We start from the raw sequence: 57,671 nt of genomic DNA, 5'->3' as shown, positions 1-57,671 counted from the left end.
GCGCCACTCGAACGACAATTTCGTCGAGGCACCCGGCATCCGCGGTCTGGTCATGCTGGTGTTCATGCTGCCGTCCTACCCCTACGTATTCAAGATCATCAAGGACAAGTTCGGCAGCTCGAAGGACACCGACCGGGCAACGGTGAAGCGCAAGTTCCTGATGGTGAAGCAGGTGGACCGCGTCGGCCGCATGGCAGACACCATAGAGTTTTCGGACATCGCGCTGCCGGCGCACCGCTTCACGCCCGAGTTGCTGGAGCAGCTCGAAGAGCTGGCGCCGTCGATGATCGAACGCGACGGCGACACGCTGGTGATCCGCCACTGCTACATCGAGCGGCGCATGATCCCGCTGAACATCTACCTCGAAACCGCCAGCGAGGAACAGATCGATCACGCGGTGTACGAGTACGGCAATGCGATCCGCGAACTGGCGGTCGCCAACATATTCCCGGGCGACCTGCTGTGGAAGAACTTCGGCGTCACCCGTTACGGCCGGGTCGTGTTCTACGACTACGACGAGATCGAATTCCTGACCGACTGCAACTTCCGCCGCATTCCGCCGGCGCCCAGCTTCGAGCATGAAATGTCGGGCGAGGTCTGGTATTCGGTGGCGCGCAACGACATCTTTCCGGAAGAGTTCGCCACCTTCCTGCTGTCGACGCCCAAGGTGCGGGCGGCCTTCCTGAAGTATCACCGCGACCTGCTGGACGTGAAGTTCTGGCAGGAAACGCAGCAGCGCATCCGCGAAGGTCACATACAGGACTTCTTTCCGTATCCGGAGCAGCTTCGTTTCTCGCGCCGTTTCGGACATGCCGATGCGCCGTCCGGCGTGCCTGCGTGAGCCGTCTCCTGCTGCTGAACAAGCCGTTCGGCGTGATCTGCCAGTTTTCCGCCGACGGTCTGCACCCGACGCTGGCGGACTGGGTCGACGTAGCCGGGGTCTATCCGGCCGGTCGCCTGGACACCGACAGCGAAGGCCTGCTGCTGCTGACCGACGACGGCGTGCTGCAGCATCGCATCACCGATCCGAAGCACAAGATGGTCAAGCGCTACCGGGTGCAGGTCGAACGTGTGCCGGACGAGGCTGCGCTGGATCGTCTGCGCGCCGGCGTGACGCTGAAGGACGGTCCGACGCGCCCGTGCACCGTACGCCGCATCGACGAACCGGCCGGTCTGTGGCCGCGCGACCCGCCGGTTCGCCACCGCATCGCGGTACCCACCTGCTGGCTCGAACTCGACATCAGCGAGGGGCGCAACCGCCAGGTTCGCCGGATGACGGCAGCGATCGGCCATCCGACGCTGCGTCTGATCCGTATCGCCATCGGCCCGTGGCAACTTGGTGGCCTGCAACCGGGTCAATGGCAGGAAGCGGAGCCCGACAGCTTTGCGCCATCCGCCCTGCGCAGCCCTGTCCGATCACGTGCAGACTGATGTCGATCAATACGTACCGCTTCGTTTCCGTCACCATCCCTGCCACCTTACCGCCTGCCATGACCAGAAGACTGATCTGCCTGCTATGGATTGCATTGTGTTCCGGCACCCAGGCCGCACCGCCTTCAGTTGATCTGGCGGTCGGCATGTACCGCGTGAAGGCTGAAGTCGCGCGCACGCAGTCGGCGCGCATGACGGGCCTGATGCACCGCACCGAAATGCCGGCCGATGCGGGCATGCTGTTCGTGTTCCCGCAGGTGCAGACGCACTGCATGTGGATGCGCAACACGCTGATTCCGCTCAGCGTCGCGTTCATTGACGCGCAGGGTGTGGTCATCAATATTGCCGACATGACGCCGCACGACGAAACATCGCACTGCGCGACCCGGCCGGCGCGCTACGCGCTGGAAACCAATGCGGGCTGGTTTGCATCACGCAAGCTGACTGCTGGCGCAAAAGTCGCCGGGCTCGAACGCATTCCTGCACCCGAATGAAGGAGACTTTCATGGATCCGACCCAGCACCGCATCGACTACACCCTCGGCAGCCTTGACGAGACGGCCGCATCCGATGATCCGATCGTGCAGTTTCGCAGCTGGTTCGAAGACGCCGGTCGCGTGGTCGAGCGCGATCCGAATGCGATGACGCTGGCCACCGTCGGCGCCGATGGTCGTCCCAGTGCCCGCATCGTGCTGCTGCGCGGCTATGGCGACGACGGATTCGTGTTCTTCACGAACTATGACAGTCGCAAGGGCGACGAGCTTGCCGGCAATCCGCACGCCAGTCTGCTGCTGTTCTGGGCGGCGCTGGAGCGGCAGATCCGTATCGAGGGCAAGGTGAGCCGGGTCAGCGCGGAGGAGTCGGACGCCTATTTTTCGCTGCGCCCGCTCGGCAACCGGCTGGGCGCCTGGGCGTCACCACAGAGCCGGGAGATTCCGAGTCGCGAGTCGCTGGCCGAACGGGTCCGGCAGTTCGAGGCCAAGTTCGGCACGGCGCCGCCACGCCCTGAGAATTGGGGTGGGTACCGTCTGCAGCCCGATGCGATCGAATTCTGGCAGGGCAGGTCGGATCGCCTGCACGACCGCCTGCTGTACCGGCGCAGCCAAGGCGATGCGCTCTGGTCGCGCGTCAGGCTCGCGCCTTAGAAATCCCGCAAGGCCCGGCGACCATGCGGGCGGGGGCTGTCACCCCGGCTTGCCCAGCGCAGCATGCAGACCGCGGGTGGATGCATCGGCATCAGCCGGGAGATTGCCGCTGGCAAGTGCGCGCGCCATCTGCTTGCCGTATTCGACGCCGTACTGGTCGAAGCTGTTGATGCCCAACAGCCAGCCCTGTACGAACACCTTGTGTTCGTACAGGGCAAGCAGCTGACCCAGCGTTCGCGGGTTCAGCAGCGGCATCAGCAGTGTGGTGCTGGGCTGGTTGCCCGGGCAGGCCACATGTGGTGACAACCGGGTGGCTTCCTGCTCCGACAGCCCGCTGCGCCGCAGTTCGTCAAGCGCCTCGTCGCGCGTCTTGCCGCGCATCAGCGCTGCACTTTGCGCGAGCGCGTTCAGCTGCACCATGCGCGAGCGCTCGTCCGGCGCATGACGTGGCACGATGAAGTGCATGGGCATCATGCGCGTACCCTGATAGAACTGCTGGTGATAGGCGTGCTGACCGACTATGCCCGAACCACCCCACACGACCGGTGCGCTCGGCGCCCGACTCAGCTCACCCGTCGACGTGCAGCGCTTGCCGTTGCTTTCCATCTCCAGTTGCTGCAAGTAGGTCGGCAGGTTGCGCAGCAGATGGCTGTAGGGCAGCACGGCAAGAGTTTCCAGCCCCATGCCGCTGGCGTTCCAGAAATCGATCAGGCCCATCATGACCGGCAGGTTGCTGCTCATCGGCGCCTGGGTGAAATGCTCGTCCATGGAGCGAGCGCCATCAAGCATTTCGCGGAAGGCCGGCATGCCGATTGCGCAAGCCAGCGGCAGCGCGATCGACGACCATACCGAGTAGCGGCCACCGACCCATTCCGGCAGGAAAAGGCAGCGTTCGGCCGGTACCCCGAGCTCCTGCGCGGCCGCGGGACGGTTGGTCACGGCAAACAGATGCTGGCCGACCCCCGCGCTGCCGAGTCCGTCGGCCAGCCACTTCATCGCTACCTTTGCGTTGGCCAGCGTTTCCTGCGTGGTGAAACTTTTCGAAGACAACACGAACGCAGTGTGCGCGGGCTTGCAATCGCGCAAGGCCATGTCGAGCGCCACCGGATCGAGGTTGGCCACCAGCTTGACCACCGGGCCGTCGCACTGCGGTTCGAGCGTTTCCATCGCGAGCCGCGGACCGAGGTCCGAGCCGCCGATGCCCAGATTGATCACGTGAGTGATGGTCTGGCCGGTTGCGCCGAGCAATTCGCGTCGACGGATCAGGCTCACCCAGTGTTCGAGTGCGCCGAGGCAGTCGCGCACCAGTTCGGCGTGAGCGCCATCGCGCGCACGCAGCGCCATGTGCAGCGCGGCGCGGCGCTCGGTGAAATTCACCTGGTCTCCGGCAGCCAGAGCACGGATGCCGCGCGGAAGGTCGAGCGCATGCACCAGTTCCATCAGCAGCGACAGGGTTTCGTCGTCGATGCGCTGCTTCGAGTAATCCATCAGCCAGCCGTCGTGCGCGAGCGAAAAGCGCGCGAAGCGCTCACTGTCCTGTTCGAAGAAATTTCGCAGGTGCACGCGCGACAGCTGGATCGCCTTGGACCTCAGGGCCGGCCATGCGGATGTCTGCATCAGCAGGTTCATGTGTTCCGCTTTCTTCTCTTCCATAGGTGGTGAATGCGTCGGTTCAGCTTCGCCTGTACAGCATGAATCGCTCGTGCCGGTCGCCCGGTCGCCGACCTTCCCACACGATCGACCAGCTTGCGTCGAGAACGGGGCGCTGGCCGCCCCGTCCATGGTACGCAAGCAGGGTGTCACATTGTCGGCCGGCTGTGCTCATCGCATTGACCGGCTTCAGACCAGCGAAATAATAGAACGCAGCACGCTGGCTGTCTTGCAACCCGCTGAACGCAATGCAACCGCCGTTTGCCGGCAACGCCCGTGCGATCTGGCCGGCGACGTCGCGATAGCTGCGACCGTAGTCGATCCAGGGCAACCACAGGCTGCTCAGCAGGAACCATATCAGCAATACGCCACATCCCCAGGTGACCGCTCCGCGCGTCGGCGTTCTGGGGGAGCGCAACAGCATCCACAGCCAGGCCAGTGACACGATGGTGGCGAGAATGAACGCTCCCCACGACAGCACCATGACGAAACCCGGTTCGAGCTTCGAGAAGGTACGCGCGAAACGTTCCGGCCAGCCGGTCAGCATGGCGACCCAGCCCAGCCAGATGACGAAGCCGAGCAGCGAAAAGGTCATCACGCCGAACCAGTCCAGCGCGTTCGCCGCGCCACGGCGCAAGGCCGGCAGACCGGCGCTGCCGAGGACGACCAGCGGTGCCAGCAGTGGCAAAGCGCGCTGGTTGCGCACGATGCCGTCGCCGCTGACCTGCACGAACAGCAGCACGAACAGTAGCAGCGGCAGCGAGAACACCGGCGATCGCCACTGATGCCGTCGCTTCCACAGCGCCCAGCCGGCCAGCGGCAGTGCCGGCCAGGCAAACCAGGCGAGCACCTTGATCCATTCCGCAGCATCGGCGGCGATCCGGGGGCCGTCGGGAATCAGGCGGTCGAGATCATGCTGCCAGACGCGGGCTGCGTGAATCGGGTCGAGCAGCAGTACCCAGCTGGCCGCGAGCAGCGCACCGATCGCCATCGCCAGCGGCAGCGCCACCATTCGTGAAGGGGTGCCGGCGACGCTGCGCCACACCGGCAGCAACGGCATCGCCGCTGCTGCAATCAGCAGGATGGCGGCCAGCCACAGCCCCGTACCCAGTCCGGCGATGGCAAGGGCGAGCACCAGTGCGGCACCGCCATGCCAGGGTTTGCGCGCCACCAGCGCCAGCGCCCACATGCCGATGCCGAGCGCTGCCAGCATGGTGGTGGCCGGTTGCGCATCGTGCAGATGCACCACGACGCCGATGTTGGCGAGCGCCAGAAGTGGCGCGATGCGCGCCGCCGGCGGTCCGTACAGTTCGCGTGCCGCACCGGCGCTGCCCCACACCCACAGCGCAGCGAAGAACGCACTGGCCACGCGTGCGCTGTCGGCGAAGCTCGAGCCGAGCCAGCTGCCGATCTGGCCGGTGAGGGCGGCCACCCAGTGGAACAGCGGGGGGCTGTCCAGCCAGACCTGTCCGGCCAGACGCGGCAGCAGCCATTCGCCTTCGCGTGCGAAGGCCAGCGCGATGCCGATGTGCAACGCATCGTCGCCCTTCCACGGGTCGCGGCCGAACAGTCCGGTGAACAGGTAAACCAGCACGACAGCCAGGACGAAGGCGGTTTGCGGCGGATCACCGATCAGGAAGTTTCGCGGGGTCTGGCGCAGCAACGGCGGGAGCGTCATCGGAACGATCAGTCAGGGTGGCGGGCGGATTTTAGGGGCAGTCGGGCCGGCGGTGTTTGTCACCATACGGTGCGCGGGCGCTTGACTGGATCCGGCGTCCGGGTAGGGCGGCCTCTTCGAAAAGTGCGGCCGGAAATGAAAAAAGGCAGCCATTGGCTGCCTTTCAGCAAACGTGCAGCCTGATCAGCTGCGCGGCACGTTGGCGTATTTCTGACGGAAGCGCTCGACGCGACCTGCGGTGTCGATGATCTTCTGCTTGCCGGTGTAGAACGGGTGGCACTGCGAGCACACTTCGACGTGCAGCGGTTTGCCTAGCGTCGAACGCGTTTCGAAGGTATTGCCGCACGAGCAGGTGACGGCAACGGCAACGTAATTCGGGTGGATATCTTGTTTCATGCCTGTACTTTCACTGGTGCAGTTGCCGCCGGTCGGCCGCAACTGCTGGACATCAAACCCCGGGTCGGCTGCGCCATGTTCGGCCCATGCAGACGGTGCCCGCGGAGGAAAAACCAGCATTATGAATGGGAATTCAATCCGGTTCAAGCGCCCCGGCGATGGGCGACCGATCTGCCGGCGCCTCGGGCGTGACGGTGACGCATACCTCGATGGTGTGTTCGCCGCCGCCGAGGATGACGCCGCGCATCGGTGTCACGTCGCTGAAGTCACGTCCCCAGCCGACGGTGATGTGCTGATCGTCCGGCTGCACGCAGTTGGTCGGGTCGAAGTCGATCCAGCCGGTACCCGGACAGAACACCGACACCCAGGCGTGCGATGCATCGGCACCGATCAGGCGGGGCTTGCCGGGTGGCGGCAGGGTCAGCAGATAGCCGCTGACATAGCGCGCCGGCAGACCGAGTGCGCGCAGACAGCCGATCATGAAGTGCGCGAAGTCCTGACACACGCCGCGCCTTTCCTTCAGCAGGGTTTCCAGCGGCGTGCTGACCGTCGTTGCCTCCGGATCGAACTCGAAGTCGCGGTGAATCCGTTGCATCAGTGCGCTGGCCGCTTCGAACAGCGGCCGGCCCCGATGAAAATCCAGTCGTGCGTAACGGCCGAGTACGGCCAGTGGTTCGATGTGCGGGCTGGCGTACAGGAACTGGCAAGGTTCGAGCAGCGGTGCCGGACCGACCTGATGCAGGCGATCCCGCACATGTTCCCACGAAGGTGACGCCGGGCTGTCGGCCGTTTCGCGACCGGTCACTTCGACCGTTGAATCGGCCACCACGACCAGTTCGTCGTGTGCCGCGCTGACCGTGAAACTGTCCACCAGATTGCCGAAGTAGTCCCGCCGGGCGCGCCTCTCGGCGGGCACCGGATCGATGTCGACGGCGTGTTCGAGCGTGATCTGGCGCGGTGTTTCGCGCGGCGTCAGATGCAGCATCTGGCGCGACAGCGAAACCGGACGCGCATAGGCGTAGCGGGTTTCGTGCAGCACGTTGTAGCGGAGGCGTTTCATGATCAGCTGCTGCTGCCCGGCCACGGCGTCGCGGCGTGGCTGAAGAAACGGCGCCCGAGCTGTTCCGACAGGGTATAGGCCGCGGTACCCAGCGCTTCGAGGACCGCGAGCAGGCGTGGCGAGCCGGCGCGGAAGTCGGTGTCGGCACGCAGCGCGAGCATGTCGGCCACGGCATCCGACAGCGCCGCCGATTCGATGGTGCCGAAATGCGCGGCCAGGCGCGCAAGATAGTCGGTCAGCCCGAGTGCCTGATAGGCGATGGAACGCGGATTGGTTTCGTCGGCGACCAGAAGGTCGATGACCGGCAGCCACTGCGGCCGCGTCATGTAGCGCGAGCGATAGGTGATCGTGCTGTCGGCCAGTTCGAGCAACCAGTCGGGCGTGTCTCCGCCATCGGCAAGCGCCTCGCGCAGCACCCGGCTCATGAACTGCAGACGTTCGATGCGCCGGCCGACCGACAGGAAGCGCCAGCCCTGGTCGCGCGTCATGCCGTCGAGCGCAAAGCCGGACAGGGTCATCATCGCCAGTACGCTGCGGTCCAGCCGCTCGAGTACTTCGCCCAGTTCGGTTGGTACGTCGGTCAGGTCATCGGCCAGCCGGCTGATGATGCGCCAGTTGTCGATCGACAGCCGTTCGCGCAGGGTGAAGGCCACATTCGACAACTGGTGCAGGCCCGACGCCAGTGACCCCGGCTGTGCGGCATCGAGTGCCGCCCCGCGCAGTGCCTCCTCGAGATCGCCGATCGACGCGTCTTCGAGGTCTTTCGGCAGGATGCCCTTCTGCTGGCACAGCCGGGTCAGCGCATGGCCCGCGATGGCTCCGTGTTCGATGTGCTGTGCGATCAGCGCGCGCAGCAGGCGCGCCGTGTTGTCGCAGCGTTCGCAATAGCGGCCGAACCAGAACAGGTTCTCGACCACGCGACTTGACAGCTTGGTGCCCGCCCGGACCAGTTCCGACGGACCGACCGAGCGGCGCAGCAGGCTGAAGGTATTCACGGTACCGTGGGTCAGCACCCAGGTGTCCTTGCTCGAACCGCCGCGCTGCATCGCGATCACGCGTGCGTCGCGCTCGGAGGCGACGCGGGTCAGGCCGCCCGGCATCACGACGTAACCGTCCGGCGACGCACAGGCAAACACGCGCAGGCCGACTGCGCGTGCCGCGAGCCGGCGCGGATGCTGGGTGTCCCACACCGGTGCCTGCGACAGTTGCACCAGTTCCTGCGCTACGTAATGGTGCGGTCGCGCGCGCATGCGGGCGATCAGTGCGGCGCGCTCGCGCCGGTCGAGATCCTGGCCGAACACCGACTGGATGCGCAGCTGCGGAAAGGCCGGCTTGATCACCAGCTTGTCGAGCTTCTCGATCGCGTCCTCGAGCGCCGCCTCCTCGCCGCACCACCAGGTGGCGAGCGATGGCATGGCCAGTTCCTCGCCCAGCAGACGTCGGCACAGACGGGGCAGAAAGCCGAGCAGGGCGCCCGATTCGAGCAGGTTCGAACCAAGCGAATTGGCGATCAGCACATTGCCCTGACGGGCCGCTTCGACCAGACCCGGAACGCCGATCGCCGATTCGCCATCCAGCTCAAGCGGGTCGCAGAAGTCGTCGTCGAGCCGGCGCAGGATCACGTGCACCCGACGCAGGCCGGACAGGTTCTTCAGCCAGACACAGCCGTCGCGCACCATCAGGTCGGAGCCTTCGACCAGCGGAAAACCCAGGTAGCGCGCCAGATAGGCGTGCTCGAAATAGGTTTCGTTGTAGGGCCCCGGGGTCAGCAGCACGATCAGCGGCGGGCCATCGCTCTGCGGCGCGTGCTGCGCCAGCGTGTCGCGCAGCGTGGCGAAGAAGCTGGCCAGGTGCTCGACGCGCAGGTCGCGGAACTGTTCCGAAAAGATGCGTGAAATGACCAGCCGGTTTTCCAGCGAATAGCCGGCGCCCGAAGGCGCCTGCGTTCGGTCGTTCAGCACCCACCAGCGGCCATCCGGCGAGCGCGCCAGATCGGCGGCGTACAGGTGAAGGTGGATGTTGCCCGGCACCGCCATGCCGTGACATGGCCGCAGGAACCCGGAGTGGCCGTAGATCAGCGCCGGCGGCAGCAGGCCTTCCTCCAGCATCTGCTGCGGGCCGTACACGTCGAGCAGGATGCGGTTCAGCAGCTCGGCGCGCTGCGCGATGGCGCTGGATATCTGCTCCCACTCGTCCGGCGGGATGATCAGCGGCAGCGCATCGAGTTCCCACGGCCGCTCGACGCCGCGCGGGTCGGCGTACACGTTGTAGGTGACGCCGTTTTCGCGGATCTGCCGACGCATCGAGCTCAGCCGCTCCTGCATCTGTTCCGGACGGGCGCGCACGAGTGTGTCGAACAGGCTGCGCCAGTGCGGACGAAGGGCCCACGGTCCGGACAGCAGTTCGTCGTAGCGCGTCTCGGTTTGCGGGTAATGGGCGAGCAGTTGGCGGGGCATGGGCAGAGCGTGTGTGCGTGCGCGGCAGTCATCACTCGCCGTCGCACTTATTCTGTTTCAATCGCACCCTAGCACAGTGCGCGTGCGCGCCGGCTGCGGTGACGGCCGGACGCGATAGGGGCGTCGCCCGTCGCGTCCGGCGCCGGTGCGCCGCAAACGCCGGTCACGATTCGATGTCGACACCAGTGAACGACCGGATATCACCGGAACGGGAGAGTGCAAAAATGCGTGACATCGCAGTGGTGGGGGCCGGCATGGCCGGCTGCACGCTGGCCCGTCGCCTGGTCGACGCCGGTCTGAACGTGCAGGTGTTTGACAAGGGACGCGCAGCCGGCGGACGCCTGGCAACGCGGCGTGCCGACCGGTCTCAGTTCGACCACGGCGTGCAGTACATGACAGTGCGCGGCGAAGCCATGGCGGCGCAGCTCGCCGACTGGCGGCGCGCCGGTGTTGCGGCCGCCTGGGCGCCTGTCGGGCTCGACGCATCGCCGCGCTGGGTCGGCGTACCTGGCATGAATGCCATCGCACCCCGCATGCTGTGGGGCGCCGAGGTGCATATGGAAACCGCGATCACCGTCTTCGGTCGCGATCACCTCGGTTGGTGGCTGGAAACAGGGAAGGGCCGCCTGCCGGCCTGCTTCGATGCGGTACTTGTGACGCTGCCTGCGCCACAGGCTGCGGTGCTGTTCGGGCGCTGCACGGACGTCGACGTCGCCGTCTTTGCCGACGCAATGCCGCGCATCCGTTATGCGCCGTGCTGGGCCCTGATGCTGTCGTTCGACACAAAACTCGATGCCGCCGACTGCCTGCGCCCGGCCGCCGGCGGGGTGCTCGGCTGGGCGGCGCGCGACAGCAGCAAGTCCCAGCGCGACAGCGCGCACGACTGCTGGGTGATCCATGCCGATCCGCAGTGGTCGCAGCAGCACCTCGAACTCAGCGTCGAGCAGGTCCAGCCTCTGCTGCTCGAGGCCTTCCTGTCGCTGGTCGGAGCGACGATGGCACCGTCGCTGTGCCGCGCGCATCGCTGGCGCTTTGCGAGGGTGGTCGAGGCATTGGGACGTGAATGCCTGTGGGACGCGAGCAGCAAGCTCGGCTATGCGTCGGACGGTTGCCTGGGTGAACGGGTCGAGGACGCCTTCAACAGCGCCAGTGCGCTGGCCGATCGGGTACTGGAGGGCGGCGCCGGACCCGGTGCTGAGGAAAATTGATGTGTTACATCCAGGTCCATGTATTTGAAGAAAAAACAGTATGTCCACATTCTGGACATCGGCCGAAATGTTTGCCCGATGTACTCTAAAGTGCGCTGATGCTCACCCGTAAGTCCGCTAGATGCTTGGCAACTTTGCCTCGTACCGGGATTACAGGGAGACAGCACATGAAGCTTTTCGGACGCCGGGCAGTGACCGGTCAGGGGGGCGTCGACACCGTCCAGACGCGGGTCGCGGAGCTGGATTCCCGGCTCACCGCCGTCGGCGGTACGCCTTCTTTCATCAGCGGTTATGTGGCACCCGATGTCGATATCGACAGCGTGGCGCGCAGCGTGCGCGCGCGCTTCCCGGGTGTCGCATTGACCCTGAGCACGACTGCGGGGGAACTGTGCAGCACCGGCGGCGGATCGCTTTACTGCGATGCGACCGACGGTCGCGACCGTATCGTGCTGCAGCTTTTTGATCGCAGCGTGATCCGCGAAGCGCGAGTGGTCGCCATTCCGCTGTCCAGCGAAGACCTTCGAAAAAGCGGTCAGGTGATGGATTATCGCGAGCGCATCGATCGTCTGGTGCGCAGCATCCAGGCCACGCAGGTCGATCTCGACATCGATCATCGGGACACCTTCGCCTACGTGCTGTTCGACGGGCTGTCGAATTCCGAATCCTTTTTCATGGAAGCGCTGTACGAGTCGGGGCGATTTCCGTGCCTGTTCGTTGGTGGCTCGGCCGGCGGCAAGCTCGATTTCCGCGATACCTGGCTGCACGACGGCTCGCGCCGGCTCAACAACCACGTGCTGGTCGCCTTCCTGAAGATGGCGCCGCAAGTGCGGTTCGGTGTATTCAAGAGCCAGAACTTCGAGCCGGCCGGCAACAGTTTCCAGATATTCAGCGCCTCGGTCGAGCGTCGGCAGGTCAACCTGGTGATCAACGGCGAAGGGCGCGTGGTGTCGCTGATCGAGGCGCTGTGCAAGACCTTCGGCTGCGACCGCAAACAGCTGTCGGCCAAGCTCGACAGCCACTCGTTCGCCATCCGGGTCAACAACGAACTGTTCGTGCGCTCGGTGGCACGGCTCGATTTCGACAACGACCGCGTCGATTTCTACTGCGACGTGGCGCCGGGCGAAGAACTGGTGCTGGTGCGCCGCACCCCCTTTGCCAGCACGACCGAACGCGACTACCGCGCCTTCATGGCGAACAAGCCAGGCGAACCGCTGGCCGGCATGTTCAACGACTGCGTGCTGCGCCGCCTGTACAACAGCGCCGAACTGGCGGGGCTGGAGCGGATCTTCGGCGGCGGCAACATCGCCGGCTTCTCGACCTTCGGCGAAATCCTTGGCCTGAACCTCAACCAGACGCTGACCGCCGTGTTCTTCTTCCGCATGCAGCCGGCCGACACCTTCCGCGACGAATACGTGGACAACTTCGTCGCCCACTACGGCGAGTTCAAGGCCTTCTTCCTGCGCCGGCACAACGCCAAGCTGGCCGGCATGTCGCGCGTGATGGTGCAGCAGATTTCCGACTACCGTTCGGGCAACTTCAGCAGCCGGCTCGATCCGGCCAACGTCGATGTCAGCATGGTGCCGGTGGTGCGCGACCTCAACCATCTGGGCGAAATCATGCTCGCCGCCGAACAGACGCGCGACGCGACGGCCCGGCAGCTCGAATCCTGTTCGACCGATCTGTATGCGTCGGTCGGCGACCTGACCACGCGGCTGTCGGATCAGCAGGTGGTGATCAAGCAGGCCGTCGATACGGTGGACACCCTGGCCAGCCAGGCCAGCGAAGTCGGCGGCAGCGCGCGACCTGTCGCACGCCAGCGAACGCATCCAGCGCGTGGTCGAAATGATCCAGCAGATCGCCGACCAGACCAACCTGCTGGCGCTCAACGCGGCGATCGAGGCGGCACGCGCTGGCGAGGCCGGCCGCGGTTTCGCGGTGGTGGCCGACGAGGTGCGCATGCTGGCCGAGAAGTCGCGCAATAGCGCGGGCGAGATCGGCAAGGACATTTCCGCACTGGCGATCGAAATCGTGCGGGTGGCGCAGATGATCGAAAGCCAGTCGAAGGCGGTGTCGAGCCTGACCGGGGTGCTGGAAACGATAGAGTCCTACAGCACCGGAACGGCCACCGTCGCCGGCCATACGCGGGGCGTGGCCGATGTGCTGCAGGGGCTGACCGGTGCGCAGACGTCGATCCGTGCCTGAGCAGCGCGACGCACAACGCCGGCCCCACGAATAAACCTGAAAACCTCAGTTGGCTGCGTCCCGACCTGCGGTGTCGTGGCGGGGCTTCGTAGGTTGGGGTGAGCGCAGCGATGCCCAACCCCCCCCCCAACGAAGGCACCGCGCGGTCGCAACAGGCGATGTTGGGCATCGCTGCGCTCACCCCAACCTACGGGCAGGGCGGTCCTCGCGCCTTGCCGGACACCCTGCCAACGCTGCCCGCAATGCCGATCGACCGAGGTTTTCAGGACAGAAAAAGCGACCGCCCCACGTTGTGCGGGACGGTCGCCTGGGGGTGAATGCCGGAAGGTGCGCGCCCGTTTCAGGGCGGCCACGTCGACTCAGTGGAGTGCCCTCAGTGCAACGCCTGTTCCAGGTGCTTCACCAGTTCGCGCAGTTCCTTCGACGTCGAATGCAGCCGGCTTGCGGCATCGCCGACCGACTGCACGCTGGAGGTGGTCTGTTCGACCGAACCCGAAATGCGCTCCATGCTGGATGCGACCTCATGCGACGCGAGTGATTGCTGGCGCAGCATCTGCGTGATTTCTTCCGAGTAGGTGGCCGCTTCGCGGCTGGCGTCCCAGATGGCCTGCAGTCCGGTGCTGCTGGCTTCGATATCGTCGGTCGAGCGGGCGACCTCACCGGCTGTCGCACTCATCGTATCGACGGCCGAACTGGCCAGCTGGATGATGTCGGTCACGGCCAGTGCAATGTCCTTGGTGCTGGTGCGCGTGCGTTCCGCCAGTTTGCGTACCTCGTCGGCGACCACCGCGAAGCCGCGGCCCTGTTCGCCGGCGCGTGCCGCCTCGATCGCGGCATTGAGTGCCAGCAGATTGGTCTGTTCGGCAATGTCGTTGATCACCTGCGACACGGCGCTGATCTTCTCGACCGATGCATTCACCTCGGAAATGCGCGTCTGCGACTGGGTCACCACACCGACGACGCGATGGCTGCTGGCAATGCCCGCTTCCATCGTCTGCATGGCATCGTGGGCGCTGGTTTCGGTACGTCGCACGGCTTCGAGGCTGCGGTCGGTATTGTTCGACACCTCGTTGATCGACACGCTCATTTCTTCCATCGCCGCGGCGACCTGCATGACGTTTTCGCCCTGGGCACCGGTAGAAGTGACCAGCGCGCGCATTGCATTGTCGAGTTCCTGTGACCGTTCATCGACCTCGCGCGCGCTGACCAGCACGTCGGCGAACATCGCGCGCAAATGGATGCGCATCACTTCCATGCCGACGAACAGTTCGCGTAACGGGCCTTTCGGTGCGTCGATCCGGGTCGCCAGCTTGCCTTCGTCGAGTGCAACGATGGTCGAATGCAGGCTGTTCAGCCTCGAAACGATGCCACTGCTCAGATACCAGGCGCCGCCCAATGCAATCAGGGCGGACAGACCCGCCATCACCATGCCCCAGAGGCCGCCGAGCGCAGCGCCACCGATGGCCAGCAGGCTGCTGAGGCCGGCGCTCAGCCAGATGCGGGCAGCGAGACCGAGCTTTTCCTTGTGAAGGGGCGTGGCCGGGAATTTTGCGCTTTTGTCGCGTACTGCGCGGTACAGCGCTTCGGCGCTGGCCACGTCCTCGCGCTTCGGAATGTTGCGCACCGACTGGTAGCCGACGGTGCGGCCATCCAGCGTCATCGGCGTCACGAACGCCTCGACCCAGTAGTGATCGCCGTTCTTGGCACGGTTCTTGACGAACCCACGCCACGGCTGGCCGGCCTTGATCGTGGTCCACAGGTCCTCGAATGCTTCCGGCGGCATGTCGGGGTGACGCACCACATTGTGGCTTTCGCCCACCAGCTCGTCGCGGCTGAAGCCGCTGATGGTGACGAACGATTCGTTCGCGTAAGTGATGCGGCCTTTCAGATCGGTCTTGGTGACGATCGGCTTGCCGGGTTCAAGGAATACTTCCTTCTGGGTGACCGGCATGTTTACTTTCATGACATTTCTCCTGAGTGCGAGGCGTGGGTATGCCGAAACGCCGGATCCCGACGGTCCGTGTCGCGGGTCAGCAGTCGGCTGGCCTCTGCGTGACTTACGGCACGAACGAAATATTCTTCATGAGATTTACCCGAACCGATCGGGGTCTTGATCCGGATCAGTTCTCCAGCAATAAACGTCGTGGATCGAATGCGGATGCGAGTTCATTCTCGACAGGTGTCGGGTCGCCGCACAGTCGGGCCGCGAGGACCCCGGCACCCAGAGGCGACCACACCAGCCCGCGCGAACCCAGCCCGGTGAAAGCGCACACGCCGGGCTGTCCGGGCAGTTCGCCGATCAGCGGCAGCGCAGCCGGGTCGGCCGAACCGCGCAGTCACTTGCCGTCGATGCCGATCGACCTGCCCAGCGCGGTGACGATGCCGCCGACCCGGCGGCGAGGCGCCGGCGCGAATTGCCCCGGATCAATCAACTGGAAGTTGCGCAGAAAGATGTTCTGCAAAGGCACGCTTTTCGGCAGCGAGAGAAAGCGGCGCAGCCAGGCGGACTACTCTGCCACCTATTCGGCGATGTGTTCGACTGTGGCGCAGTCGGTCATGTCAAATGATCATCCCGTGCTGCAGGGCGTAGCGCACGAGCTCCACGGCGCTGGTCATTTCCATTTTCTGCAACAATCGCTTCTTGTGCGTACTCACTGTCTTCGCCGACAAATGCAATTGTTCGGCGATGTCGTTCAGGCTGGTTCCCTGGACAATCAGTTGGAAAATCTGGTATTCGCGTTCGGAAAGACGCTCGTGCGGCACTTTTCCCTCATCCGCTGAGGTGAAAAAGACAAGCTTATCAACCAGTTCCGGGTCGATGTAGCGCCCACCTCGTGCGACCTTGCGGACAGCGGCGAGAATGCTGGAAGCAGGAATTCCCTTCGTCAGATAGCCGGACGCCCCCGCCTTCAGAGCGCCAGCGGCGATTTGCCGCTCAGCGTGCATGCTGAGCACAACGATGGCGAGTCCGGGGTGTTCAACCTTAACGCGATTCAGGAGTTCAGTGCCATTGGGGCCGGGCATGTTCAGATCGGTCAGCAACAGGTCGTAGTGCTGCTCGCGCAAAGCGCCCAGTACCGCCCATCCGCTGTCGGCCTCGCCAGCAACCTCGATATCTCCAGCCATGGCCAGTACCTGACGAATGCCCTGCCGGACGATGTCGTGGTCGTCAGCGATGAGTATGCGAATCATGGGTGTCTAAATCTGTTTTTTGCCGCGAGGAGTCCTTCCGGACCCTGCACGGCACCAAGGTTGGCATCAGCGTTTTGCTCCTGACACGGAATGCTGGCAATCACAACGGTGCCTTCGCCGGGCGTGCTGTGCAGTTGCGCCTCGCCTCCAAGAATGATGGCGCGCTCGCGCATGCCCATCAGGCCGAAAGTACTCTTTCCGGCGATCGTGCTCTCCTCGAAGCCTCGTCCGTCGTCCCGGACCTGCAACACGAGGTGCCCCATTTCGACGCGGAGCGACACGTCCACCTGTCGCGCCGCCGAATGTCGCGAAACGTTGGTCAGGGACTCCTGAAGGATGCGAAACACTGCGGTAGCACTCTCGTCGTCGAGCAGAATAGCCTTCGCAGGCAAACTCAATGTGCAGGCCATGCCCGTCCGCGAGCGGAATTCGTTCACCAGCCATTCGGCAGCCGCTTCGAGCCCGAGATTCATCGCTGCAGGGCGCAACTGACTGGCAACGTTACGCACCATGGAAATGGTGCGATCCATCAGTTTCCGCATGGACTCAACCTGCTCGGCAAGCGCTGGAAGGGAAGCACAAAAACGCATTTCAAGAATCGAAATATCGAGACTCAGCGCAGTCAGATACTGGCCCAGTTCGTCATGAATTTCCCTGGCGATACGGGCACGTTCCGCTTCCCTGACCTGTTCATTGTGAGCGGCGAATTCACGCATTTCCTGGCGCGAACGCAGCAATTCTTCGGTCCGCTCCCGGACGAGCTCTTCCAGCGAGCGATTGCGTTTCCGCATTGCATTCTGGTACATGCGCATGCGGATGAGGTTTCCGGCCCGCGCCAGAAGCTCATCGAACTGGAAAGGCTTCGTGACATAGTCGGACGCGCCCGCACACAGCGCACAAAGTCGCCGCCCGTGGTCATCCTGCGCGGTGACCACCAGCACAGGTGCCAGATCGCCGTCAAACTCGGCGATCAGCTGTTCCATGAGCTGCACGCCATCCATGTGCGGCATATTGAGATCAAGCAGGATCAGATCGAACTCTTGCTCGCGGCACAGTGCGGGGACGTCGCGCGGATCGGTGGCGGTCACCAGTTCCGTGTAACCCTGGCTGCGCAGCATCCGCATCATCATCCTGATGCTCGCGACGTCGTCATCGACCAGCAGTATGCGGGCCAGCAAGGGATCAACCTGCGCTTCTGCAGTGCCCAAGGAGAGGCGAGGCCCGTCGGCCAAGATTCCTTCGTATTGATCGTTGGTCACGCTGCGGTACTTGCGAGATGGCGATCGATGGCACTCATCAATACGTCCAGATCCAATGGCTTGGTGAGGTAATCGATGAAGCCTGCAGCGCGTCCGATTTCCTCGTCGCCCAGCATCGCATTGGCGCTGACGGCGATGACGGGGATCGAACGTGTCAGTTTATCGGCCTTGAGTTGTTTCAATACTGAGTAACCGTCCATCCCCGGTAGATTGATATCCAGCAGGATCAGATGGGGATGCTCCCGGCGCACAAGCTGCAACCCGTTGTAGGGATCTTCACTCACGAACAGGGAAATGTCCTGCCGCCGCTTGAGCAGCTGCTGCATGAAGCGCAGGTTGGCAGGGTTGTCTTCAATGTAAACAATCGTCCTGCCTTCCTTGTCCTGCCCCTGCGAAGTCCCGGTGGTTTGCTCTACTCCCGGCGACGACCTTGCCACGGGTTCGCCTTCGGCAAAGACGACCGGAAGCTCGATCCAGAACGTGCTTCCAACGCCCTTCTTGCTTGCAACGCCGATCCGTCCCCCCATCATCTCGGTAAAGCGCTTGGCAATGACGAGGCCGATACCTGTGCCCTCGATGGCGGACGCCTCCTGACCAAGCCGGTTGAATGGGGTGAACAGGTCCGCCTGCCTCGCCTCGTCGATACCTGACCCGGTATCGATGACCGAAATGCGCAGCCAGTCTGGCTCGGTGATGGCACATTTCACCGTCACACTGCCCCCCTGGTGGTTGTACTTCACAGCGTTCGACATCAGGTTCAGCAGTATCTGTCTCAGCCGCAATCGATCGGCGAATGCCCACAGGGCCCCTGACGAGTTGCTCTGGACAAGTGTCAGCCCTTTCTGTCGTGCATCGGCTTCAACCTGGACGAGACATTCCTGCAGCAAAGTTTCCAGCTGCACCGGTTCCGGACACAAGATCTGCCTTCCGGTTTCGATGCGTGACAGATCCAGCACTTCGTTGATCAATTCGAGCAGATGGCGGCCCGCCTTGAGAATCTCGCTGACGCTGTCGGCGTGCTCCTCGGCTAATTTGCCTTCGATCCTCATGAGTTGAGCAAAGCCCAGGATGGCATGCATCGGTGTGCGCAATTCGTGACTCATGCGCGACAGGAATTCCGACTTCGCCCGGCTGGCCTGTTCAAGTTCGAATTCACGCAGCTTCTCTTCAGTCACGTCCTGTACCGTACCCATGATTCTGCCGAATTGCTCTTGATGGGCAAGACAGCGCAACTGCATGAAGCGGATTTCGCCGTCCGGCCGGACGATTCTGGCATCCAGGCTGTGCGGCCCCGGGGTCGCCCGCACGCAGATCACTGCAGCGCGGAAACGCTCGAGATCGTCCGGATGTATCAGTTCATACAGAACCTGCAAGGTAGGCTGACCTGTGGCGGCATCCAGCCCGACCAATTCGTACACCATTTGGCACCAGTCTGTGGTGCCAGTTGTCAGGTCGACCATCCAGTGGCCCAGGCGCGCGATGCGCTGCGCCTCGAGATAACGCGACTCGGCTACTCCCAGCGCTTCCTGCGTCTGCTTCAGGGCGGTGATGTTGGTGCGGATGGATATGTATTGCGTTGGCAGTCCCGCCTCATCGCTGAAGGGAACGATGGTTGAGGCCACCCAGTACATGCTGCCATCCTTGCGCCGATTGCACAGCTCGCCGTGCCAGCTCTCGCCCTTGATCAGATCGGACCACAAGCGGTCGTAGAAGTCCTGGGGGTGAACGCCTGACTTCAGGATGCGATGGTTCTGCCCCAGGAGTTCCTCGCGGCTATAGCCACTGACCTCGCAGAACAACTCATTGACATACACAATATTGCCGTCACAGCCTGTGACACTGACGATTGCATGCCGGTCGAGAACAGCCAGCAGGCGACGGGCTTCCGGCGCCAGCTCGATCGGTCCGGCCATATCTGCTGCTGAACGCTCTCCAACTCCGGTATGGACTGGTTGTGACATGTGCGGCTCCCATATGCGGGGCAAGGTTCGTAACCTGCCCTCCTGTTTTGTAACTGCTACAGCTTTCGTCTGGCTTCGGCTGCTTCTGCCAAAGGCACGGGCTCCCTTCGTACGTCGGGCGATCACGATGGAACTGGCGCGATGCCGGCACCAGACACGCGAGAATGTCGTCAGCCGGCGTCTCCCACGGTGGTCGTCATGACGGAAAGACGTTTTGCCTCAGGCAGGCTGATCCAGAATCGACAACCCTCTCCCGCTTCGCTGGTCACCCAGATGCGACCTCCCATCAACGTCATCAAGTGCTTGCAGAGCGCCAGGCCAACTCCGGTGCCTTCGGCTTGATCCGTTCCAAGCCGCTCGAAAGGCGTGAACAGCCGCGCCTGCTGGGCGCGCGTCAATCCCGATCCGGTATCGGCGACGCAGATGACCCAGCAGCCGTCTTCGAGGTTGCAATCGATGCTCACCGTGCCTGCAGGACGGTTGTACTTCACGGCGTTGGACAGCAGGTTGAGCAATACCTGTTTGAGACGGATCTGATCGGCCACGACATAAACCTGCCCCGGCAAGATGGAGTGCCGGAACTCGATGCCCCTGACGTCCGCATCCGGGCGGGTCAGATTCAGGCATTCGTACAAGAGGTTGCCGACGTCCACATCAACCGGCTTCACTTCCAGATACCCCGCTTCGATGCGCGACAAGTCCAGTACCTCGTTGATCAGGTCCAGCAGATGCCGGCCCGCATGCACGATCTCCGCCACGTGCTCGCGCTGGAGGTCGTCGAGCGGGTGCTGCGCGTCGGTACGCAGCAGCTGGGAGAAACCGAGAATGGCATTCATCGGTGTGCGCAGCTCGTGACTCATGCGCGACAGAAATTGTGATTTCGCGCGACTTGCCTGTTCCGCGTCATCCTTGGCACGGAGCACGGCCTCCAGCGCCATTTTCCGCTCGGTGATGTCACGGCACACGCCCAACAGGTCGCCGCACGGAAGTCCAACGGCGTTGATATCGGTCGGTACGCTGCTGCCGTCCTTGCGTCTGAGATCGAAATCCGTGCGCAAATGTCCGCGTTCGCACAATTCATCGAACAGTCGTCGGGCGGTCGCGACATCCTGTACTTGCACGATGTCATCGACGCCCATCGCACACAGTTCCTCGACGCTGAATCCGAGCATTGCCGACGCCCGGCGATTGGCATAGATGAAGCGCCCCGCCGGGTTGGCGATGAGTACCGCATCGGCCGCGTGTTCGAGCACGGTGCGGAAGCGCTCCTCGCCTCTGCGCAATGCCTGCTCGGCTTGCGTGCGCTCGGTGATGTCCTGCATGACGGTACAGAAGCCGTGCGAGGTTCCGTCCGTTGCGCCACTGGGTATGTAGGCGACCGACATCCTTCGTTCGCCCAACCGCGGCAGGGTCATGTCGACTTCATAGCTGACCTGTTCGCCCGCCAGGGTCCGTGCGATCCACGGCGCTGCAACCAGGTAGGTTGGCTCGCCCAGCAGTTCGGCTACATGTTGCGCGAGCACGTCCTCCCGCTGCCGGCCAAACCAATCCTCGCACTTGGCATTGATCATCCGGAGTCGCAGCCCGTGATCCACATACGCGATGAGCGCAGGTGCTGCATCGGTCACCACGGTAAGCAGCCTTTCGGCACGACGATGCGTCGTGACGTCCCGCAGGACCGATATGCGCATGGCCCCGGTGTTGTCGCCTCTTGTCCTGCCACGTACCTCGACCGTGATGCGTGTGCCGTCGCCACACAGCATGTCGTGTTCGACATTGCTTTCGCGCCCCTGCCGGATGGCGAGCATGACCCGCTCTCGATGCTCGGGGACGACAAGTTCCTCGATGGATTGTCCTTTCAGGTCATCGACGGAGCGGCAAAGCATTCGTGCGAGCTGGGCGTTGCAATCGACTATCCGGCCACCTTCGCTCAGCACCACCGCTTCGAAACTTGCTTCCGAAAATGCAGCCAGCCTCGCTTCGCTCTGTCGCAGGGCCTGCTCGGCATGCATGCGCTCGGTGATGTCGTGAACCATTCCGACGGAACGGACAATGCGCCCCGACGCGTCACGGAAATGCTGGCATTTCTGGTGCACGAAGCGAATCTCTCCGCTGCATTTGCGCACGATGCGGTGTTCGATTTCATAGCTGGCCTGGTTATCGCCGAGTGAACTCGAATAGGCGCGGTCTACCGCGTCGCGATCGTCGGGATGCACGCATTGAAGGAACGCTTCGTAAGTGGCACCGAATTCAACGAGTGTGAGGCCGAATATCCGGAACACCTCGTCGGACCACTGCAGCCTGCCGTCGACCAGATCGAGCTCCCAGCTCCCGAGATGTGCAAGCTCTTCGGTCCGCATCAGCTGTGCGCGGCTTTCGAGCAGGGTCTGTTCGGCCTTCTTTCGCTCGGTGACATCCATATTGAAGCCGGACAGCAAAGTGGCTCTCCCTGACGCGTCGAATTGCGCGGCACCGACGCCATACATCCATCGGGTCTCGCCGTCATCGCGGCAGACGCGGAATTCGACTTCGAACGGATCGCCATGCACAAAATGCCGTTTCAAGGCCTCGTCGACCCGGGGCAGGTCGTCCGGATGCACGCGTGAGCGCCAGTGCTTCGCACTGCGCATACCTCCCGGCGCAATGCCGTAGAGCCTCTCGTATTCCGGCGACCAGTAAAGCTGGTCCTTGCGCAAGTCCCATTCCCACAGGCCGACGTGAGCCCCTTCCTGCGCAATGCGCAAGCGTCGCTCGCTCGTCCGCAATGCTTCGTCGGCCAGCTTCTTTTCCGTGACGTCCTCGGTAAGGATGGCAATTCCGCCGACCGTCCCTTCCGACAAATACCACGGACATACTTCCCAGCGCAGCCACTGCACGCTGCCGTCGGCGCGCTCGAATCGATCATCGTCGATCCGCACCACCTGACCGGCCAGCCCGCTGCGATGCGCGGACTTCCACCGGTCGGGGATATCGGGAAACACTTCGTAGTGACTCAGCCCCACAAGCTCGCGATCGACGAGTCCGTAGTCCTGCTTCCATCGATCGCTGACAGCCAGATAACGCATGTCCCGGTCGAACATCGCCAACGCTGCAGGCGCATGCTCGATGAAGATGCGCATCCGTTCCCTGCTCTCGTTGAGCGCCGCTTCGGCTGCTTTCTTTTCATCAATGTTTTCGACGATCACGATGAAGTAGTCGGGCCGGCCATCCGGACTCAGGCACATGACGAGCGTCAGCCTGATCCAGACGGTGCTTCCGTCCCTGCGCACATGGTGCTTTTCCATGGAGCACCGGTCGGCCTCATGAGCAAGCATCCGGCGCATGTCCACCACGTCGACTGCAGGGTTATCCGGGTGGATCAAGGCTCCGAAATTGCGCACCAGAAGGTCTTCCCGGCTATAGCCGACGATGTCGCACAACCTCTGATTGACGCAAATCCAGCGACCATCCGGGGCCACGCGGGCGATGCCGACCGTCACTGATTCGCAGGTTGTCGATAGACGCAGCTCGGCTTGGCTCAGCGCCTGTTTCAGGCGCTCGTGAACCGTGCCGAAAAGGTAGCCCATGAGCAGGAAGAGTCCGAAGGCGTAGAGTCTGATCGGGCTTTCGATCGCCCAGCTCAGCTGCGGCGGGATGAAGAAGAACCAGACCAGCAAGATGCTCAATGCAGCGCCGATCAGGCCGCCGCGTACCCCGTCAAGCCGCGCGCTGAAGAAAACGGCCGGAAAGAAAAGAAACCATACGAAGGGCGCGAGCCATGGCCAAAGCAGCCATTGCAGCCCGCATGCGAGCGCCGGCAGCAGCAGCGCGATAACAGACTGTGGCGTCATTCCGGGGTACGCGGGAAAGCAGGGCAAGGGAATTTGATCGGCTCAAGCAAAGCTAGAGCAGGGCGTGATGGCGTCCGGTTCGGGGTCTCAGGAAGCGAGCCCGACCCGTGCGTTGCCAGCCGACCTGAAGCGAACGTTTCCATCCCTATGAACCGGCTGGGGTGCTAGGACACAGAAACCTGCGGTTCCGCGAAGCGGTTCCTGATTTCCAGTACGGAAGGAAGGTTTTCCATGAACAGATCGACCAGTTGCGGATCGAAATGCTGCCCGCGCTGGCTTCGCACGAAATCGAGCGCATCTTCGATCTGCCACGCGCGCTTGTATGGGCGCTCCGACGTCAGCGCGTCGAATACGTCGGCCACCGCGACGATGCGGCCCTCGAGCGGGATGCTCTCGCCTTGCAAGCCGCACGGATAGCCGCTGCCATCCCACTTTTCGTGATGGGTGAAGGCGATTTCGCGGGCCATGTTCAGGATGTCCGAATCATCGCCGGAAAGAATGTCCGCGCCTATGGTCGTGTGCGACTTCATTGTTTCCCATTCATGCGGTTCGAAACCACCGGGCTTCAACAGGATGTGATCCGGTATTCCGATCTTTCCGATGTCGTGCATCGGACTTGCGTTGAGGAGCAACTCACAGGATTCCAGCCCCATTCCAACCGCCTCGCCCAGCAGCGCCGAAATCTTGCTCATGCGGACAATGTGCAATCCGGTCTCGTTATCCCGATACTCCGCCGCCCGGCCCAGACGACGCACGATCTGCAGCCTCGTGTCGTACAGCTCACGCGTTCTTTCGCACACGCGCTGTTCCAGCTGAAGATTGCGCCCGCGAATAAGCTTCCGGTTGAGCTGGGCCTGCAGAAGGTTGCGTACCCGTGCCGACAGTTCCTCGATGGAGAAGGGTTTGGTGATGTAGTCCTGCGCTCCGTTACGCAGTGCGCGGATACGGTCTTCCTGCGCGTGCTGGGCGGTCAGGATAAGGACGGGCGGCATGTTGTCCCGGTCCAGCGTCTGCAGCTTGCTCATGATCTCGAAACCATTCATTCCCGGCATGTTGAGATCTAGTACAACAAGGTCATACCGGTGTCTTTCGAAATGCGGCAGCACCGCGTGGGGGTCAGAAAGTGATGTAAGTCGGGTATAGCCCGCAGCCTTCAGTGAGCGTTGCAGCAGTTTCAGATTAACGATTTCGTCGTCTACAAGGAGGATGTCTGCCATCCGGACATCGAGTTCCTCAAGACCAACCCCGTCATCCAGTCGGCGCCCCCGATCCCGCAATTCATTTGCCCTTGTTGCATTCATCAGCGTGCCATTCCCTTGCTGATTGAGCGCTCCGTTCAGGAGTGCTTCGTTGCCCAACCCCCGCACAATCGCAGTAACAGGCTGGTGAGAACCTCTTCCTTTGTCTCCAATCTCGGGTGTCGAGGCAGGATTCCTTCTCGAATCGCAGTTCAACTTTTCCGATTTTCCTTGCATAGACAGCTGTCTCATCCCAAAGCGCCGTCATCGCCCACGCCCGTGAGGATCGTGTCCAGCGCATCCCGGTTGCTGCAGTCTGCCGCCGGGCGCAACAGTACGCCGACACGCGGCTTGTGGCGGTTCGCCAGCGGCCCGTCGGACACCACAACAGAAGGAGTGATGCAACGACTTTCAAGTGATGAACTGCGAGACCGACTTCCGCATCCGCTCCATCGTGTCGCCGAGCCGGGCTACCGTCGCGTTGCTTTGCCCCACCGCGGCCATGTTCTGCTCAGTCATGACCGACACCTGTTCGACGTTCTGCGCCATTTGCGTCATCGCCTGCTGCTGTTCCTGCGTGGAGCAGGAGATGTCATTGACCATGTGAGAGGTGTTCTCCATCTGTTCTGAAATTTCGCCCAGAGCCGAACGCACGTCTCGTACCAGCGCCACGCTGGCATCGACTTGCATAGCGCCCGAACGCATGCTGTCGACAGCTTTGCCGGTTTCGCTCTGAATCGATTGTGTCATGGTGGCGATTTCCTGAGTTGCCTGTGCGGTACGTTCGGCGAGCTTGCGTACCTCGTCCGCGACCACGGCAAATCCACGCCCCTGTTCCCCGGCGCGAGCAGCTTCGATGGCGGCATTCAGCGCCAGTAGATTGGTCTGATCGGCGATGTCCTTGATCACCAGGGTGATCCGCGAAATATCCTCCGCCCGACTACCCAGCGTTTCGACCTGTTGCGCCGCCGCCTTGACGGACTCCGAGAGCGTGCTGATCGTCTGACTCGTCTGTTCGGACAGTTCTGCTCCCTTGGCTGACAAACGCGTTGCAAGCGACGCGGCGTCCCGGGTTGCGGCGGCGTGATTGGCGACTTCACCGATGGATACGGTGATTTGCTCGATCCCGGACGCGGCAGCGGCGGACGCGTCGCTTTGCACTCTGGCCGAGTTTTCGACGCTGGCGATGTCGCCGCTCACTTCAACAACGGATTCGCGCACCAGTTTCGCGCTGTCCTGCATGCCAAGCAACGTGGCCTGCACCCATGCTACGAGATCGTCTATGGTGCGGCCGACGTCGCCGATCCTGTCCTCTCGCTTCAGATCAAAACGCAACTTCAAATCGCCACTTTTCATGATCGCTTCGAGGTGATCGGCCATCGACGTCATGTCCCGATTCATGCGTGGTCCCGCAAACAGGGCGTAAAACAATCCCTGCGCAAACCCCAGGCACGCCAGCGATTCAACAACAATCGTTCTCGCAGGGAACTCGACCAGCATGCCGGCGACACTGGCAGCGCTCAAGAGCAGCAGCAGCACGCTCATGAGCAGGCTCTGGTTGCGAAAATCGAGATAGTGCGCCAGCGGAGATTTGTGCTTTGGGACGATGCGGCCGTGTTTGACACTGATCGAAGCATCGCCCTCGCGCAGGCGTCGGTAGGCACCGTCGGCCGCGGCTACTTCCTCCCGCGTCGGGCGCAAGCGGACCGATTGGTAACCGATCACCTGGCCATTCTCGCGAACCGGGGAACTGTTCGCAACGACCCAGTAATAGCCGCCGTCGCTGCGACGGTTCTTGACGATGGCGCGCCAAGGTCTTCCCGCCTTGAGGTCGCGCCACATGTCGGCAAAGGCCTCTGGCGGCATGTCGGGATGGCGCACCATGTTATGCGGTTGCCCCAGCATCGCGTCCCGAGTGAAGGCGCTGATGGACGCAAAAGCTTCGTTCGCCTCGACGAGGTTGCCGGCGAGATCGGTGCGCGAGTAAATGAACACACCTTCGGGAAGCAGGGTTTCGGCCGTCGTGACAGGTTGGTTGTTGCGCATGGGTTTCTCAGTGAGCAAAAAAGAGTTGCAATTGAATTGTCCGTAGAACCGAAACGGTCAAGAGGCCAGCCGGTCTCTTAGCCGTTCTTCGGTTTCCATCGCGGGCGCAAGGAAGCACGCCAGCCCTTGCAGATCAGCAGGCAACGAGGGCACGCCGAACAGATAGCCTTGCAGGCGGTTGCATCCCAGCTTGGCGAGTTGGGCGAATTGTTCGACTGTTTCAACGCCTTCGCCCACAACCTCCAGATTCAGGTTGCCAGCGAGCGAAATGATCGCGCGCACGATAGTCATTGCTTCGGGGTCGGCGGTCAGTTCACTTACGAAACTGCGATCGATTTTCACCGTGCGTACGCGGAGGCGCATCAGGTACGACAGCGAGGAGTAACCTGTACCAAAGTCATCTATTGCTATGGAGATTCCAATAGCATTAAGAGCGGCGAGCACAGCGCCGGTATGCTGAAGATCTTTCATCAGCGTGCTCTCGGTGATCTCGAGTTCCAGCAGGTGCGGATCGAAACTGGCCTCGATCAGGGCGGCGGAAATGTCGGCAACCAGTTCCGGATCGGTCATTTGCCTACCCGAAAGGTTGAAACAAAGCCCGATATCCGGGCGCACGCGCTGCACGTTCCGTACGTCGTGCAGCGCTTGACGCAGCGACCAGCGGCTCACCGGAACAATCAGTCCTGTTTCTTCCATGATGGGAATGAAGCGGTCGGGCGGTACCGAGCCCATTTTCGGACTGTTCCATCGCAACAGAGCTTCAACCGCCATCATCCGGCCCGAGTGCGCGTCGACGATGGGCTGATAGACGAGGAAAAGCTCTTGCCGAGCCAGCGCCCCATGCAGTTCGATCTCGAGCGCCAGATCGCTATGCGCATGGACGTCCATGTGTTGTTCATAGAAACAGGACGTATTGCGCCCTGCTGATTTCGCCTGGTACATCGACACATCGGCCCGACTGAGCAGTTCGTCTTTTGACGCTGCATCGTCGGGGTACAAAGCGATGCCCACGCTGGCGCTGACGAAAAATTCGCGTCCCTCAAGCCGGATGACCTGCCCCAGACCCTTCAATATATTCGCGACGACCTGGCTTACGTCCTCACGGCACTTGACCTCTTCGAGCAGGATCATGAATTCGTCGCCACCGAGCCGCGCCACCATGTCGGTCGCTCGGACGCTCGCACGAAGGCGCCGCGCGATCTCTATCAAGAGACCGTCGCCGACGTTGTGGCCCAGCGTGTCGTTAATCACCTTGAAACGGTCGAGATCGATGAACAACACGGCTAATTGTTGCCCTTGCCTCACGGCGCTGCTCATCACCTGTTCCAGCCGTTCCATGAACAGACGCCGATTCGGTAGTTTGGTCAGTGTGTCGGTGTTCGCGAGGTATTCGAGTTGATCCTGGACGCGTATGCGTTCGCTCACGTCCTTGGACGTCGCTACGTAGTGGCTGATCCTCTGCTGGCTGTCGAAGATGGGACTGATGGTCTTCTCTTCGAAATACAGCTCGCCGCTTTTGCGCCGATTAGTGAATACCGCGCGGAAAACCTCGCCCCGTTTGATCGTGCTCCACATACGCGCATAGAATTCGCTGCCGTGTTGACCTGACTTGAGCATGCGCGGCGTACAGCCCAAGACTTCTTTCGCGAGGTAGCCGGTTGTGCGTTCGAACGCCGGATTGACGTATTCGATGAAGCCACCGGCGCAAGTGATGAGCACCGAATCATGCGTCTGGTGGGCGGCCTGAGCGAGAATTTCAAGGTTGCGGGCGATGCTGGTCCCAATCGCTACTTCGCTCAGCCGGAGCAACCACTCTTCGGCGCCCGACACCTTGTGAAAACGTGTGCATTCAACGTTTACCGGTATTTCGGCAACACTTGCCCGCAGTCGCCAGACATAACTTTGAGGTGCGCGACGACAGTCCGCCATTACTTGCGACCAGCTCGTCGTGCCCTGGTCTGACAACGCCTCAAATATCGCAGTGACGAGGCGCCCCGTCAGGTCAGGAACACCATCCAACGACTGCGAGTGGCGCAATACGACGCCTTTGGTGGAGACCAGAAGAAAAGTGGCCGCTTTAGGCTGGGGGCGCACGGAACTGCCAACATGGATGGCTGTGTGACTTTCCGGTTCGTCATCAAATGCGCAGGGCGTTCGGTGCCCTCCGGACGCAAAGCGTGTGAAGTCGGTCATAGATCAATACCTTTCAACTGCGTGCGCGCCACGATTTGGCTGTGCAACATTTTTCGAGCTTGTATTGCGCTGCATCTCGGCCTCTTCTTGGTCCCTCCTCCTTCCAACGAAACGCTGGAGGACGCTGCTGATCCACTTTTTGCTGCGCCTGAAACCGCAGACTTGCAACCACTCATGGGTTGAGTTAACGCCGTTCCAGTAGGAGCGCGGTATCAGGAGATGCCGCGGGGAGTGCCGAGTAAATCCTCAGGTGAATAAGGATTTCCCTACCCGCATTGCAGCAAGGGCAGGTATTCAGGGGGCGCGTGCAGAGTGGGTGAACAATCCAGGTGAATCGCCCCGGTTTTTCTTGACACTCTGTAGCCTCAAAATCGAGGCACGACGGAGGTGGTTATGGAAGAGAAAATGGGTCGACGCTTCACTGAGGAATTCAAGGTCGAAGCGGTCAGGCAGGTCACCGAGCGTGATCATCCGGCTTCGGGGTTGCTGCGCGCCTAGGTGCCATCACGTTCAGCCTGTTCGGCTGGATCACGCACTATTCGTTGAGCCCGGCTCGGCGGGTATGACAGGATGGTCAGGTCGATGAGATTCAGCGCTTGAAGGCGGAGTTGCGCCGAGCAAGCGAGGAGCGCGAAATCCTGAAAAAGGGCAGCCGCGTACTTTGCCAAGCATTCCGGGTGAAGTACGCGCTCATCGAGCCTCACGCGATGGAATTTCGCCTACGGTGCATGCTTTCGGTGATACGTGTGCATCCAAGCGGCTACTGCGCCTGGCGTGCGTGTCCAGTCTGGCCGTGGTGTAACCTTGATCCAGGTCAGGTTTCGGTGAAGAGCCGTGCGGGTGCGATTGCGGATGCGAGTTCCTTCTCGACCGGCAGCGGGTCGCCGCACAGGTCTGCTGCCAGAACTTCAGCGCCCAACGCGGACCACACGAGTCCGCGCGAACCCAGACCGGTGAAGGCGTACAGGCCGGGCTGTCCGGGCAGTTCGCCGATCAGCGGCAGGCGGTCGGGGGTTGCGGTGCGGAAAGCGACCCGACCGGTGAGCTTGCGCAGGTCGGGCATCAGCACCGTGTCCGGCAGCAGCCGCTCGAGCCGGGCCAGATTTCCGGCATGGCTGTCGCTGCGCACGCTGCCGTCTTCGTCGCCGACGTCGAAGCTGGCGCCCAGATTCAGGTCGCCATCCGGCGTCGGGCACAGATAGCCGTCGCAGCACAGCGTGACATGCAGCTGCGGCAGCAGCGCGCGCGGCAGGCGGGTGACCTGGCCGCGGATGCGGATCAGCGGCAGCGCCAGCGGCGACAGCGCAGCCGCATCCGACGCATTGGCCAGCACCACCGCGTCGGCGCTCACCAGCGTGCGATCGCCGGCGCTCACCCGCCAGCTGGCGCCGTCTCGTGCAAGACCGATGGCCTCGCTCGAAAACAACCGGGTCACGGCGTTGCCGGCCCGTGCGAGATTGGCTTCGCACAGGCTGGGTGGATTGACCCAGGCGCCGCGCGGAAACCACCAGCCGCCGCGCGGAACCGTGTAGCCGACGCGTCGCGTCATCTCCCAGTCGGACAGGTGACGGACGAGCGCATCCGGCAGGGCGTGCGACGCCCACAGTGCGTGCTGCATCTGTTCCTGTTCGGCGTCCTGCGCGATCTGCATCACGCCGGTCGGGCCCCATTTCAGTGGGCGCCCCTCGCCGTCGAGTCGCCGCAGATGGCTGGAGGCATGCAGGAAGGCGGCACGCGAAAAGCGCGCAGCGATGCTGTCGTCACGCGCCACCATGGGCCGCAGCACGCCGGCCGGATTGCCCGACGCCTCCTGCGCCGGCGCCGCATGGCGCTCGATCAGCACCACTTCGATGCCGCGCGCTGCCAGCCGCTCGGCCAGCGCGCAGCCGGCCAGCCCGGCGCCGATCACCGCCACGCACCGGGGCGTGCCGGCTTGCGGTCGGTGGCGCAGCGCGGCCGCCTGCGCCTGCGGATGCAGCGCGCCGGTCAGCATGTCCCGCTTGGGCTTCAGTCCGAGCCGCTTTTCGGTGACGAAACTGTGGTCGGCCAGCGCCCGGCGCAGCGCCGCCGACACGGTCCAGGTCGCCAGCGTCACGTCGTCCGCGCTCAGCCGTTTCAGGTGCCGGCAGATGTGCCCGGACCACATGTCCGGGTTGCGTGCCGGTGAAAAACCGTCGAGATACAGTGCGTTGGCGCGCAGCGTAAGTTTCGGCAGCAGCGCGTCGGCGTCGCCGAAGGCCAGCGTCAGCACGACGCGTCCGCCGTCGAATTCGATGCGATGCACGCCGGCCACCGGCAGCGGCCAGCGTTCGACCAGCCGCTGCGCCATGTCGCCCATGTCCTGCGGCAGCGCGCGCTGGTAGTAGGTCGCGAGGTCGTACTGGACGACCGGATGCTTTTCGACCGATACGAAGTGCAGCCGGTCGCAGCGCGCCGGGTCGTCGCGCCATGCGCGCCAGGTGGCGAGAAAGTTCAGGCCGAGGCCGAATCCGGTCTCCAGCACGACGAAGCGTTCGCGTCCGGCCCAGCGCCCGGGCAGGCCGTTGCCGCCCAGAAATACGAACTGCGCCTGCGCCAGCGGCCCTTCGCAGGAGTGATAGCGGTCATCGAACAGCGACGAGCGCGGCGTGCCTTCATCGTCGAAGGTCAGCGTGGTGGGCTGCAGGGCTTGAAGCGGGCGGGACATTCAGGACCTTTTGCCGGATGCGGGTGCGGTACATGTGATGAATGCAGACGCGCAGGAGTTCCGGTGGCGGCTGATGAGCGCGGCCCGGTGTGAATGGCGGCGTGAGTTATCGCCGCTCCCACAGCCACAGCCACGCAGCCACAGCCCCAGCTCCCGAGGCAGATACGGCTACTCGCGGCGCATCTGCGGGAACAGGATGACGTCGCGGATATTGGACGAATCGGTCAGCAGCATGACCAGCCGGTCGATGCCGATGCCACAGCCGCCAGTCGGCGGCAGGCCGTGTTCGAGTGCGCGGATGTAGTCGGCGTCGAAAAACATGGCTTCCTCGTCACCGGCGTCCTTGGCTTTTGCCTGGTCGAGAAAGCGCGCCGCCTGGTCTTCCGGATCGTTCAGCTCGGAAAAACCGTTGGCGATTTCGCGCCCGACGATGAACAGTTCGAAGCGCTCGGTGATGTCCGGCTGGGTATCCGAGCGGCGTGCCAGCGGGCTCACTTCCGCCGGGTAGTCGATGATGTAGGTCGGCTCCCACAGCTGCGCCTCGGCGCAGGCCTCGAACAGCTGCAGCTGCAGCGAACCGAGGCCGCCCGGCTTGACCGTTTCGCCGTGCGTGTTGATCGCCTTCTTCACGAAGGCTTCGTCGGCCAGATCGGCATCCGAATACTGCGGGTTGTACTTCTGGATCGCCTGCACGATGGTCAGCCGGTGGAAAGGCTGGCCGAGATCGAGTTCGCGGCCCTGGTACATGAACTTCGTCGTGCCCAGCGCCTGCTCGGCACAGTGGCGCAGCAGGTATTCGGTGAAATCCATTAGCTGCCGGTAATCGGCATAGGCCTGATAGAACTCCATCATCGTGAATTCGGGGTTGTGGCGCGGGCTGATGCCTTCGTTGCGGAAGTTGCGGTTCACCTCGAACACCTTTTCGAAGCCACCGACGACAAGGCGCTTCAGGTACAGCTCGGGCGCAATGCGCAGGAACAACTCCATGTCGAGCGCGTTGTGGTGGGTCTTGAACGGCTTGGCCGCCGCGCCGCCGGGGATGGGGTGCATCATCGGCGTTTCGACTTCGAGAAAGCCCTGACGCGTCATTTCGGCGCGCAGCGAACTCATCAGGCGGCTGCGCGCGATGAAGGTGTTGCGCGAAGCGTCGTTGGTGATCAGATCGAGGTAACGGAAGCGGTACTTGGTTTCCTGGTCGGCCAGGCCGTGGAATTTCTCCGGCAGCGGGCGCAGCGCCTTCGACAGCAGGCGCACGCTGTCGCACTTGATCGTCAGCTCACCCGTGCGGGTGCGGAACAGCACGCCGGAACAGCCGACGATGTCGCCCAGGTCCCAGTGCTTGAACGCGCCGTGCGCCTCTTCGCCCACGCCGTCGTTCGTGATGTAGAGCTGGATGCGGCCCGACATGTCCTGCAGCGTCGCAAAGCTGGCCTTGCCCATGACACGCTTGAGCATCATGCGGCCGGCCAGTTGCACGGGTTCGGGTGTCGCCTCAAGGGCTTCGCCGCTGGTCGAGGCGTGCTGCGCGGTCAGCTCGCCGGCGTAGTGCGTGCGGCTGAAATCGTTTGGATAGGCCGCGCCGCCTTCGCGCCACTGGCGCAGTTTTTCGCGCCGCTCCGCGATGATGTGGTTTTCGTCGTCGGGCGGCAGTGCGGCTGAATCGGTCATGGCGGGCTCGGATGGATGAAGCCTGCACGCAATTCGCGCGCAAGCCAAAACCGCGGATTTTCGCCGATTGCGGGCAGGCGGCACAAGTGCGGTCTTCTCCTGATGGCAGAGGGGGGGGGGGCGCGGGCGGTCTCTGGTGGACGCAGAGCGTGCAGTCGGGACATGCGGGAGCAACGGCAATCCACTACTGGCCCTGCAAAGCCCTCGTCGCGATCGCGAGGCTCTTTTGTGGGAGCGGCGGCCTCGCCGCGATCGATCCGCGATGGTCGATGATCAGCGTGCGTATCGCGGCGAGGCCGCCGCTCCCACAGCCGGAACTCCCACAGCCGGAACTCCCACAGCCGGAACTCCCACAGCCGGAACTCCCACAGCCGGAACTCCCGCCGCGGCACTCAGGCCGACGTGAGCTTCAGCCCGAGGATGCCGGCGACGATCAGTGCAACGCAGGCCAGACGCGCCGTATTGGCCGGATCGCCGAACAGCACGATGCCCAGGATGACGGTGCCGACTGCGCCGATGCCGGTCCACACCGCGTAGGCGGTGCCGACCGGCAGCGTGCGCATGGCCAGTCCGAGCAGCACCACGCTGATCAGCATGGCTGCCGCCGTGCCGACCGACGGCCACAGCTTGCTGAAACCGTCGGTGTATTTCAAACCGATCGCCCAGGCGACCTCGAACAGACCTGCGATGAACAGGATGACCCACGCCATGATGAATGCTCCGGACATCCGGGGCCGTCCCCGGAAGAATGAAGGCGACCGGGTCGTCCCGGTGCCGAGTTGCATGGAGTGAATAATGGTTTCATTCAATGCGCGGGTCAAGCCTGATGGTGCCGCGCCCTGGTGCCTATATCTATATATACGCGGCACGGCGTGCCGGACTCAGCGTCTGTCCAGCCAGGCCGGCGCACCTGATTTGAACTGCCCTTCGAGCCGGGTCGGCGACACCCGGGTCAGTTGCAGCCGCAGGTCCTTGCACAGCGGCAAGGCCTGGCTCGCCTTGACCCACAGCGACAACTCACCCTCCGCGTCGTTCTCGATCAGTACCGCAAAGGCGCGGTTGAAGCACGGATTCTGTCGGCCAGCGCTGCCCTTGGGCTTGCCGGTCCAGGTTGCGCCGTCTTCGGTCACGACAAGTTCCGCTTCGCGGTCGATCCCTTCGTCGGTCTTGTAGTCGCCTGTCCAGCGACCGTTCAGCGACGCGTCACGAGCGCTCGCGGGCGAACAGAGCAGGGCGCCCAGCGTGGCGGCGAGCAGAAGGCGGGTCATCGTCAGGGTCCGGTTCGGAAGGGGGTGGGCGGCCATGTCACAGGCGACGGTCAACCACGTGCGAGCGCCTCGCTCAGCTGATGCACGGCCATCGCATAGAAGCTCGACTTGTTGTAGCGGGTGATGACGTAGAAGTTTTTGAAGCCCAGCCAGTACTCGGTCGGCGCATCCGGTGTGATCAGATCGACCACGGCCGCCGGCTTGGCAATCAGCTCACGGCCGAGCGGGCGGATGCCGCTGGCCAGCAGTCGATCGGTGTCGAGTACCGGCTCGATGCCGGATTCGATCAGCGGCGCAACCGTGCTGCTGTCGACCAGGATCCGCTGCACCACAGGTTCGCCCGGCTCCCAGCCGTGTTCCTTCAGGTAGGCGGCGACGCTGCCGATGGCGTCGATCGGGCTGTCGATCAGGTCGACGCGGCCATCGTTGTCGAAATCGACCGCATAGCGGCGCCAGCTGCTGGGCAGGAACTGAGGGTAACCGAGCGCGCCGGCGTAGGAGCCGCGATAGCTGGCCACATCGCGGTTCTGATCGCGCGCCAGCAGGAACAGCTCGCCCAGTTCGCGCCGGAACAGTTCCGCGCGCGGCGGGTAGTCGAACGCCAGCGTGGCCAGTGCGCCGATGACCGGGAAGTTGCCGGTGTGGCGACCGTAGATCGTTTCGACGCCGATGATGGCGGTGACCACATGTGGCGGCACGCCGAACTGCTGTTCGGCGCGCGCCAGCGTCGCGGCATGTTCGGCCATGAATGCGCGTCCTTCGCGGATGCGCAGCGGTTCCACGAAGCGGCCGCGGTAGCGCTGCCAGGAGCGCACGCCCGGTTTCGTCGGCGGGCGGATCAGTTCGATCACTTTCGGTTGCGGCTGCACCGGTTCGAACTGCGTCAGCAGCCAGCCTTCGTCGAAGCCGTGCGCGCCGGCCAGTTCCGCGCAGAAGGCGCGCACGTCATCGCGGCCGGCAAAGCCAGCGGTGCCCGGGGTCTGCGCCGGCAAATGGCCGGAGGCAAACAGTGCGGTGCCGCCAAGGATGAAATCGCGGCGTGAAAAGGCGTCGGATGTGAAACGTGAAGTCATCGGTGGGGCGGGGTGCGTTGGCGGCGCAGCGCGCGGGCGCAGGCCTTGAGTTCGCGGGCCGCAGCGGCGGGCGGAGCCGCGCCATAGCGGGCGTCGGCATAAAGTCTACACGCCTCGGCGAGTACGGGTGCCAGATCGGGACGCAGCCGGCCGATACGTGCCGCGTAGTCGAGCGGCCCTTCCCACGCCTCGCGGCCCAGGCCGGCCGGGCGCAGCGCGCGGTCGACGGCGTTCCAGGCGCGCGCCAGCGCGTCGGCCGATACAGTTCGGCGCATCGCCCACAGCGTCAGCGCCAGGGCGAAAAGCGCGCACAGCGACGCGAGCCATATCGTCATCAGCCGCCAGTCAGGCTGTGCCATGCCGAGCCGGCTCAGCAGTTCGCGCTGCTTCTGCTGGTCGTACGACAGCACCCACTGGTTCCACGAATTGTTGGCTGCCTCCCACTGGTGGCGCAGCGCGCGCAGCCAGCCCAGATCGACGCGCGCAACGAAGGGCACCGGTTCGCCGGCCGGCAGGTCGGCCAGACCGCGTTCGATGCGCGACGGCAGGATGGCCGCGGTCGGATCGACGCGCCGCCAGCCTTCGCCCTCGAGCCAGACCTCGGCCCACGCGTGGGCGTCGGACTGGCGCACCACGACATAGTCGTCGACCTCGTTGCGCTCGCCGCCCTGATAGCCGGTCACGACGCGTGCCGGCAGTCCGGCGGCGCGCATCAGGAACACGAAGGCGCCGGCGTAGTGCTCGCAGAAACCGCGCCGGGTGTCGAACAGGAAGGCGTCGATGCCGTCTTCGCCGAGCAGCGGCGGCGTCAGCGTGTAGACGAAGGCTTCGCGCCGGAACAGCCGCAGGCCGGCCGCCACCGTGTCGGCCGGCGAGGCGGCGCGCAGCGTCTGCGCCAGTTGCCGCGCGCGCGGATTTCCGTCGCGCGGCAACTGGCGGGCTGCGTCGAGATGACCGCTCCACTCCTCGATGCCCGGTCGCGCGCCGAGCACCGATTCGAAACGGTCGCGCCGCCGGGTGCGCACGCCGTCGCGACCGAGCAACTGCCAGTCGTCGCTCACCCGCACGCCGGCCGGCAGGGTGGCGACGGTTTCGAGTGCGAACAGCCAGTTCCGGTTGTGCGGCTCCAGCGTGACTTCATAAGCCAGCGCACGCCCGGGTACCGGATGCGGTAGGCCGTCGCCGATGCGCTGCGCGCTGCTGCCCTGCCGCCAGGTGCGGCCGTCGAAGGCACTCAGCACCGGACCGCGCCAGTACAGATCGCGTGCCGGCGGCGCATCGCCCTCGAAGCGCGCGCGAAAGGCGATGGCGCCGGACAGGCTCAGCTGCGAAATCGAGCCGGGCGCCATGGAGTCGGACAGGCCGGACGTGCCGCTCCAGGCGTCGAGCGGCAAGCCCCACAGCGGGCCCGGCACGCGCGGGAACAGCACGAACAGCACCAGCATGAAGGGCAGCGCCTGCGCCATCATCCATGCGGCGTGGCGCAGCAGGGCACGCGGCGCAGCCGGCGGGCCGGTCAGTGCGATCAGCGCCGCGGTGATGACGGTCATCGACACGCCGAGCGCAGCCGCCATGGCCGGTGTCTGCGAATACAGGAAGGCGGTCAGCAGCATGAAATAGCCGAGCAGCACGACGGTGTGGCCGTCGCGCGTGCTGCGCAGTTCGTGCAGCTTGAGCACCAGCATCAGCGTCAGCAGCGCCACGCCGGGCTCGCGACCGAACAGGCGGCCGAAGGTCAGCGAAACGCCGGCGCAGCAGGCGACCACCACCAGCAGCTTGACCAGGCCGCTGGCGCCCGGCCAGCCGAGCTTCCACTGCGCCAGTCGCCATGTGAACAGCAGGGCAGCGACCGCTATCAGCCAGCCCGGCAGGTGCGAGCCGTGCGGCAGCAGTGCGCAGGCGGCGACCGCCATCAGCCAGGCGACGCGTGCCTGATCGAGTGGTTCGGCGGCCACCTTGGGCGCGCTCGTGCGGCGCCACTTCATGTCGGCAGCCCGTGCAGTGCCAGCGCGCGCAGCGCGCGCGCGCGATGAGCCGGCCCGCTGGCTGGCGCGATGCGCGTTCCCGGCAGCGCCAGGCCGTAGTGCAGGCCGGCGGCGTCGGCGTCGATCACCCAGCCGGTCAGCCGCGACAGCTGCTGTTCGAGCGACAGCGTGGCGGGCAGTTGGGCGAGGTCCAGCCACAGGTCGCCGCCGTCGCTGCCTTCGAACTGTTTGGTCAGCAGCGGCGCATCCGGCGTACGCGCCGATGTTTTCCAGGCCACATGGCGCGGCGAATCGGCCGCGCGATGGTCGCGCAGGCTGGCGAATTCCTCGCTGCCCTCGCCACGTGGGCGCAGCCCCGCTTCACCGGCCGCCGTGGCCGGCAGCGGCGGCCGGCCGCTTTCCGGCTTCGGCAGCACCAGGCAGCGCTGGACCGGCTTCGCGTACGACCAGGCGCGGATCAGGCCCAGCGGGTAATGGGTATCCAGCGTGACGCGCGCCGGCGACAGCCAGCCGCGCCGTGTCGTCGGCATGTTCAGCAACACTACGCTGCTCTGCTTCGGTGCCAGATCTATCGTGACCGGATCGGCACCGGGCATGGACAGCTGCAGTGCCGGCCGTGGCCGGCTGGCATCGTTGTCCAGCCACAGCGGGAAGCCCGCGTGCTGGCCGGCGAACACCGGCTCCGGCACGGTTTCGCGCAGCTTCAGCGCATAGAGGTTGCGGAAGGCGTGCAGCAGTGCGACCTGGCCCAGGCCGGCCAGCATGAACACCAGTGCGAAGCCCAGACTGAGCGTGTAGTTGATTGCGGTCAGCAGCATGGCGAGCAGCGCGCAGCCGAAGGCCAGACCGGGTCCGGTCGGCAGCACGAAGATGCGGCGCCGGTCCAGGGTCAGCGGCAGCGCGGGCGAGCCGCCCAAGGTGGCCAGCCAGCGGCGGATCGCTTCCCGCATCAGACCGGCAGCGCGACCGCCTGCAGCAGATGGCGGGCGGCATCGTCCTGACTGGGTGGCTGTTCGAGCATCGGCAGGCGATGCAGCGCGACCGCCGGCACGACCGCCTGCACGTCTTCCGGCAGCACGTGGCTGCGTCCATCGAGCAGCGCGCGCGCGCGTGCCGCAGCCAGCAGCGCCAGCCCTGCACGCGGGCTCAGACCGAGCCGGTAGCCGCCACCGGTGCGCGTGTAGGCGATCAGTGCCTGCACATAATCGATCAGCGCATCGCTGACATGGATACCTTCTGCCTGCGTGCGCCAGGCGCTCAGCGTCGCGGCGTCGGCCACCGGTGCCAGATCGGCCAGCAGGCTGCGCCGGTCGCGGCCGGTCAGCAGTGCGCGTTCGGCCGCCGGGTCGGGATAGCCCATGGTGATGCGCATCATGAAGCGGTCGAGCTGCGATTCGGGCAGCGGATAGGTGCCGATCTGGCTGGCCGGATTCTGCGTGGCGATGACGAAGAAGGGTTCGGGCAGCGGGCGCGTTTCGCCTTCGACGCTGACCTGGTGTTCTTCCATCGCCTCGAGCAGAGCGCTCTGCGTGCGCGGTGTGGCGCGATTCACCTCGTCGGCGAGCAGCACCTGGGTGAACACCGGGCCGGGGTGGAAGCGGAAGGCGCCGGTTTCACGTTCGAACACCGACACGCCGAGAATGTCTGCCGGCAGCAGGTCGCTGGTGAATTGCACGCGCCGGAAATCCAGCCCGAGCAGGCGGGCCATTACGTGGGCAAGGGTGGTCTTGCCGGTGCCCGGTACATCCTCGATCAGCAGGTGACCGCCGGCGATCAGGCAGGTCAGTGCCAGCTCGAGTCGGCTGCGCTTGCCGAGAATGAGGGTGGACGCGGCATCGACGACGGCTCGGGGATCGGACATGGCTTGAGGTGGGTTAAGGTATGGCGGGATAATGCAGGGCAAGATTGAATTCACGCGGTGTGACACGGCACGCAGAGGCACGGTTGCATTGCACGCTGCAATAATGGAGGAGGCGCGGTGACCACCGCATACATTACACATCCCGAGTGCGCGCTGCATGACATGGGCTCGCACCATCCCGAGTGCCCGGACCGGCTCGGCGCCATCCAGGATCGCCTGATCGCCAGCGGGCTCGACATCTGCCTGTCCCATCACGACGCGCCGCTGGCCGGCGTCGAAGCGCTCGAACGCGCGCATTCGGCCGCCCACGTGCGGCAGGTGTTCGATCAGGCCCCGGCCAGCGGCATCGTGCATCTCGACCCGGACACCGCCATGTGCCCCGGTACGCTGCGCGCCGCGCTGCGTGCCGCCGGCGCCGGCATCCATGCGACTGATCTGGTGCTGTCGGGGCAGGCCAGCAACGCCTTCTGCGCCGTACGTCCGCCTGGTCACCATGCCGAATTCGGGCGCGCGATGGGCTTCTGCTTCTTCAACAACATCGCCGTCGCCGCCCGCCATGCGCTTGAAGTGCACGGGCTGGAGCGGGTCGCCATCATCGACTTCGACGTGCATCACGGCAACGGCACCGAAAACATCGTGGCCGGCGACGAGCGCATGCTGATGGTGAGCATCTTCCAGCACCCGTTCTATCCCTACTCGGGCGACAAACCACTGGCCGGCAATCTGTGCAATGTGCCGCTGCCCGCCGGCACCCGGGGCGAGGGCTTCCGCGAGGCGGTCAGCACACGCTGGTTGCCCCGGCTGCAGGATTTCGCCCCGCAGATGCTGTTCATTTCGGCCGGCTTCGATGCGCACTACGAGGACGACATGGCCTCGCTCGGCCTGGTCGAGGCGGACTACGCGTGGGTGACCACGCAACTGCTCAAGTTCGCGCAGGCGCACTGTCAGGGCCGCGTCGTGTCGATGCTCGAGGGTGGCTATGCGCTGTCGGCGCTGGGACGCAGCGTGACGGAGCACGTGAGGGCGCTGGCGGAGCTTGGATGAACCCAGATGCAAGATTCAAGATGCAAGATGAAAGTCGCGCCGCCCTTGCATCTTGGATCTTGAAACTTGAATCTGCTTTGTTACAGACTGACGCACCGCGCGTGTTGGGCTTGCCCGCTGCCTCCGGTAGAATGCCGCGTTTCCTGCCGAAGCTGCTTCACTCATGATTACCGGATCGCTCGTCGCCATCGTCACGCCCATGCATGAAGATGGCAGCCTGGACTACCCGCGATTGCGCGGCCTGATCGACTTTCACATCGCGGAAGGCACCGACGGCATCGTGATCGTCGGCACCAGTGGCGAATCGCCGACAGTGGATGTCGACGAACACTGCGAACTGATCCGTGTCACCGTCGAACAGGCTGCCGGTCGTATTCCGGTGATCGCCGGTACCGGCGCCAATTCGACCGCCGAGGCGATCGAACTGGCGCGACGCGCGAAAGCGGTGGGCGTGGATGCCTGCCTGACCGTCGTACCCTACTACAACAAGCCGACTCAGGAAGGGCTTTACCGCCACTTCCGCGCGCAGGCCGAAGCGGTCGATGTGCCCTTCATCCTGTACAACGTGCCCGGCCGCACCGTGGCCGATCTGGCGAACGACACCACGCTGCGACTGGCCGAAATCCCGAACATCGTCGGCATCAAGGACGCGACGGGCAACCTCGACCGCGGCGTCGAACTGATCAACCGCGCGCCGAAGGGCTTTGCGCTGTACAGCGGCGACGATGCCTCGACCTGCGCCTTCATCCTGATGGGCGGTCATGGCTGCATTTCGGTCACCGCCAACGTGGCGCCGCGCCTGATGCATGAAATGAACGCCGCGGCCCTGGCGGCTGACGCCGTCAAGGCGCGCGCACTCAACGCGAAGCTCACCGGTCTGCATCGCCAGCTGTTCTGCGAAGCCAATCCGATCCCGGTGAAGTGGGCCGTCCATCAACTGGGCCTGATCGGCCCGTCGCTTCGCCTTCCGCTGACCGAGCTGGCGCCGCAATTCCACCAGCAGGTTCGCGCCGCGATGCAGCAGGCCGGCGTGCTGAACTGAGGCTTTACCGATGATTCCCATGAAGTCCGGTGCGTTGCGCACCCTGCTGGTCCTCGTGCTGGCCGCGTTCGCGGCTTCCTGCTCGATAATCAGCGAATACACCGAATCGACCAAGGTCGATTACAAGGCGGCTGCCAAGAAGCGCGGCCCGCGGCTCGACCTGCCGCCCGACCTCACGCTGCCGGCCTCGAGCGACCGCTACGCAGTGCCTGATTCGGCGGGCCGTGACGTCGCCACACTGTCTGCCTACAACGCCGACCGTGCAGGGCCGGCTGCCCAGGCGCAGCAGCAGGGCGGTGCCGTGCTGCCGCAGGTCGACAAGATGCGCATTGAACGCTCGGGCAATCAGCGCTGGCTGGTCGTCGCCGGAAGCCCTGAACAGATGTGGCCGCAGGTGAAGGAGTTCTGGCAGGAAACCGGTTTCCTGATCGACATCGAACAGCCCGAAGCGGGCGTCATGGAAACCGACTGGAACGAGAACCGGGCCAAGCTTCCGAACGACATCATCCGCAACACCATCGGCAAGGTGTTCGACAATCTCTATTCGACGCCGGAACGCGACAAGTACCGCACCCGTCTCGAGCCCGGTGCCGAACCGGGTACTACCGAAATCTACGTCAGCCATCGCGGCGTGATGGAGGTGTACATCAACGAGCGTGGTGACAGCACCGTGTGGCAACCGCGTCCGGCCGACCCCGAACTGGAAGCCGAAATGCTGCGCCGGTTGATGGTGCGTCTGGGCGCCGACACCGAACGGGCCAAGACGCTGGTGGCGGCCCCGCCGGTGGCCGAGCGTGCGCAGCTGGTGACGGCGGACAAGGGCGGCACGCTGCAGATCTACGAAGGGTTCGACCGCGCCTGGCGCCGGGTCGGCCTCGCGCTCGATCGCGTCGGCTTCACCGTCGAGGACCGTGACCGTTCGCAAGGCGTGTACTTCGTGCGTTACGTTGATCCGGAAGTCGATGCCACCGCCGGCGAGGGCAAGAAGGGCGTGCTGTCCAAACTGCTCTTCTTCATGCCGGACGACAAACCGGATCCGAAAGCCGGCCAGAACCAGTACCGCATCCACATCAAGGGTGAAGGCAAGCAGAGCAATGTCCAGGTGCTGACGCCGGAGGGCGGCGTGGACGACAGCAAAACCGCGAAGCGCATCCTGTCGCTGCTGCACGAACAGCTCAAGTAGGCGGCTGGCCCCGGCGGGGCAGCCGGGATAGCCATGAAATCGGCTCGCCGGGTGCTCCCTTTTGGAGCGGCCACTGCGGGAGCGGCGGCCTGTGGGAGCGGCGGCCTCGCCGCGATTGATGCCGTGATGATCGTTGATCAACGCGCCGATCGCGGCGGGGCCGCCGCTCCCACAAGAATCTCGCCGTTCGCCACCGGCAGCGCATCGCAGCCACCACAGTCACCACAGCACAACCCCGAATCAGCGCCTTACAGCAGCAACCCACGGGGTACAAGCTGCCACCCAGTGCCGTGCGAAGTGGGTTGTCGAGGGGGGCGGGTTCAGCCCGACATCCGTGCGCCTTCGCGCTGCAGATCAAGCTCCGAAGCAAGCGCCGAAGCGGCGCCAGCCAGCCTGACCACCTCGCCGATCACCACGATGGCGGGGCTGCCGAGACCGGCGGCCGAAACCTCCATCGCCAGCGTCGCGACGGTTGCCAGCACGCTGCGTTGATCGCCGCGGGTACCGTTCTGGATCGCGCAGGCGGGCGTGCCGGTCGGCAGACCGCCGTCGACCAGCGCCCGCGTGATGCTGTCCAGCGTGCGCATGCCCATATAGACCACCAGCGTGGTGCCGCAACGCGCCAGCGCCGGCCAGTCCGGTTCCCGTCCGGGCTGGCCGTCGGCCCGTGCGTGGCCGGTCACGAAGGTGACGCCGCAGGCGAGGTCGCGATGCGTCACCGGGACGCCGAGTGAAGCGGGTACCGCGATGCCGGACGACAAGCCGCTGATCACTTCGCAGGCGATGCCGGCGCGCCCCATGGCCTGCATCTCTTCGCCGCCGCGCCCGAACACGAAGGGGTCGCCGCCCTTGACCCGGCCGACCGTCAACCCGGCCCGTGCGCCGCGCCGCATCAAACGCTCGATGAAGGCCTGCGGCGTGCTGCGGCAACCGCCACGCTTGCCGACACGCACGACGCGTGCATCCGGCCGCGCATGCGCGAGCACCGCCGGATCGACCAGGTCATCGACCAGCAGCACGTCGCACAAGCCGAGCACGCGCACGGCCTTCAGCGTGAGCAATTCCGGATCGCCCGGTCCTGCGCCGATCAGATAGACCTTGCCGGTCGAACGCGTGAAAGGATCAGGGTGTGGGTTCATGGCTCAACATAAGCAAACGCGGGGCCATGTCCGTGCGGGCAGACGCAGCCGCGCGCAGCGCGTACGCCGTCGCGTGCAGCGCTGCCGGATGCACCGCCGCTGTGCGTGCAGTGCTACATTCCGGGGCGGAAAAAAGAGGCGTACGCATGCAATCCGACGACGATATCGAGAAAGATGGACGACCTGCAGGCCGACCGCGCGGAGACGCGAAGGAACGGATTTTCGACGCGGCGGAGAAGCTGTTCACCGAGCAGGGCTATGCCGCGACATCCATGCGCATGATTGCGCAGGCTGCCAGTGTGCCGCTGGCATCCATCAATTACCATTTCAATTCCAAGCGTGATCTGATGGAGGCTATCTATCGGCGCGTGCTCGGTGCCGACGGCCGACGCTCGGACTATCTCGACAAACTGGAGCGCGAAGCGGGCGGCACGCCGCTGACCGTGCTGCAGATCGTGCAGACCTTCATCGAATCCATCCTGCGCCTGTCACGCAAGGACACGGTGTCGGGCGCCGTCTTCAAGCAACTCATCGGCCGTGCCTATTTCGAGCCCGGTGATGATTGCATTCCGGCCGAGTACGTGCAGATCATGGACCGCTACCGCGTCGCGCTGCAGCGCGCGCTTCCCGATCTACCGGAGGACGAGGTCGTCAGGCGCATGTACTTCTTCGTCGGCATCGTGGCCTACGTGATGGCCGGCCGCGACGTGATGCAACTGCTGGGTCACTGCGCGCCCGCCACCCCGCAAGATCCCGAATCGCTGCTGCGTTCGCTGCTGCCCTTCATCGTCGGCGGCATGCAGGCGCCTGCACCGGCGGCCTGATTCCAGTGAATCAAGACCGGACAACCGGGCTTCAGCGCCGCGCTTGCCAATCAGTCCGAGGTGGTCCGCCGGTCGGCCGCAGAACCCGCACGGGTACGATGTCCGGTTGTTCGTCTTGACCGCTGCACGGCTCTTCGCCCTCGTCTTGCGCGTCAGTGCATGGGCAACCGGCGCCCGGTGACCGGGGCAGGGCCCTGTTCCCGTTGTCTGATCGAGAACGCCCCGTTCGTCGTGTCCTGAATGAAAATTTTTTTCATTCATCAATTTAAACATACAAGAATGTATGTTTATAATTCCCGCCACAACAGGGCCGTCGCTTGCATGGCCCGATACTTTCGCGCGGCGCGGCCGCGTCAGCTTCCGGGATGGATCATGAATAAAGCGATGGATTCCTTTCAGCGCGCGGGCTGGCTGTCCGTGATGGTGCTTGCGCTCGCGCTGGCGGGCTGCGGCAAGGAAGACGGCAAGCCGGCAAATGGCGGCATGCCGCCGCCGGCCGTCAAGGTTCTCGAGGTGGCACCGCGCGAAGTGCCGGTCCGCTTCGAGTATGTCGGTCAGGTGGCCGGCTCGCGCGAAATCGAGGTGCGGGCGCGCGTCACCGGCATCGTCGAAAAGCGTCTGTACGAAGAAGGCCAGCGCATCAAGGCAGGGCAGGTGATGTACCGGCTCGACGCTGCGCCCTACCGCGCCCGGGTCGCCGCTGCCGAAGCCCAGCTCGATCAGGCGAAGGCGCAGCTGGCGCAGGCCGATCGCGAATACGCGCGCATCAAGCCGCTGGCCGATGCGGAAGCGGCCAGCCGCAAGGAATCGGACGACGCGCTGTCGCAGCGCGATCTGGCACGCGCCGCGGTGAAGTCGGCCGAGGCGCAGGTACAGACTGCGCGAATCGATCTGGGGTACACCGATGTGCGGGCCCCGCTCGGCGGTCTGGCCGGCCGTGCGCTGAAGGTCGAAGGCAGTCTGGCCGTCGCCGGCTCCGACAGCCTGATGACCACGCTGGCCCAGATCGATCCGGCCTATGTCAATTTCGGCGTCGGCGAAGCGGAATACCTGCGCACCCGCGATGAGATCGCGCGTGGTCTGCTGCGGCTCGACAACGCCGGCTTCGTCGTGAAGATCCGCACCTCCGACGGCATGGAATTCCCGCGTACCGGGCGCCTCGGCTTCGAGGATTACAAGGCCGACACCAGCACCGGTGCCTTTGCGCTGCGTGCCACCTTCGAAAACCGCGACGGCAAGCTGTCTCCCGGCCAGTTCGTGCGCGTCGCGCTGTCCGGCGCCACGCGCCCGGACGCGCTGGCCGTGCCACAGCGTGCGGTGCTCGACAGCCCGAACGGCAAGTTCGTCTATGTGATCGCTGAAGCCGATGGCAAGCTGCTGGCGCAGCCGCGGCCGGTCAAGCTCGGCGAGTGGGCGCAGCTCGACGGTGCGCTGGAAAACGCCTGGGTGATCCGCGAAGGCCTGCAGCCGGGCGAGCGCATCATCGTCGACGGCATGGCGCGCATCTTCGTGCCTGGCTCGCCGGTGCAGATCGACAACGGTCAGGCGCCCGCAGCAGCCCCTGCCGCGCCGCAATAAGGAGCGCGCACATGTTTTCGCGCTTCTTCATCGACCGGCCGATCTTCGCCTTCGTCATATCCATCCTGCTGGTGCTGGCCGGTCTGGCAGCGATGCGGGCGCTGCCGATCGCGCAGTATCCGGAAATCGCGCCGCCGGTGGTCACCGTGCGCGCCATCTATCCGGGCGCGTCGGCCGAAACCATTGCGCAGACGGTTGCCGCGCCGCTGGAAAACGTCATTACCGGCGTCGAAGGCATGATGTACATGCAGTCCACCTCGACCTCGAACGGCGTGGTGGAAATCCAGGTCACCTTCGAAATCGGCGCCGACCCGGACAAGGCGGCGGTGAACGTGAACAACCGGGTCAAGCAGGCCGACGCCCGGCTGCCGGAAGAGGTGCGCCGGCAGGGCGTGACGGTGGAGAAGGGCTCGTCCGCCTTCCTGCTGGTGCTGGCGTTCTACTCGCCCGAGGGCCAGTACGACGACCTGTACACGTCCAACTACGTGACGCTGAACGTGCTGGACAACATCAAGAAGATCCCCGGCACGACCAATGTGCAGATCTTCGGCGCGAAGGACTACGCAATGCGCATCTGGGTGCGCCCGGACCGCATGACCCAGCTCGGTGTCACGGTGACCGAAATCGCCGCCGCGCTGCGCGACCAGAACGCCCAGTTCGCGGCCGGCAAGATCGGCCAGTCGCCGACCGGCGGCGGCCAGGACATGGTGTACACGATTACCACCAAGGGCCGGCTGTCCACGGTGGAGGAATTCGAGAACATCATCCTGCGCTCGAACGCCGATGGCTCGAAGCTGCGCCTGCGCGACGTCGCGCGGATCGAACTCGGTTCGAAGGACAACGATTTCAACGGCACCTACAACGGTCATGCGGCCGTGCTGATGGGCGTGTTCCTGCAGCCGGGTGCCAACGCGCTCGACGTCGCCAAGGTGACCAAGGCGGCCATCACCGAAATGGCCGAGCGCTTTCCGCAGGGCATGACCTATGCCATTCCGTACGACACGACGCGCTTCGTCGAGGTGTCGATCACCGAGGTGGTGAAGACGCTGGGCGAGGCGATGATCCTGGTGTTCGTCGTCGTGTTCGTGTTCCTGCAGAACTGGCGCGCCACGCTGATTCCGCTGCTGGCGGTGCCGGTGTCACTGCTCGGCACCTTCGCCGGTCTGCACCTGCTCGGCTATTCGATCAACACGCTGACCCTGTTCGGCATGGTGTTGGCCATCGGCATCGTGGTGGACGACGCCATCGTGGTGCTGGAAAACGTCGAACGCATCATGCACGAGCAGCAGATGGTGGCGCGCGACGCCGCCATCCAGGCGATGCAGGAAGTGACCGGGCCGGTGGTGGCCATCGTGCTGGTGCTGACCGCGGTATTCGTGCCGATCGCCTTCCTCGGCGGCCTGACCGGCGAGCTGTACCGGCAGTTCGCGGTGACCATTTCGATTGCCGTCGTGCTGTCCGGCATCGTCGCGCTGACCATGACGCCAGCGCTGTGCGTGGCGCTGCTGAAGAACGAACACAAGAACCAGGCGCGCATCTTCCTGTGGTTCAACGACTGGTTCACCCGCGTGACGCACCGCTACACCGGCGCCGTCACCTGGATGATCAAGCGTTCGGCGGTCGGCGTGCTGCTGTTCGCCGGCATGGTCGCCATCACCGTCGGCCTGTGGGCCAAGACGCCCGGCTCGCTGGTGCCGGACGAAGACCAGGGCTATTTCATCGTTGCCGTGTTCCTGCCCGATGGCGCCACGCTGGAGCGCACCGACAAGGTGGTGGCCGAGGTGATGAAGGCCATCCAGTCGAATGATGCGAACGAACACGTGATGGCGTTCTCCGGCATGGACTTCATCGGAGGCGGCTTCAAGAACAGCGCGGCGACCATCTTCGTCAGCCAGAAGCACTGGAACGAACGCAAGATGAGCACGCAGCAGCTGGTCGGCGAGGTGTTCGCGAAGACCGGCGGCATCAAGGAGGCGCTGGTGCTCGCCTTCAATCCGCCGGCAATCTTCGGCCTCGGCAATACCGGGGGCTTCGAGTTCTACCTGCAGAACCGCGGCGACGGCGGCACCAAAAGACTGGTCGAAAACATGAATGCGCTGATCGGCTCGTCCTACCAGACGCCGGTGCTGGCCGGCGGGCTGCAGACGCTGTGGCGGCCGAACGCGCCGCAGCTCTATGTCGACGTTGACCGCGAGCGTGCCAAGGCGCTGGGCATTCCGCTGACCGAAGCCTTCAATACGCTGGCCGGCACGCTGGGCACCTTCTACGTGAATGACTTCAACAAGTTTGGCCGCGTGTGGCAGGTGCTGATGTCGGCCGAGAGCCAGTACCGCCGTTCGCCGGAAGACATCGGCCGGCTGTACGTGAAGAACGCCGCCGGCGACATGGTGCCGGTGTCCGCCTTCGCCAAGGTCGAATACAGCTCGGGCCCGGACACGGTGAATCGCTACAACAACCTGCCGGCGGTGCGGCTGATGGGTCAGGCGGCACCCGGCTACTCGTCGGGTCAGGCGATCGCCGAAGTCGAACGTCTGGCGCGTTCGCTGCCGGGCGACACCAGCTTCGAATGGACCGGTGCCGCCTTCCAGGAAAAGCGCGTGTCCAGTGCGGCATCGATTGCGCTCATCATGGCCGCGGTCATGGTGTTCCTCATCCTGGCCGCGCTGTACGAGAAGTGGTCGCTGCCGTTTTCGGTGCTGCTCGCGATGCCGTTCGGCATCTTCGGCGCACTGACCGCCGTGTGGCTGCGCGGCATGACCAATGACGTGTATTTCCAGATCGGTCTGGTGACGCTGCTCGGCCTGTCGGCCAAGAACGCCATCCTGATCGTCGAATACGCGGTGCTCAAGCACCAGGAAGGCTATGCGGTGGCTGCGGCAGCGATCGAGGCGGCGCGGCTGCGTCTGCGTCCCATCATCATGACCTCGCTCGCCTTCATCCTCGGCGTGTTGCCGCTGGCCATTTCGACCGGCGCCGGTGCGGGCGCGCGGGTGTCGGTCGGCACCGGCGTCATCGGCGGCATGATCGCGGCCACCTTCCTCGCGATCTTCTTCGTGCCGCTGTTCTACAAGATCATCGTCGACCGCCGGCTGGCCACGCCGCCCGAAGAAGTCGAAGCCCCGAAGCCGGAGAATCCCTATGCGCCTCATTGATCCCGCACGTCGCGGTGCGCTGGGCGCGCTGCTTGCGGCGAGCCTGCTGTCCGCCTGCTCGCTGATGCCGAAACCGGCGCCCGAACTGGACCTGCCGTCGGTCAGCGCGACGACGCCGGTCGAGCTCGATCGCTGGTGGGAAAGCTTCCGCGACCCGGTGCTCGACGGGCTGATCGCCGAAGCGCTGGCACGCAACGACGACATGGTGATCGCGGCCCAGCGCGTGCAGGCTTCGCAGGCCACGCTCGATCTGGTGCGCATCAACCGCTTGCCCGATGCGAACCTTTCGCTGTCCGGCTCGCGCCAGCAGTTCAGCAACGAACGGCCGATCCCGAACCGGCCGCGCCAGTACAACACGGCCATCGGTGGTTTCAACGCCTCGTACGAGCTCGATCTGTTCGGCCGCCTGTCCGGCCAGCGCGACGTGGCGCGCCAGCAGCTCGCCTCCAGCCGCTATGCGCTGGAAGCGCTGCGCGCGTCGATCAGTGCCCAGGTGGCGCGTGCCTACTTCAATCTGCGCGCACTCGATGCCGACGAGGCGCTGCTGGCGCAGACGCTGACCACGCGCGAATCCGCGCTGTCGCTGCGCGACAAGCAGTTCGCCGGTGGCGCGATCAGCCGCTATGACCTGGAACTTGCGCGCTCCGAGCGGGCCGGTGTGGCCGCGTCGCTGGCCAGCACGCGCAGTGCGCGCGAACAGGCGGAAACCGCACTGTCGGTGCTGCTCGGCCGCTCGCCGCGCGAACTGGTCGAAAAGATGCCGGATCGCGGACTTGCGCTGTCCACACTCGCCGTACAGCCGGAGATCCCGTCCGGCCTGACGTCGGATCTGCTGGCGCGACGCGCCGACGTGCGCGCCGCCGAAGCCAATCTCGCCGCCGCCAGCCTGAGCGTCGAAGTGGCGCGCACACAATGGATGCCCACCATTTCACTGACTGCCGCACTGGGCGGTGAAAGTGCCACGCTGGGCAATCTGCTGTCGGCGTCCGCCCGTACCTGGAGCGTTGGCGCCGCGATCGCACAGCCGCTGGTCGGCCTGCTCAGCACGCGTGCGCTGGTTGCGCAGTCGGAAGCGGAGCGTGCGCAGATCGCGCAGACTTATCAGCAGGCAGTCCGCCAGGCCTATGCCGACGCGCTTGGCGCGCTGTCCGCCGCACGGGGCGCGCGCGAGGCGATGGAAGAGACGGTGAAACTGGCCAACGCCACGCGCGGTGCGCGTGACCTGGCCGAACTGTCATTCAACGCCGGCAACGCGAGCCGCATCGTGCTGCTCGATGCCGAACGCGAGCGGCTGTCGGCCGAGCGTCAGCTGATCGCCAGCCGCCTCGACCGGGTCACGGCGCTGGTCAATACCTATCAGGCCCTGGGCGGCGGCTGGAGTGGCCGCATCGAAACCGGCGGTCCGGCCGAGACTCTGGAGAACACGCCGACCGCAGCGCGCTGAACGCGGCCTCTATTGGAGCGGCGTCGTGTGGGAGCGGCGTCCCCGCCGCGATCGTGCAGCGATGGTCTCATTGCAGAGGGCGTATCGCGGCGGGGACGCCGCTCCCACAGGAACAGCTCCCGCGGCGGCGCTTCCAGCCGACCGGGCGGATTCACCGCTCACGCCCTCTGCAATACCCGCTCTGGCGCGCCGACCGTCGCATCGACGGCCGCCAGAAATTCCTGCCCCCAGCGATGCACATCGTTGTACTGCACGATGGCCAGCAGTTCGCGCAGGCGTGACTCCGCTTCGGCGCGGTGCATGTTCAATGCGTAGTAGCACTTTTCGCGCAGGTCGTTGATGTCGTGCGGATTGGTCAGCACGGCGCCGTGCAGTTCGGCGGCGGCGCCGGCGAATTCGGACAGCACCAGCACGCCGCCACCCTGCATCAGGCCCTGCACCGCGACGAATTCCTTGGCCACCAGATTGAGGCCGTCACGCAGCGGTGTGATCCACATGACATCGGCCACCGCGTAGTAGGCGATCAGTTCCTCGAACGGAATGGCGCGGAAGAAGAACTGCACCGGCGTCCAGCCCACCCTCGAATAGCGGCCATTGATGCGACCGACCGCCTGCTCGATCTGCGTCTGCAGTGCACGGTAAATGGTCATTTCGCTCGCCGCCGGCACGCACACGGTGATCAGCGTGATCTTCTGGCGCATTTCGGGGTAGCGCTCGAGCAGCTGTTCGAAGGCGATCAGCTTTTCCAGCGTGCCCTTCGTGTAGTCCAGCCGCTCGACCGACAGGATGGCGCGGCGGCCGTCCAGTTCGTGGCGCAGGCTGTCCATGCGGCGGGCAGTCGCCGGATCGGCCAGCAGGCGACCGACACGCTGCACATCCAGCCCGACCGGATGGGCGCCGATGCCGATCCGGCGGCCATGCACCTCGATTGCTGTCGTCATCTCGTCCAGCCCGACGGCGCAGCCATACGTCAGGAAGCGCGGTGCACAGTTGCGCGACTCGAGCACCTTCAGCGGCGCCACGCCGCGCGCCACATCGACGAAATTCTCCGCCTGGCGCGGTATGTGGAAGCCGATGTAGTCGCATTGCAGCAAGCTGCCGACGATGTCACGCCGCCACGGCATCACGTTGAACACGTCGGCGGACGGAAAGTAGGTATGGTGGAAGAAGGCAATCTTCAGGTCGGGCCGCATTTCGCGCAGCGTCCCCGGCACCATCCAGAGGTTGTAGTCGTGCAGCCACACCGTGGCACCCGGCGCAGCCTCGGCTGCGCTGCGTTCGGCGAACAGCCGGTTCACCTTCAGGAACACCTGCCAGTGGTCTTCGCGGAACTGCGCGCGCTCCCAGAAGGTGTGCAGCGTCGGCCAGAAGGCCTCTTTCGAGAAGCGCTTGTAGAAGATGTCGACGTCGTTCTTGTCGAGTGCGACCCGCGCACAGGTCAGATTGGGGTAGCGCTGGCGATCGACCGTGGTGTGCACTTCGAAATCGGTCGATTCGGCATTGAGTGTGGACCAGGCCACCCACGAGCCCTGCCGGCCTTCGGCGAAGAAGCTCAACAGCGTCGGAATGATGCCGTTGGGCGAACTCGGGCGACGTTGCTTCACGATGCCGTCTTCGATGGATTCTTCGTAAGGCAGCCGGTGATAGACGATGACCAGCTCGGCATCGCCGCCGCCGGTGGCCGGGCCGACCGGATCGAAGCGCATCATGCGGAAGCTGCGCAGTGCATCGATGATGCCGCCGCAGCCGATGCGCGACGCATGCAGGATGCACGAGCGGTCCATGGTTGCCGCCAGCAGAGCGGGTTCCGATTCGCCGACGCATACACCGCGGAAACCCTGTTCGAACATCGACAGGTCGTTCAGCGTGTCGCCGGCCACCAGTACATGCTCGGGGTCGATGCCCAGATGACGCACCAGCTTGCGCAGTGTGCTGCCCTTGTTCACGCAGGGCGGCAGGATGTCGAGATAGCGGTCGGCTGAGTACAGCACGTCGCAGCCCAGTGCCGCCGCCGCCGCGTGGATGTCTTCGGTCACCGCATCGCCATCACAGAAATAGGAGCAGCGCCGCTGCTGGGGGACTTCCTGCCGCTGCAGCCGCTCGAAGCCGGCGAGTGCTTCCGTCACGGCGAGTTCACCCGGCCATACGACATCGATTGCCGACTGCAGCGGCTGCACCGCCTGCCGTGTGGCGCCATCGACGACGGTCGCGCCGACGTCGGCGATGATGTAGTGCGGCACCGGTATCGTGGGGTCGGACAGGATGGGCAGCACGGCTTCGAGGCCGCGTCCGGTCACGAACACGAGTATCACTTCGGGGTCGATTGCGATGCGCTGGTACAGGCGCAGGCGCGCTTCCGGGTCGCCGGCGAGGAAGGTGCCGTCAAGATCGGTGGCGAGAAGCATGATGAAGTCCTTTCAGGGCAGGTTGCGGGTTCGGGTCAGCGGATCTCCGGGCTGGGTCGAGTGGAAGGAAGGTCGTTCGGGTGCGCGCCGTCGACCATGTCGAAGGCGGTCGATGCGGTGCGCACCATGGGCTGGAAGCGGGTCTGACGGGGGATGTCCGGTGTGAGCCGGCGCAACAGCGACGAGGCTGCGATCGCAAGGGCGCCCTGGGTCGCCGCGAACCACATCGGCAGGGCTGCGCCGCCGGCCAGCGCCATGGTGAACCCGGCCAGCAGCGGGCCGGCGGCTGCACCCGCGCCGTGTATCAGCAGCAGGCTGCTGCTGCCCGAAAGCACTTCGTGCGGCTCAAGTCGGTCGATCATGCGGGCGACGGCCATCGGATAGAGCGCGAATGCGAATCCACCGTAGATGAAGCCGGCCAGGCTGACCGTCAGCGTGCCGCGGCTGGCAACTGCCATCAGTACGATTGCGCACACTGTGGCGCCGAACGACACGAAGGCGATCGCGCGGCCTCGGTCAATGCGGTCGGACAGCAGACCGATAGGCCACTGGAACAGCGCACCGCCGAGAATGGTGGCGGTCATGAAGGCGGCGATGCCCTGATGCCCGATGCCGTTGCCGTCGGCCCACACAGCGCCCAGGCCCCAGAAGGCGCCCATCGCGAGGCCCGATGCGAACGCGGCAGCAAGCGCGATCGGCGCCTTGGCGTACAGACTTTTCAGGTCGACCGAGGCACTGTGGTCGAGCACCGGCTGGATCAGCCGGGTCGCGGCCACCGGCATCACGGCTGCCGACACCAGCAGCGCCGCCACGCCGAACAGCACGTGACCGCTGGCCGGTCCCAGATGCAGCAGTTGCTGCGACAACGCGAGAGCGCCCAGATTCACGCCCATGTAGACCGAAAACACACGGGCGCGCTGTGCCGGCGCCGCCTGGCTGTTCAGCCAGCTTTCGACGATGGTGTACAGCCCGACCATGGAAATACCGGTCAGCAGCCTCACCAGCGCCCACACCCAGGGCACGACCAGCAACTCGTGCAGCAGTACGGCGCAGGCGACCGCTGACGTGAAGAACGCAAACGCACGCACGTGCCCGACCCGGCGGATCATTCGTGGTGCGACATGGGTGCCGACCAGGAAGCCGGCAAAGAACATCGAGCCGAGCAGTCCCATGAAGGGGCTGCCGAAGCCTTCGATGCCGCCGCGCACGGCGAGCAGGGTGGTCAGCAGACCGCTGCCCAGCAAGAGCAGGGCAACGCCGGACAGCAATGCCGCGAGCGGCAGCAGATGGACAAGCAAGGCTTCGCCCTCCCGAAAGACGGAGTGGAAGCGACCTGACGCAGGGTGTGAGACCGGACAGCGGGATGGGGTGTCCCGCGGAAAAACGCAGGGCCGCGCGGTGGAACTGCTGGCTGAGCCTGTAATCGACCCTTGCAGTTTAACAGACGCAATTTCGTCGCCTGCGGAACCCCATGAGCCGGGCGCCGCTCAACACCGCGTTCCGGCATCGACATACGACCCGGTCGAGCGACGCGGTGACGAGCGCTCACCGCCGTTCACAGTCCATTCACAAGTCCGCCCGGCGCGCCGCGACGTGATTAACATGCGCAGCCGACAATGGCATCGCGTCGAGCCCGGGGCATTCGCTTTACCGTGGTTCGCGCCCTGCGCCACCGATTTTACTGCGACCGATATTCCATGACGACGACGCCCCCCTTTGTTCGCAAGCCACGCTGGCCCTGGATACTGATGCTGCTGGTGCTGGCCGGTCTGACAGCCGGCTGGTTTGTTGCGCGGGAGCGCACCGCTGCGCCTGCCGAAGGCGGCGGACCGCCGGGCGCCCGGCCAGCCGGTGCGGCAGCCGGCGCACCCGGCACCGCAGGTCGTCGCTTCGGTGGCGAATCAAGGGTCGGTTCCGCACTGGCCACGCTGGCGGATCTGCCGGTGACGGTGAGTGCGCTCGGTACGGTGACGCCCATCGAAAGCGTTGTGGTGCGCAGCCGCGTCGAAGGGGAGTTGCGCTCGCTCCATTTCACCGAAGGCCAGCGGGTGAAGAAGGGTGATCTTCTGGCACTGATTGATCCACGTGCCTTCGAGGTCGAACTGGCGCAGGCGCAGGCGGCGAAACTGCGCAACCAGGCGCTGCTGACCAATGCGCGCGAAGACCTGAACCGTTATGAAACGCTGCTGAAGCAGGATTCGATCGCGACCCAGCAGGTGACCAACCAGCAGGCGCTGGTGCGCGAGTACGAAGCCGCCATCAAGGCAGACGACGCAAGCATCGCGGCGGCGCAGCTTTCGCTGAGCTATGCGCGCATTACGGCGCCGATCAGCGGGCGCGTGGGCTTGCGCCAGGCGACGCCGGGCAACATCGTGCGCGCGTCGGACACCGAAGGCCTGCTGACCATCACGCAGGAAGCGCCGATTTCGGTCGTTTTTTCGCTGCCAGCTCCGGAACTGCCGGCGGTGCGCGCCGCCATCGCGCAGCGCGGCGGTCTGGCGGTGGAAGCGTGGGACCGCGAGAACCGCAGTGTGCTGACCACCGGCACGCTGCGCATCCTGGACAACCAGATCGACGTCGCCACCGGCACCGTCAGGGCCAAGGCGATGTTCGAAAACCGCAACGACGTGCTGTTTCCGAACCAGTTCGTCAATGTGCGGGTGCGCGTCGACACCGTGTCCGGTGCTGTCGTGGTTCCGGTCACTGCGATACAGCGCAGCGCCAGCAGCACCTTCGTGTACGTCGTCGGTGACGACCTGACGGTGGCGATGCGGCCGGTGAAGACCGGCACGCTGGCGGGCGAACTGCAGCAGGTGATCGAAGGCGTGCAGCCCGGCGAGCGCGTCGTGACCGATGGCGTGGACCGCCTGCGCGAAGGCGACAAGGTGAAGATTGACGATGCGCCGGCTGTGGGTGGCCGCGCGGGCAAGCCGGACGGGTCGTCACCCGGGCGGCGCGACGCTGCGCCGGCGCGCTGACCGGCCATTTCCATGAACCCGTCCAGACTGTTCATCCTGCGCCCTGTGGCGACCTCGCTGCTGATGATCGCGCTGCTGGTGACCGGCTTCATCGCCTACCGGCTGCTGCCCGTGTCGGCGCTGCCGCAGGTCGACTACCCTACGATGCAGGTGGTCACCTTCTACCCGGGTGCCAGCCCCGAACTCACCACTTCGCTGATCACCTCGCCGCTGGAGCGCCAGTTCGGTCAGATGCCCGGGCTGGTGCAGATGAATTCGGTCAGTTCGGCCGGCGCCTCGGTGGTCACGCTGCGCTTCGGTCTGAACATTTCGCTCGATACCGCGCAGCAGGAAGTGCAGGCGGCGATCAATGCCGCGGCGACGCTGCTGCCGCAGGAACTGCCGGCGCCGCCGGTCTACAGCAAGGTCAATCCGGCCGATGCGCCGGTGATGACGCTGGCCATCAGTTCCAGTGCGCTGCCGCTGCATCTGCTCGAAGAAGCCGTCAGCACTCGCCTGGCGCAGAAGATTTCGCAGCAGTCGGGCGTCGGGCTGGTCAGTATTTCCGGCGGCCAGCGGCGCGCCGTGCGGGTGCGCGTGAATCCGTCGGCGGTCGCGGCCTACGGACTCAGTCTTGAACAGCTGCGCGCCGCCGTAGTGAGCACCAGTTCCAATCAGGCCAAGGGCAGTTTCGACGGACCGACCCGCGCCACGACGCTGGACGCCAACGACCAGCTGCGGTCGGCGGCCGAATACCGGAGGAGTGTGATTGCGTGGAAGAACGGCGCGCCGATCCGGCTCGAGGACGTCGCCGAGGTGGTCGATGGACCGGAAAACCGGCTGCTGGCCGCCTGGGCCAACCAGACGCCGTCGCTCATCCTGAACATCCAGCGCCAGCCGGGCGCCAACGTGATCGACGTGGTGTCGCGCATCCAGGCGCTGCTGCCGGAGCTGCAGGCCTCGCTGCCTGACGCGGTCGATGTCGCGGTGCTGACCGATCGCACCGAATCGATCCGCACGTCGGTGCGCGACGTGCAGATCGAACTGGTGATGGCGGTCGCGCTCGTGGTGCTGGTCATCTTCCTGTTCCTGCGCAATGTGCGCGCTACGGTCATTCCGGCAGTGGCGGTGCCGCTGTCGCTGGTCGGTACTTTCGCCTTCATGTACATGGCTGGCTTCTCGGTGAACAATCTGACGCTGATGGCGCTGACCATCGCTGCCGGCTTCGTCGTCGACGACGCCATCGTGATGACCGAAAACATCGCGCGCCACCTCGAACAGGGCAAGACGCCGATGCAGGCTGCGCTCGACGGCGCGCAGCAGATCGGCTTCACGATCATTTCGCTGACTGTGTCGCTGGTGGCGGTGTTGATTCCGTTGCTGTTCATGCAGGACGTGGTCGGCCGGCTGTTCCGCGA

General features: G+C 64.6%; 40 protein-coding genes and 1 pseudogene (2 of these 41 cut by a window edge). 15 read left to right on the top strand and 26 right to left on the bottom strand.

The features are described 5' to 3' along the window. The 4 genes in view from aceK to pdxH are tightly spaced (at most 59 nt apart) and all read left to right on the top strand, a layout consistent with a single transcriptional unit that may run on beyond the window. On the top strand, nt 1-841 hold the 3' portion of the coding sequence (aceK, locus tag NMQ14_RS11345; RefSeq protein WP_257096207.1) for a bifunctional isocitrate dehydrogenase kinase/phosphatase. The gene continues 938 nt to the left of window position 1, outside the view; the window shows 841 of its 1,779 coding nt (coding positions 939-1,779); its start codon lies off the left edge, out of view; it ends in the stop codon at nt 839-841. Next, nucleotides 838-1,431 carry a pseudouridine synthase gene (locus NMQ14_RS11340; protein ID WP_257096205.1) on the top strand — a complete coding sequence of 198 codons (594 nt, stop codon included), beginning with the start codon at nt 838-840 and terminating at the stop codon, nt 1,429-1,431. The genes aceK and NMQ14_RS11340 overlap by 4 nt, the downstream gene beginning before the upstream one ends. Before the next feature lie 59 nt (nt 1,432-1,490). Further along, nucleotides 1,491-1,925 carry a DUF192 domain-containing protein gene (locus NMQ14_RS11335; protein WP_257096202.1) on the top strand — a complete coding sequence of 145 codons (435 nt, stop codon included), beginning with the start codon at nt 1,491-1,493 and terminating at the stop codon, nt 1,923-1,925. Nucleotides 1,926-1,936: 11 nt separating this feature from the next. Continuing rightward, nucleotides 1,937-2,575: a pyridoxamine 5'-phosphate oxidase gene (gene pdxH / locus NMQ14_RS11330; RefSeq protein ID WP_257096200.1), complete on the top strand. Its 639-nt coding sequence runs from the start codon at nt 1,937-1,939 to the stop codon at nt 2,573-2,575. Between the two features lie 39 nt (nt 2,576-2,614). Here pdxH and pgi read toward each other — a convergent pair whose 3' ends face one another. The 5 genes from pgi to NMQ14_RS11305 form a co-directional block, all read right to left on the bottom strand. After that, nucleotides 2,615-4,228 carry a glucose-6-phosphate isomerase gene (gene pgi / locus NMQ14_RS11325; protein ID WP_257096198.1) on the bottom strand — a complete coding sequence of 538 codons (1,614 nt, stop codon included), beginning with the start codon at nt 4,226-4,228 and terminating at the stop codon, nt 2,615-2,617. Between the two features lie 19 nt (nt 4,229-4,247). Continuing rightward, nucleotides 4,248-5,903: a hypothetical protein gene (locus tag NMQ14_RS11320; RefSeq protein WP_257096196.1), complete on the bottom strand. Its 1,656-nt coding sequence runs from the start codon at nt 5,901-5,903 to the stop codon at nt 4,248-4,250. A gap of 183 nt (nt 5,904-6,086) precedes the next feature. Continuing rightward, nucleotides 6,087-6,299: a 50S ribosomal protein L31 gene (gene rpmE, locus NMQ14_RS11315; protein ID WP_069037752.1), complete on the bottom strand. Its 213-nt coding sequence runs from the start codon at nt 6,297-6,299 to the stop codon at nt 6,087-6,089. A 133-nt stretch (nt 6,300-6,432) separates the two neighbouring features. Further along, on the bottom strand, nt 6,433-7,359 hold the full coding sequence (locus NMQ14_RS11310; RefSeq protein ID WP_257096195.1) for a transglutaminase family protein: 927 nt from the start codon (nt 7,357-7,359) through the stop codon (nt 6,433-6,435). A 2-nt stretch (nt 7,360-7,361) separates the two neighbouring features. Then, nucleotides 7,362-9,815: a circularly permuted type 2 ATP-grasp protein gene (locus tag NMQ14_RS11305; protein ID WP_257096194.1), complete on the bottom strand. Its 2,454-nt coding sequence runs from the start codon at nt 9,813-9,815 to the stop codon at nt 7,362-7,364. 224 nt (nt 9,816-10,039) lie between these two features. Between NMQ14_RS11305 and NMQ14_RS11300 the strand changes: the two genes are divergently transcribed. Both NMQ14_RS11300 and NMQ14_RS11295 read left to right on the top strand, forming a co-directional pair. Next, complete coding sequence (locus NMQ14_RS11300) at nt 10,040-11,023, top strand: NAD(P)/FAD-dependent oxidoreductase (protein WP_257096193.1); 984 nt, start codon at nt 10,040-10,042, stop codon at nt 11,021-11,023. Between the two features lie 167 nt (nt 11,024-11,190). Further along, nucleotides 11,191-13,225 (top strand): annotated as a pseudogene (locus NMQ14_RS11295) (methyl-accepting chemotaxis protein). A 373-nt stretch (nt 13,226-13,598) separates the two neighbouring features. On the opposite strand, the gene NMQ14_RS11290 reads toward NMQ14_RS11295, so the two are convergent. The 18 genes from NMQ14_RS11290 to NMQ14_RS11205 form a co-directional block, all read right to left on the bottom strand. After that, on the bottom strand, nt 13,599-15,188 hold the full coding sequence (locus NMQ14_RS11290; RefSeq protein WP_257096192.1) for a PAS domain-containing methyl-accepting chemotaxis protein: 1,590 nt from the start codon (nt 15,186-15,188) through the stop codon (nt 13,599-13,601). Between the two features lie 373 nt (nt 15,189-15,561). Next, entirely contained in the window at nt 15,562-15,687 is a 126-nt protein-coding gene (locus NMQ14_RS11285) for a hypothetical protein (RefSeq protein WP_257096188.1), read from the bottom strand. Between the two features lie 97 nt (nt 15,688-15,784). Then, nucleotides 15,785-16,417, bottom strand: coding sequence for a response regulator transcription factor (locus NMQ14_RS11280; RefSeq protein ID WP_257096186.1), 633 nt, complete (start codon nt 16,415-16,417; stop codon nt 15,785-15,787). Continuing rightward, nucleotides 16,414-17,676 carry a response regulator gene (locus NMQ14_RS11275; protein WP_257096184.1) on the bottom strand — a complete coding sequence of 421 codons (1,263 nt, stop codon included), beginning with the start codon at nt 17,674-17,676 and terminating at the stop codon, nt 16,414-16,416. Before NMQ14_RS11275 ends, NMQ14_RS11280 begins: the two co-directional genes overlap by 4 nt. Beyond that, nucleotides 17,673-19,637 (bottom strand): PAS domain-containing protein, encoded by a 1,965-nt coding sequence (locus NMQ14_RS11270; RefSeq protein ID WP_257096182.1) that lies wholly within the window; start codon nt 19,635-19,637, stop codon nt 17,673-17,675. The genes NMQ14_RS11275 and NMQ14_RS11270 overlap by 4 nt, the downstream gene beginning before the upstream one ends. Before the next feature lie 170 nt (nt 19,638-19,807). Next, nucleotides 19,808-23,467, bottom strand: a complete 3,660-nt coding sequence (locus tag NMQ14_RS11265) for a PAS domain S-box protein (RefSeq protein WP_257096179.1) — start codon at nt 23,465-23,467, stop codon at nt 19,808-19,810. A gap of 164 nt (nt 23,468-23,631) precedes the next feature. Next, nucleotides 23,632-24,825 carry an HD domain-containing phosphohydrolase gene (locus tag NMQ14_RS11260; RefSeq protein WP_257096177.1) on the bottom strand — a complete coding sequence of 398 codons (1,194 nt, stop codon included), beginning with the start codon at nt 24,823-24,825 and terminating at the stop codon, nt 23,632-23,634. A 128-nt stretch (nt 24,826-24,953) separates the two neighbouring features. Then, nucleotides 24,954-25,088: a chemotaxis protein CheB gene (locus tag NMQ14_RS11255; RefSeq protein WP_257096174.1), complete on the bottom strand. Its 135-nt coding sequence runs from the start codon at nt 25,086-25,088 to the stop codon at nt 24,954-24,956. Between the two features lie 28 nt (nt 25,089-25,116). Then, entirely contained in the window at nt 25,117-26,751 is a 1,635-nt protein-coding gene (locus NMQ14_RS11250; RefSeq protein WP_257096173.1) for a methyl-accepting chemotaxis protein, read from the bottom strand. A 57-nt stretch (nt 26,752-26,808) separates the two neighbouring features. Then, nucleotides 26,809-28,944, bottom strand: a complete 2,136-nt coding sequence (locus tag NMQ14_RS11245) for a bifunctional diguanylate cyclase/phosphodiesterase (protein WP_257096170.1) — start codon at nt 28,942-28,944, stop codon at nt 26,809-26,811. Nucleotides 28,945-29,758: 814 nt separating this feature from the next. Further along, a complete protein-coding gene (mnmC, locus tag NMQ14_RS11240) occupies nt 29,759-31,630 on the bottom strand; it encodes a bifunctional tRNA (5-methylaminomethyl-2-thiouridine)(34)-methyltransferase MnmD/FAD-dependent 5-carboxymethylaminomethyl-2-thiouridine(34) oxidoreductase MnmC (RefSeq protein ID WP_257096168.1) in 1,872 nt (623 codons plus the stop codon). Between the two features lie 168 nt (nt 31,631-31,798). Then, on the bottom strand, nt 31,799-33,298 hold the full coding sequence (lysS, locus tag NMQ14_RS11235) for a lysine--tRNA ligase (protein ID WP_257096166.1): 1,500 nt from the start codon (nt 33,296-33,298) through the stop codon (nt 31,799-31,801). A 392-nt stretch (nt 33,299-33,690) separates the two neighbouring features. Then, on the bottom strand, nt 33,691-34,008 hold the full coding sequence (sugE, locus tag NMQ14_RS11230; protein ID WP_257096164.1) for a quaternary ammonium compound efflux SMR transporter SugE: 318 nt from the start codon (nt 34,006-34,008) through the stop codon (nt 33,691-33,693). Between the two features lie 171 nt (nt 34,009-34,179). After that, nucleotides 34,180-34,566 (bottom strand): hypothetical protein, encoded by a 387-nt coding sequence (locus NMQ14_RS11225; RefSeq protein WP_257096161.1) that lies wholly within the window; start codon nt 34,564-34,566, stop codon nt 34,180-34,182. A gap of 50 nt (nt 34,567-34,616) precedes the next feature. Beyond that, nucleotides 34,617-35,639, bottom strand: a complete 1,023-nt coding sequence (gene mltB / locus NMQ14_RS11220) for a lytic murein transglycosylase B (RefSeq protein ID WP_257096159.1) — start codon at nt 35,637-35,639, stop codon at nt 34,617-34,619. Further along, nucleotides 35,636-37,624 (bottom strand): DUF3488 and transglutaminase-like domain-containing protein, encoded by a 1,989-nt coding sequence (locus NMQ14_RS11215; RefSeq protein WP_257096157.1) that lies wholly within the window; start codon nt 37,622-37,624, stop codon nt 35,636-35,638. The genes mltB and NMQ14_RS11215 overlap by 4 nt, the downstream gene beginning before the upstream one ends. After that, the gene (locus NMQ14_RS11210) at nt 37,621-38,574 is read right to left on the bottom strand and encodes a DUF58 domain-containing protein (RefSeq protein ID WP_257096134.1); all 954 of its coding nucleotides are present in this window, start codon (nt 38,572-38,574) and stop codon (nt 37,621-37,623) included. The genes NMQ14_RS11215 and NMQ14_RS11210 overlap by 4 nt, the downstream gene beginning before the upstream one ends. Then, nucleotides 38,574-39,485 carry a MoxR family ATPase gene (locus NMQ14_RS11205; protein WP_257096132.1) on the bottom strand — a complete coding sequence of 304 codons (912 nt, stop codon included), beginning with the start codon at nt 39,483-39,485 and terminating at the stop codon, nt 38,574-38,576. Before NMQ14_RS11205 ends, NMQ14_RS11210 begins: the two co-directional genes overlap by 1 nt. Nucleotides 39,486-39,647: 162 nt before the next feature. Here NMQ14_RS11205 and NMQ14_RS11200 point away from each other — a divergent pair, with 162 nt between their 5' ends. From NMQ14_RS11200 to bamC, 3 genes are all read left to right on the top strand, one after another. Continuing rightward, the gene (locus tag NMQ14_RS11200; RefSeq protein ID WP_257096394.1) at nt 39,648-40,529 is read left to right on the top strand and encodes a histone deacetylase family protein; all 882 of its coding nucleotides are present in this window, start codon (nt 39,648-39,650) and stop codon (nt 40,527-40,529) included. A 163-nt stretch (nt 40,530-40,692) separates the two neighbouring features. Next, a complete protein-coding gene (dapA, locus tag NMQ14_RS11195) occupies nt 40,693-41,571 on the top strand; it encodes a 4-hydroxy-tetrahydrodipicolinate synthase (RefSeq protein WP_257096129.1) in 879 nt (292 codons plus the stop codon). A gap of 10 nt (nt 41,572-41,581) precedes the next feature. Then, complete coding sequence (gene bamC / locus NMQ14_RS11190) at nt 41,582-42,754, top strand: outer membrane protein assembly factor BamC (RefSeq protein ID WP_257096127.1); 1,173 nt, start codon at nt 41,582-41,584, stop codon at nt 42,752-42,754. 320 nt (nt 42,755-43,074) lie between these two features. Here the strand turns inward: bamC and cobA are convergent, their stop codons facing one another. Beyond that, entirely contained in the window at nt 43,075-43,893 is an 819-nt protein-coding gene (gene cobA / locus NMQ14_RS11185; RefSeq protein ID WP_257096126.1) for a uroporphyrinogen-III C-methyltransferase, read from the bottom strand. A gap of 146 nt (nt 43,894-44,039) precedes the next feature. Between cobA and NMQ14_RS11180 the strand changes: the two genes are divergently transcribed. From NMQ14_RS11180 to NMQ14_RS11165, 4 genes are all read left to right on the top strand, one after another. Continuing rightward, nucleotides 44,040-44,717 carry a TetR/AcrR family transcriptional regulator gene (locus NMQ14_RS11180; protein ID WP_257096125.1) on the top strand — a complete coding sequence of 226 codons (678 nt, stop codon included), beginning with the start codon at nt 44,040-44,042 and terminating at the stop codon, nt 44,715-44,717. 384 nt (nt 44,718-45,101) lie between these two features. Continuing rightward, on the top strand, nt 45,102-46,295 hold the full coding sequence (locus NMQ14_RS11175) for an efflux RND transporter periplasmic adaptor subunit (protein WP_257096124.1): 1,194 nt from the start codon (nt 45,102-45,104) through the stop codon (nt 46,293-46,295). Between the two features lie 11 nt (nt 46,296-46,306). Beyond that, a complete protein-coding gene (locus NMQ14_RS11170; protein ID WP_257096121.1) occupies nt 46,307-49,447 on the top strand; it encodes an efflux RND transporter permease subunit in 3,141 nt (1,046 codons plus the stop codon). Beyond that, nucleotides 49,434-50,891: an efflux transporter outer membrane subunit gene (locus NMQ14_RS11165; protein WP_257096120.1), complete on the top strand. Its 1,458-nt coding sequence runs from the start codon at nt 49,434-49,436 to the stop codon at nt 50,889-50,891. The genes NMQ14_RS11170 and NMQ14_RS11165 overlap by 14 nt, the downstream gene beginning before the upstream one ends. 158 nt (nt 50,892-51,049) lie before the next feature. Here NMQ14_RS11165 and ggpS read toward each other — a convergent pair whose 3' ends face one another. Further along, entirely contained in the window at nt 51,050-53,296 is a 2,247-nt protein-coding gene (ggpS, locus tag NMQ14_RS11160; protein ID WP_257096119.1) for a glucosylglycerol-phosphate synthase, read from the bottom strand. A gap of 35 nt (nt 53,297-53,331) precedes the next feature. Beyond that, the gene (locus NMQ14_RS11155) at nt 53,332-54,594 is read right to left on the bottom strand and encodes an MFS transporter (protein WP_257096118.1); all 1,263 of its coding nucleotides are present in this window, start codon (nt 54,592-54,594) and stop codon (nt 53,332-53,334) included. A gap of 399 nt (nt 54,595-54,993) precedes the next feature. Between NMQ14_RS11155 and NMQ14_RS11150 the strand changes: the two genes are divergently transcribed. After that, the gene (locus NMQ14_RS11150) at nt 54,994-56,274 is read left to right on the top strand and encodes an MdtA/MuxA family multidrug efflux RND transporter periplasmic adaptor subunit (protein WP_257096116.1); all 1,281 of its coding nucleotides are present in this window, start codon (nt 54,994-54,996) and stop codon (nt 56,272-56,274) included. 12 nt (nt 56,275-56,286) lie between these two features. Beyond that, nucleotides 56,287-57,671 carry the beginning of a multidrug efflux RND transporter permease subunit gene (locus tag NMQ14_RS11145; protein ID WP_257096114.1) on the top strand. 1,690 nt of this gene lie beyond the right edge of the window, so 1,385 of the gene's 3,075 nt are visible here — the first part of the coding sequence; its start codon is at nt 56,287-56,289; the stop codon falls past the right edge of the window.

This window comes from Methyloversatilis sp. XJ19-13 (assembly GCF_024580155.1).
Classification (GTDB): Bacteria; Pseudomonadota; Gammaproteobacteria; order Burkholderiales; family Rhodocyclaceae; genus Methyloversatilis.
This window is presented reverse-complemented; position numbering and strand designations above follow the sequence as displayed.

What these genes read in the sequence shown, in the direction of transcription:
- rpmE (WP_069037752.1), bottom strand. Translation starts at nt 6,299, where the DNA reads ATGAAACAAGATATCCACCCGAATTACGTTGCCGTTGCCGTCACCTGC.
- NMQ14_RS11335 (WP_257096202.1), top strand. Translation starts at nt 1,491, where the DNA reads ATGACCAGAAGACTGATCTGCCTGCTATGGATTGCATTGTGTTCCGGC.
- bamC (WP_257096127.1), top strand. Translation starts at nt 41,582, where the DNA reads ATGATTCCCATGAAGTCCGGTGCGTTGCGCACCCTGCTGGTCCTCGTG.
- ggpS (WP_257096119.1), bottom strand. Translation starts at nt 53,296, where the DNA reads ATGCTTCTCGCCACCGATCTTGACGGCACCTTCCTCGCCGGCGACCCG.
- NMQ14_RS11205 (WP_257096132.1), bottom strand. Translation starts at nt 39,485, where the DNA reads ATGTCCGATCCCCGAGCCGTCGTCGATGCCGCGTCCACCCTCATTCTC.
- NMQ14_RS11300 (WP_257096193.1), top strand. Translation starts at nt 10,040, where the DNA reads ATGCGTGACATCGCAGTGGTGGGGGCCGGCATGGCCGGCTGCACGCTG.
- NMQ14_RS11150 (WP_257096116.1), top strand. Translation starts at nt 54,994, where the DNA reads ATGACGACGACGCCCCCCTTTGTTCGCAAGCCACGCTGGCCCTGGATA.
- lysS (WP_257096166.1), bottom strand. Translation starts at nt 33,298, where the DNA reads ATGACCGATTCAGCCGCACTGCCGCCCGACGACGAAAACCACATCATC.
- NMQ14_RS11210 (WP_257096134.1), bottom strand. Translation starts at nt 38,574, where the DNA reads ATGCGGGAAGCGATCCGCCGCTGGCTGGCCACCTTGGGCGGCTCGCCC.
- NMQ14_RS11320 (WP_257096196.1), bottom strand. Translation starts at nt 5,903, where the DNA reads ATGACGCTCCCGCCGTTGCTGCGCCAGACCCCGCGAAACTTCCTGATC.
- mltB (WP_257096159.1), bottom strand. Translation starts at nt 35,639, where the DNA reads ATGACTTCACGTTTCACATCCGACGCCTTTTCACGCCGCGATTTCATC.
- NMQ14_RS11170 (WP_257096121.1), top strand. Translation starts at nt 46,307, where the DNA reads ATGTTTTCGCGCTTCTTCATCGACCGGCCGATCTTCGCCTTCGTCATA.
- NMQ14_RS11280 (WP_257096186.1), bottom strand. Translation starts at nt 16,417, where the DNA reads ATGATTCGCATACTCATCGCTGACGACCACGACATCGTCCGGCAGGGC.
- NMQ14_RS11245 (WP_257096170.1), bottom strand. Translation starts at nt 28,944, where the DNA reads ATGACCGACTTCACACGCTTTGCGTCCGGAGGGCACCGAACGCCCTGC.
- pdxH (WP_257096200.1), top strand. Translation starts at nt 1,937, where the DNA reads ATGGATCCGACCCAGCACCGCATCGACTACACCCTCGGCAGCCTTGAC.
- NMQ14_RS11165 (WP_257096120.1), top strand. Translation starts at nt 49,434, where the DNA reads ATGCGCCTCATTGATCCCGCACGTCGCGGTGCGCTGGGCGCGCTGCTT.
- NMQ14_RS11310 (WP_257096195.1), bottom strand. Translation starts at nt 7,359, where the DNA reads ATGAAACGCCTCCGCTACAACGTGCTGCACGAAACCCGCTACGCCTAT.
- NMQ14_RS11305 (WP_257096194.1), bottom strand. Translation starts at nt 9,815, where the DNA reads ATGCCCCGCCAACTGCTCGCCCATTACCCGCAAACCGAGACGCGCTAC.
- cobA (WP_257096126.1), bottom strand. Translation starts at nt 43,893, where the DNA reads ATGAACCCACACCCTGATCCTTTCACGCGTTCGACCGGCAAGGTCTAT.
- NMQ14_RS11265 (WP_257096179.1), bottom strand. Translation starts at nt 23,467, where the DNA reads ATGACGCCACAGTCTGTTATCGCGCTGCTGCTGCCGGCGCTCGCATGC.
- NMQ14_RS11270 (WP_257096182.1), bottom strand. Translation starts at nt 19,637, where the DNA reads ATGTCACAACCAGTCCATACCGGAGTTGGAGAGCGTTCAGCAGCAGAT.
- sugE (WP_257096164.1), bottom strand. Translation starts at nt 34,008, where the DNA reads ATGGCGTGGGTCATCCTGTTCATCGCAGGTCTGTTCGAGGTCGCCTGG.
- NMQ14_RS11225 (WP_257096161.1), bottom strand. Translation starts at nt 34,566, where the DNA reads ATGACCCGCCTTCTGCTCGCCGCCACGCTGGGCGCCCTGCTCTGTTCG.
- dapA (WP_257096129.1), top strand. Translation starts at nt 40,693, where the DNA reads ATGATTACCGGATCGCTCGTCGCCATCGTCACGCCCATGCATGAAGAT.
- pgi (WP_257096198.1), bottom strand. Translation starts at nt 4,228, where the DNA reads ATGGAAGAGAAGAAAGCGGAACACATGAACCTGCTGATGCAGACATCC.
- mnmC (WP_257096168.1), bottom strand. Translation starts at nt 31,630, where the DNA reads ATGTCCCGCCCGCTTCAAGCCCTGCAGCCCACCACGCTGACCTTCGAC.
- NMQ14_RS11250 (WP_257096173.1), bottom strand. Translation starts at nt 26,751, where the DNA reads ATGCGCAACAACCAACCTGTCACGACGGCCGAAACCCTGCTTCCCGAA.
- NMQ14_RS11200 (WP_257096394.1), top strand. Translation starts at nt 39,648, where the DNA reads ATGGGCTCGCACCATCCCGAGTGCCCGGACCGGCTCGGCGCCATCCAG.
- NMQ14_RS11180 (WP_257096125.1), top strand. Translation starts at nt 44,040, where the DNA reads ATGCAATCCGACGACGATATCGAGAAAGATGGACGACCTGCAGGCCGA.
- NMQ14_RS11215 (WP_257096157.1), bottom strand. Translation starts at nt 37,624, where the DNA reads ATGAAGTGGCGCCGCACGAGCGCGCCCAAGGTGGCCGCCGAACCACTC.
- NMQ14_RS11175 (WP_257096124.1), top strand. Translation starts at nt 45,102, where the DNA reads ATGGATTCCTTTCAGCGCGCGGGCTGGCTGTCCGTGATGGTGCTTGCG.
- NMQ14_RS11290 (WP_257096192.1), bottom strand. Translation starts at nt 15,188, where the DNA reads ATGAAAGTAAACATGCCGGTCACCCAGAAGGAAGTATTCCTTGAACCC.